This window comes from Paenibacillus kobensis NBRC 15729, assembly GCF_004000825.1.
GTDB classification, from domain to species: Bacteria; Bacillota; Bacilli; order Paenibacillales; family Paenibacillaceae; genus Paenibacillus_T; species Paenibacillus_T kobensis.
In genome coordinates this window covers 115,344-173,014 of the sequence record NZ_BILZ01000007.1, presented here as the reverse complement: position 1 = coordinate 173,014, position 57,671 = coordinate 115,344, and the positions used below count along the sequence as shown (strand labels likewise).

General features: G+C 53.0%; 53 protein-coding genes and 1 pseudogene (2 of these 54 cut by a window edge). 15 read left to right on the top strand and 39 right to left on the bottom strand.

Annotation, left to right across the window (positions count from 1 at the left end):
• The 24 genes and pseudogenes from PKO01S_RS07380 to ilvB form a co-directional block, all read right to left on the bottom strand.
• Positions 1-945: the start of a beta-mannosidase gene (locus PKO01S_RS07380; RefSeq protein ID WP_164779522.1), read on the bottom strand. 1,494 nt of this gene lie to the left of the window's left edge; 945 of the gene's 2,439 nt are visible here — the first part of the coding sequence; its start codon is at positions 943-945; its stop codon lies off the left edge, out of view.
• A 44-nt stretch (positions 946-989) separates the two neighbouring features.
• The gene (locus tag PKO01S_RS07375; RefSeq protein WP_127530670.1) at positions 990-1,544 is read right to left on the bottom strand and encodes an SGNH/GDSL hydrolase family protein; all 555 of its coding nucleotides are present in this window, start codon (positions 1,542-1,544) and stop codon (positions 990-992) included.
• Positions 1,545-1,579: 35 nt separating this feature from the next.
• Positions 1,580-2,704: an SGNH/GDSL hydrolase family protein gene (locus PKO01S_RS07370; protein ID WP_127530669.1), complete on the bottom strand. Its 1,125-nt coding sequence runs from the start codon at positions 2,702-2,704 to the stop codon at positions 1,580-1,582.
• Positions 2,705-3,043: 339 nt separating this feature from the next.
• A complete protein-coding gene (locus tag PKO01S_RS07365) occupies positions 3,044-4,045 on the bottom strand; it encodes a LacI family DNA-binding transcriptional regulator (protein WP_127530668.1) in 1,002 nt (333 codons plus the stop codon).
• Positions 4,046-4,137: 92 nt separating this feature from the next.
• Positions 4,138-5,469, bottom strand: a complete 1,332-nt coding sequence (locus PKO01S_RS07360; RefSeq protein ID WP_127530667.1) for an MFS transporter — start codon at positions 5,467-5,469, stop codon at positions 4,138-4,140.
• A gap of 120 nt (positions 5,470-5,589) precedes the next feature.
• The gene (locus PKO01S_RS07355) at positions 5,590-7,101 is read right to left on the bottom strand and encodes a leucyl aminopeptidase (RefSeq protein ID WP_246070479.1); all 1,512 of its coding nucleotides are present in this window, start codon (positions 7,099-7,101) and stop codon (positions 5,590-5,592) included.
• 76 nt (positions 7,102-7,177) lie between these two features.
• Positions 7,178-8,551 (bottom strand): ATP-binding protein, encoded by a 1,374-nt coding sequence (locus tag PKO01S_RS07350; protein ID WP_127530666.1) that lies wholly within the window; start codon positions 8,549-8,551, stop codon positions 7,178-7,180.
• A 3-nt stretch (positions 8,552-8,554) separates the two neighbouring features.
• A complete protein-coding gene (locus PKO01S_RS07345) occupies positions 8,555-8,944 on the bottom strand; it encodes an ATP-binding protein (RefSeq protein WP_127530665.1) in 390 nt (129 codons plus the stop codon).
• Positions 8,945-9,194: 250 nt separating this feature from the next.
• Complete coding sequence (locus tag PKO01S_RS07340; RefSeq protein ID WP_127530664.1) at positions 9,195-10,790, bottom strand: anti-sigma factor domain-containing protein; 1,596 nt, start codon at positions 10,788-10,790, stop codon at positions 9,195-9,197.
• The gene (sigI, locus tag PKO01S_RS07335; protein WP_307719825.1) at positions 10,787-11,518 is read right to left on the bottom strand and encodes an RNA polymerase sigma factor SigI; all 732 of its coding nucleotides are present in this window, start codon (positions 11,516-11,518) and stop codon (positions 10,787-10,789) included. The genes PKO01S_RS07340 and sigI overlap by 4 nt, the downstream gene beginning before the upstream one ends.
• Positions 11,519-11,713: 195 nt before the next feature.
• Positions 11,714-12,127, bottom strand: coding sequence for a hypothetical protein (locus tag PKO01S_RS07330; protein ID WP_127530662.1), 414 nt, complete (start codon positions 12,125-12,127; stop codon positions 11,714-11,716).
• Between the two features lie 199 nt (positions 12,128-12,326).
• Entirely contained in the window at positions 12,327-12,986 is a 660-nt protein-coding gene (locus PKO01S_RS07325; RefSeq protein WP_127530661.1) for a hypothetical protein, read from the bottom strand.
• Between the two features lie 155 nt (positions 12,987-13,141).
• Positions 13,142-13,693, bottom strand: coding sequence for a peroxiredoxin (locus PKO01S_RS07320; protein WP_127530660.1), 552 nt, complete (start codon positions 13,691-13,693; stop codon positions 13,142-13,144).
• Between the two features lie 25 nt (positions 13,694-13,718).
• Positions 13,719-14,798, bottom strand: coding sequence for a 3-isopropylmalate dehydrogenase (leuB, locus tag PKO01S_RS07315; protein ID WP_127530659.1), 1,080 nt, complete (start codon positions 14,796-14,798; stop codon positions 13,719-13,721).
• A gap of 780 nt (positions 14,799-15,578) precedes the next feature.
• Complete coding sequence (locus PKO01S_RS29300; protein WP_246070482.1) at positions 15,579-16,355, bottom strand: L,D-transpeptidase family protein; 777 nt, start codon at positions 16,353-16,355, stop codon at positions 15,579-15,581.
• A 227-nt stretch (positions 16,356-16,582) separates the two neighbouring features.
• Entirely contained in the window at positions 16,583-17,734 is a 1,152-nt protein-coding gene (locus PKO01S_RS29295; protein WP_246070481.1) for a sensor histidine kinase, read from the bottom strand.
• Between the two features lie 963 nt (positions 17,735-18,697).
• Positions 18,698-18,898 (bottom strand): annotated as a pseudogene (locus tag PKO01S_RS29290) (PDZ domain-containing protein); the annotation flags it as partial.
• A 154-nt stretch (positions 18,899-19,052) separates the two neighbouring features.
• Complete coding sequence (gene comX, locus PKO01S_RS07300; protein ID WP_127530657.1) at positions 19,053-19,235, bottom strand: competence pheromone ComX; 183 nt, start codon at positions 19,233-19,235, stop codon at positions 19,053-19,055.
• 498 nt (positions 19,236-19,733) lie between these two features.
• Complete coding sequence (locus PKO01S_RS07295) at positions 19,734-20,396, bottom strand: hypothetical protein (protein WP_127530656.1); 663 nt, start codon at positions 20,394-20,396, stop codon at positions 19,734-19,736.
• A gap of 668 nt (positions 20,397-21,064) precedes the next feature.
• Positions 21,065-21,730 (bottom strand): response regulator transcription factor, encoded by a 666-nt coding sequence (locus PKO01S_RS07290; RefSeq protein ID WP_127530655.1) that lies wholly within the window; start codon positions 21,728-21,730, stop codon positions 21,065-21,067.
• Positions 21,684-23,117 (bottom strand): sensor histidine kinase, encoded by a 1,434-nt coding sequence (locus PKO01S_RS07285; protein WP_127530654.1) that lies wholly within the window; start codon positions 23,115-23,117, stop codon positions 21,684-21,686. The genes PKO01S_RS07290 and PKO01S_RS07285 overlap by 47 nt, the downstream gene beginning before the upstream one ends.
• A 234-nt stretch (positions 23,118-23,351) precedes the next feature.
• The gene (gene ilvC, locus PKO01S_RS07280; protein ID WP_127530653.1) at positions 23,352-24,344 is read right to left on the bottom strand and encodes a ketol-acid reductoisomerase; all 993 of its coding nucleotides are present in this window, start codon (positions 24,342-24,344) and stop codon (positions 23,352-23,354) included.
• 304 nt (positions 24,345-24,648) lie between these two features.
• The gene (gene ilvN, locus PKO01S_RS07275; protein ID WP_127530652.1) at positions 24,649-25,134 is read right to left on the bottom strand and encodes an acetolactate synthase small subunit; all 486 of its coding nucleotides are present in this window, start codon (positions 25,132-25,134) and stop codon (positions 24,649-24,651) included.
• Positions 25,131-26,879, bottom strand: a complete 1,749-nt coding sequence (gene ilvB / locus PKO01S_RS07270) for a biosynthetic-type acetolactate synthase large subunit (protein WP_127530651.1) — start codon at positions 26,877-26,879, stop codon at positions 25,131-25,133. The genes ilvN and ilvB overlap by 4 nt, the downstream gene beginning before the upstream one ends.
• 493 nt (positions 26,880-27,372) lie before the next feature.
• Here ilvB and PKO01S_RS07265 point away from each other — a divergent pair, with 493 nt between their 5' ends.
• The gene (locus tag PKO01S_RS07265; protein WP_127530650.1) at positions 27,373-27,861 is read left to right on the top strand and encodes a GNAT family N-acetyltransferase; all 489 of its coding nucleotides are present in this window, start codon (positions 27,373-27,375) and stop codon (positions 27,859-27,861) included.
• Here PKO01S_RS07265 and PKO01S_RS07260 read toward each other — a convergent pair.
• The 6 genes from PKO01S_RS07260 to PKO01S_RS07235 all read right to left on the bottom strand — a co-directional run bounded on the left by PKO01S_RS07260 (position 27,858) and on the right by PKO01S_RS07235 (position 33,597).
• Positions 27,858-28,289: a hypothetical protein gene (locus tag PKO01S_RS07260; RefSeq protein WP_127530649.1), complete on the bottom strand. Its 432-nt coding sequence runs from the start codon at positions 28,287-28,289 to the stop codon at positions 27,858-27,860. The two genes, PKO01S_RS07265 and PKO01S_RS07260, sit on opposite strands and share 4 nt — an antisense overlap.
• A 1,139-nt stretch (positions 28,290-29,428) precedes the next feature.
• Positions 29,429-29,788: a 50S ribosomal protein L20 gene (gene rplT, locus PKO01S_RS07255; RefSeq protein WP_127530648.1), complete on the bottom strand. Its 360-nt coding sequence runs from the start codon at positions 29,786-29,788 to the stop codon at positions 29,429-29,431.
• Between the two features lie 66 nt (positions 29,789-29,854).
• Complete coding sequence (gene rpmI, locus PKO01S_RS07250; RefSeq protein WP_015842912.1) at positions 29,855-30,055, bottom strand: 50S ribosomal protein L35; 201 nt, start codon at positions 30,053-30,055, stop codon at positions 29,855-29,857.
• Between the two features lie 24 nt (positions 30,056-30,079).
• Complete coding sequence (infC, locus tag PKO01S_RS07245; RefSeq protein ID WP_127530647.1) at positions 30,080-30,658, bottom strand: translation initiation factor IF-3; 579 nt, start codon at positions 30,656-30,658, stop codon at positions 30,080-30,082.
• A 191-nt stretch (positions 30,659-30,849) separates the two neighbouring features.
• On the bottom strand, positions 30,850-32,088 hold the full coding sequence (locus PKO01S_RS07240; RefSeq protein WP_127530646.1) for a glycosyltransferase family 2 protein: 1,239 nt from the start codon (positions 32,086-32,088) through the stop codon (positions 30,850-30,852).
• A gap of 327 nt (positions 32,089-32,415) precedes the next feature.
• The gene (locus PKO01S_RS07235; protein ID WP_127530645.1) at positions 32,416-33,597 is read right to left on the bottom strand and encodes a glycosyltransferase family 4 protein; all 1,182 of its coding nucleotides are present in this window, start codon (positions 33,595-33,597) and stop codon (positions 32,416-32,418) included.
• Positions 33,598-33,874: 277 nt separating this feature from the next.
• Here PKO01S_RS07235 and PKO01S_RS07230 point away from each other — a divergent pair, with 277 nt between their 5' ends.
• Positions 33,875-34,435 (top strand): phosphatase PAP2 family protein, encoded by a 561-nt coding sequence (locus PKO01S_RS07230; protein WP_127530644.1) that lies wholly within the window; start codon positions 33,875-33,877, stop codon positions 34,433-34,435.
• A gap of 36 nt (positions 34,436-34,471) precedes the next feature.
• On the opposite strand, the gene trmB is transcribed toward PKO01S_RS07230, so the two are convergent.
• The gene (gene trmB, locus PKO01S_RS07225) at positions 34,472-35,251 is read right to left on the bottom strand and encodes a tRNA (guanosine(46)-N7)-methyltransferase TrmB (protein ID WP_127530643.1); all 780 of its coding nucleotides are present in this window, start codon (positions 35,249-35,251) and stop codon (positions 34,472-34,474) included.
• A gap of 137 nt (positions 35,252-35,388) precedes the next feature.
• Entirely contained in the window at positions 35,389-35,595 is a 207-nt protein-coding gene (locus PKO01S_RS07220; RefSeq protein WP_127530642.1) for a hypothetical protein, read from the bottom strand.
• A 287-nt stretch (positions 35,596-35,882) separates the two neighbouring features.
• Here PKO01S_RS07220 and PKO01S_RS07215 point away from each other — a divergent pair, with 287 nt between their 5' ends.
• From PKO01S_RS07215 to PKO01S_RS07190, 6 genes are all read left to right on the top strand, one after another.
• On the top strand, positions 35,883-36,845 hold the full coding sequence (locus PKO01S_RS07215) for a TIGR01212 family radical SAM protein (RefSeq protein ID WP_127530641.1): 963 nt from the start codon (positions 35,883-35,885) through the stop codon (positions 36,843-36,845).
• A gap of 7 nt (positions 36,846-36,852) precedes the next feature.
• Positions 36,853-37,437 (top strand): class I SAM-dependent methyltransferase, encoded by a 585-nt coding sequence (locus PKO01S_RS07210; RefSeq protein WP_127530640.1) that lies wholly within the window; start codon positions 36,853-36,855, stop codon positions 37,435-37,437.
• A 22-nt stretch (positions 37,438-37,459) separates the two neighbouring features.
• Complete coding sequence (gene csaA, locus PKO01S_RS07205) at positions 37,460-37,795, top strand: chaperone CsaA (protein ID WP_407669634.1); 336 nt, start codon at positions 37,460-37,462, stop codon at positions 37,793-37,795.
• 81 nt (positions 37,796-37,876) lie between these two features.
• Positions 37,877-38,269, top strand: a complete 393-nt coding sequence (locus PKO01S_RS07200; RefSeq protein WP_127530639.1) for a VOC family protein — start codon at positions 37,877-37,879, stop codon at positions 38,267-38,269.
• A 106-nt stretch (positions 38,270-38,375) separates the two neighbouring features.
• Positions 38,376-39,347 (top strand): type I phosphomannose isomerase catalytic subunit, encoded by a 972-nt coding sequence (locus PKO01S_RS07195; RefSeq protein WP_127530638.1) that lies wholly within the window; start codon positions 38,376-38,378, stop codon positions 39,345-39,347.
• A 164-nt stretch (positions 39,348-39,511) separates the two neighbouring features.
• A complete protein-coding gene (locus PKO01S_RS07190; protein ID WP_127530637.1) occupies positions 39,512-41,563 on the top strand; it encodes a YhgE/Pip domain-containing protein in 2,052 nt (683 codons plus the stop codon).
• A 112-nt stretch (positions 41,564-41,675) separates the two neighbouring features.
• On the opposite strand, the gene PKO01S_RS07185 is transcribed toward PKO01S_RS07190, so the two are convergent.
• Both PKO01S_RS07185 and PKO01S_RS07180 read right to left on the bottom strand, forming a co-directional pair.
• Positions 41,676-42,545 carry an aminoglycoside 6-adenylyltransferase gene (locus PKO01S_RS07185; protein ID WP_127530636.1) on the bottom strand — a complete coding sequence of 290 codons (870 nt, stop codon included), beginning with the start codon at positions 42,543-42,545 and terminating at the stop codon, positions 41,676-41,678.
• A gap of 107 nt (positions 42,546-42,652) precedes the next feature.
• Positions 42,653-44,464 (bottom strand): B12-binding domain-containing radical SAM protein, encoded by a 1,812-nt coding sequence (locus PKO01S_RS07180; protein WP_127530635.1) that lies wholly within the window; start codon positions 44,462-44,464, stop codon positions 42,653-42,655.
• Positions 44,465-44,696: 232 nt separating this feature from the next.
• Between PKO01S_RS07180 and PKO01S_RS07175 the strand changes: the two genes are divergently transcribed.
• Positions 44,697-45,695 (top strand): hypothetical protein, encoded by a 999-nt coding sequence (locus PKO01S_RS07175; protein WP_127530634.1) that lies wholly within the window; start codon positions 44,697-44,699, stop codon positions 45,693-45,695.
• A 147-nt stretch (positions 45,696-45,842) separates the two neighbouring features.
• A complete protein-coding gene (locus PKO01S_RS07170) occupies positions 45,843-46,604 on the top strand; it encodes a class I SAM-dependent DNA methyltransferase (RefSeq protein ID WP_127530633.1) in 762 nt (253 codons plus the stop codon).
• Between the two features lie 67 nt (positions 46,605-46,671).
• Here the strand turns inward: PKO01S_RS07170 and PKO01S_RS07165 are convergent, their stop codons facing one another.
• Together PKO01S_RS07165 and PKO01S_RS07160 are read right to left on the bottom strand one after the other, a co-directional pair.
• Positions 46,672-48,219 carry a stalk domain-containing protein gene (locus PKO01S_RS07165; RefSeq protein ID WP_127530632.1) on the bottom strand — a complete coding sequence of 516 codons (1,548 nt, stop codon included), beginning with the start codon at positions 48,217-48,219 and terminating at the stop codon, positions 46,672-46,674.
• A 187-nt stretch (positions 48,220-48,406) separates the two neighbouring features.
• On the bottom strand, positions 48,407-49,885 hold the full coding sequence (locus PKO01S_RS07160) for an amidase family protein (RefSeq protein ID WP_127530631.1): 1,479 nt from the start codon (positions 49,883-49,885) through the stop codon (positions 48,407-48,409).
• A 312-nt stretch (positions 49,886-50,197) separates the two neighbouring features.
• On the opposite strand from PKO01S_RS07160, the gene PKO01S_RS07155 reads away from it, so the two are divergent.
• The 3 genes from PKO01S_RS07155 (at position 50,198) to PKO01S_RS07145 (ending at position 52,603) form a co-directional block, all read left to right on the top strand.
• Positions 50,198-51,034: a hypothetical protein gene (locus PKO01S_RS07155; RefSeq protein ID WP_127530630.1), complete on the top strand. Its 837-nt coding sequence runs from the start codon at positions 50,198-50,200 to the stop codon at positions 51,032-51,034.
• 123 nt (positions 51,035-51,157) lie between these two features.
• The gene (locus PKO01S_RS07150; RefSeq protein ID WP_127530629.1) at positions 51,158-51,763 is read left to right on the top strand and encodes a DUF2087 domain-containing protein; all 606 of its coding nucleotides are present in this window, start codon (positions 51,158-51,160) and stop codon (positions 51,761-51,763) included.
• Between the two features lie 270 nt (positions 51,764-52,033).
• The gene (locus PKO01S_RS07145; RefSeq protein ID WP_127530628.1) at positions 52,034-52,603 is read left to right on the top strand and encodes a permease; all 570 of its coding nucleotides are present in this window, start codon (positions 52,034-52,036) and stop codon (positions 52,601-52,603) included.
• Between the two features lie 13 nt (positions 52,604-52,616).
• On the opposite strand, the gene PKO01S_RS07140 is transcribed toward PKO01S_RS07145, so the two are convergent.
• Positions 52,617-53,921: an MFS transporter gene (locus PKO01S_RS07140; protein WP_127530627.1), complete on the bottom strand. Its 1,305-nt coding sequence runs from the start codon at positions 53,919-53,921 to the stop codon at positions 52,617-52,619.
• Between the two features lie 137 nt (positions 53,922-54,058).
• Complete coding sequence (locus PKO01S_RS07135) at positions 54,059-54,889, bottom strand: sugar phosphate isomerase/epimerase family protein (RefSeq protein ID WP_127530626.1); 831 nt, start codon at positions 54,887-54,889, stop codon at positions 54,059-54,061.
• A gap of 297 nt (positions 54,890-55,186) precedes the next feature.
• On the opposite strand from PKO01S_RS07135, the gene PKO01S_RS07130 reads away from it, so the two are divergent.
• Together PKO01S_RS07130 and PKO01S_RS07125 are read left to right on the top strand one after the other, a co-directional pair.
• Positions 55,187-55,474, top strand: a complete 288-nt coding sequence (locus PKO01S_RS07130; RefSeq protein ID WP_127530625.1) for a DUF3817 domain-containing protein — start codon at positions 55,187-55,189, stop codon at positions 55,472-55,474.
• A 194-nt stretch (positions 55,475-55,668) separates the two neighbouring features.
• Complete coding sequence (locus PKO01S_RS07125; protein WP_127530624.1) at positions 55,669-56,598, top strand: helix-turn-helix domain-containing protein; 930 nt, start codon at positions 55,669-55,671, stop codon at positions 56,596-56,598.
• A gap of 57 nt (positions 56,599-56,655) precedes the next feature.
• Here PKO01S_RS07125 and PKO01S_RS07120 read toward each other — a convergent pair whose 3' ends face one another.
• Positions 56,656-57,671, bottom strand: partial view of a response regulator transcription factor gene (locus PKO01S_RS07120; RefSeq protein ID WP_127530623.1) — the 3' portion only. Its footprint extends 607 nt past the window's final position; 1,016 of the gene's 1,623 nt are visible here — the last part of the coding sequence; its start codon lies off the right edge, out of view; it ends in the stop codon at positions 56,656-56,658.

Genomic DNA, 57,671 nt, shown 5'->3' with positions numbered 1-57,671 from the left:
CACTTCAATAATAAACTTACGGCCCTGCTTATCGTAAGGCTGCAGCAGCTTCACTTCGCGAAGCCCGATCGTGCGCGACAGCTCCGTCGTGCGGCCGCCCGCCGTTATAGCTGCCGTCAGCGTGTACAGCGGCTGCTCTCCGTAACCGGTTGGATACCAGCGCTTCGGATTGCTCAGCTCGATTGGCAGGACGGCGGTCGATCCGCCAGCCGACAGCTTCGTCTCCCCGCGCGACTCGGCCAGCAGAACGTCTCCCTCATACAGCCTGCAGACGACTTCTGCCTCCCGTTCATCTGCTCCGGCCGCTGCGGCTGTTACGCTGACGTTCAGAATCGCCTTGTCATCGCTCAGATGCGTTAATTCATAAATTAGCTTATCCGCGCGGCAGCCATTGGACGCTTCCACATATATCGGCTTATGGATACCTACCGTCACAAGCCGAGGACCCCAGTCCCAGCCATATCCGTACTGCGCTTTCCGGCCGAACAGACGGGCCGGAATGCCGTTCCACAGCTGCAGCGGATCGCCGAATTCCTTCTCCTTCTGCTTCAACACGCGGGTCGGCGAAGCTACCCGCACGACCATCTCATTCTCGGCTGTCGCCCACTGCTTAATACTAAAGCGATGTTCAATGAACATATTATCCGTATGTCCAATCGTATGGCCATTCAACACAATCTCCGCGTAGGTGTCGACGCCTTCCATTACGAGCTCAAGCTCATCCGCTTCGAGCTGCTCTGCGCTTAACGCAAAAGAACGGCTGTACGTCCAATCGTCATGCTCCACCCATTCGACTGCCGACTCCAACAACGTTTGCCATTCATTCGGAATAACACCTGCCCGCTGCAAATCGAGTTGGACGAAGCCGGGGACTTGTGCGTCATATCGGACTTCCGTCCGTTCGTTGTATAGCTGCCAATTGCCGTTAAGCGAAACCTTGCTCATCGTTTCCTTCCTCCCGCCGGATAATCCCGTTCTTCTTTTGCTATTTACAGCAGCGCTCGAATAACGGCCGCAACCTGTCCGGCGCATTGCCGGGAGCCTGCTTCCGTTAAGTGAAGCCGGTCGCTGCAAATATATTCATTCAACCGAGGACGAAGCGCCGCATTCAAATCGTTGACCGCGATGCCGCGCTCCTTCATTAACTGGACGGCTGCGCTGTTGTAATGATCAATCTCTTCATTCGTTCGGCCGACCGCATCCGCCGCAACAGGCGTCGTCGTTGCGAATACGACGCGCGCGCCCGTTCGTGCGAGTTCATCTGCGATTCTGCCCAGCGTAAACACGTATTCCTCGACCGATGTAAGAGGCTCGGTCATCGGCGCTTCGCGGTGCACATCCCAAAGCCCGTTGTTCCAATGGATGACATCGATCTTGGCCGAACCAAGCTCCTTCAGCCATAGATTGACGCCCCACAGCGTATATTTAGCGAACCTGCCGTTCTCCCCCGGAGCGATGATGGCTGCTTCATCCGCCAACAGCTCCCGGACGTAAGGCTCGTAGCCCTCGCGGATGGAATCGCCGAGCAGCAACACTTTTCTCATCCCGTCCTTGCTCCCTTCCCGCTTGTCTGCTTGAACTATGGAATAATGCCAACGACCGCCAAGCGGAAATTAGTCCCCCTTTGAAGCTCGCTGCCGCCTAGAAACGTTTCGATTTCCAGCTGGTGCCTGCACCGGGGCAAATCGTCGGCAATCGTCAGCAGCCGGAACCAGCCATCGCTTCCGTTCCAATCCGGGCGGTCGACCTCGTAATGTACCCACTCGCCGCCATCCAGTCTGTACCGGAATTCCGCCGTCGCTTTGCCGAAGTCGATTCCGATCGCAACGCCTCTGCCCTCGAACTTGCAAGAGAGCGCTGATCCCGGCGCCGGCGAATCGAGCACACGGTCGATCCATTCGTAATACGGCCAACGCCGAAGCGACCACGGCCCCGACGTCGAGACTTTCTCAAGCGGCAGCGCGTAAGCGTCTCCCCAATGATTCGGATTCATCGGCGCGATGAGGGGCTGCCCAGACAACCGTTCATTGCTCACGTTATGATCGTCATGATCTTCACGGTCTGTGCCCGTCGGCAGCTCCTGTTTCAAATACTCGATGACACTTTCCCCGTATGCATAGCTTCCCCGGCTCGTCGGATGCAGACCGTCCGGAAGCCACTCTTCCCACCTCAGCATCCCGCTCTGCACTTGGCGCATGGCGTATAGCCCCATCCACACCGATCCAAGCTGATAGTGTGTGGCAAGCAACTCCAGTTCGGCGATCGACGAGGGCGCGAGCCCTTCCGACATCGGTTCGTACATATCTTGAGAGAACGTATACGCAAGGACAACATCTCGTTTGCCGTCCGCCAACAGTTGGCGAAGCAGTCCTTCGCGCGTGCGCATCCTCTTCTCGGTCGGCACCTCGTTGTCATTGACCGCATACTCGACGAATACGATGTCGCAGCCGCGCTCGATCAGGTCTCTCTTAGCGCGGAATACAGCAAGATCGCTTCCCGTCGCCCCGATCCCGGCATTCTCGACGACGATCCGAACATGCGGGAAAGTGCTGACGAACCAGCCGATGACCGACTCCGGCCAATTATGTCTCGGCCGCGGGTCGGTAATCGAACCGCCGATAAAGCCGAGAGTCAAAACTCCCTCTTTCAGCGCCCGCTTCGTATTCACAAGACTTCCCCGGTAATTCCATACTTGCAGAGTCATCGGAACGCCCCCTTCTTCTGCCGTGTGTAATAACCCTAATCCGTGTGGCCAACCCTATAGTTCAAAAAAAGCAGTCACTTATATTTTGCATTTTGTTTGGTTCTTTTGCAACTAATAATTGATTTTGTTAGCTTATTTGTTTTGTTCATGAAATCGTTTCAATTGGCTCTGTTACAATGTTTATTTCATTTCAGGTAAAATAAATTCGAATAATTCACCAATCTCCTCCTTCATGAGCAATCTTCTTTGTTATTTCATATTTATCCCCCCTGCGACTTCACAAAACAAAAAAGAACGTCAGCTCATCAAAAGCTAACGTTCTAGTCTTATTCGATCCTATTAGTTCATTGTCGAGTCGCGCATGAGGACATCGCCTTGAATAAGCAGCCGTTCGACGTTCGAAGAACGGTTGGCGCACCGCCACAACAGCTTATCGACTGCCCGCATTCCGAGCAGCTCCTTGTTCACATTGACCGTGGTCATCCCCGGCGAAGTATTATCGAACCCGGTTACTCCGCAACGTTCTGGAACGGATACACCTTTCGCCAGCAAGCCTGCCTTCACATTGTCGGCAATAAAATCGTTTGCGCAGACAAACACATCCGGAAGTTCGCTATCGTCCAGCGATTGTATGATGCTGCTCAACGAACCCTCGTCTTCTCCCGTTAATGATTGGATCGGCTCGTAATTCAACTGATATTGCTCCAATATAGACTTGAATGCGATCCAACGCTCATAGAAGCTCTGGGCATAGCCGATATCGCCCACGAACTGGAACTTCTTATATCCCCGGCTGACGAGCTTCGTCATCAATTCCTTCGTGGAAATAAAATTGTCCGTAAACACCGTATCGCATTGGATAGCCGGATCATAATGGTCGACCATGACGACCGGAATATCAAGCCGTTTAATTTCCAGTAAAATTTGCGTCGAGATCGTGCCGACCGTTACGATTCCGAGAATCGCGTCCGGATTGAGCAGCGTGAATACTCTATCGCTCGATGGCTCCGTCAACGTTAGAATATCCATGCTCTTCTGGTTCAGCCGCGTGCTGATCCCGTCAAACACCGGTCCCCAGTAGATCGAATCCCGGTTCTGATACCGGATATTCGGGAACAGAACGACGATCGTGCCGGAAATTTTGACCGCTTCCGGATCTTGCAGTTCCTCCGCTGTACCCATAGTACGCGTATGGAAATATCCCAATTGACCGGCCGCTTTCAAAATCCGGTCCTTCGTTGCTTCACTCACACCCGACTTGCCCGCTAGCGCACGGGATACTGCGAATTTAGATACTCCCGCAAAGTCTGCGATCTGCTGAATCGTCACTTTTTCCCGCATCGTCACTCGTCCCGTAAACAGTTTAGAAACACACTAACATCGTAGCATAACGTTTGGGCTTATTCAAAAACAAATTTGATTCATGTCCGCGATTATGCTTCCGCCCGCACTTTGCCCTCAGCCCGTTCGCGGAACAGGAGAGAGCACAGCAGCGCTGCAGCACTCAAGATGATGCCGTAAAGGAACATCTCCCTGAAGCCGGTAAGCAGTTTCGTCGAATGGTTCAAGAACGATCCCATAATCGTAACGCCGATGGCTGTTCCGATATTGCGGGAGAACATTTGCAGCGAAGCGGAGATCCCTTTCTCCGTCGGACCGACCAACTGCTGCGAGCCAATGACCGAGACGGTCGACAGCATGCCGAAAGCCAAGCCGAATATGGTCGAGCCGGCGAATACGAACCAGAAGCCGGACGATTCCGACAGCAGCAGGAACCACGCCGCGGACAGCACCAGCAGGACATTGCCCGTTACGATCAGCTTCCAGTAGCCGAAGCGGCCGATCCAACGGCCTGCCGGCACGCTGCACGTCATCCAGCCGATCGACATTCCTAGCATCGCGACACCGCTTAGAAACATGGAATAGCCCTGCTTCTGCAGGAACATCGGCAAATAGCTTGAGGCGCCGAACAGCGCGCCATAAGCGAGCAGCGAGTTGCCGTTCATCCAGGCCACTTGTTTGTTGCTGAACAGCGACAGCGGAACAAGCGGCGAAGCATGCCTTTTCTCATACAGCAAGAACAACGCGAGCAGCACGATTCCGCCCGCCAAATAAAGCAAGGCCCCATGCTCGACGACGGTCGGAAGCAGCAGCAGACTAATCGCCGCCGTAAATATTACCGCACCAGCGTAATCGACCTTCGCCCGCTTCGGCTCGTATTGCTCGCGATATGGAATCAACAGAACGAGTGATAGTATACAGATAGGCACATTCACGTAGAAGACGTACCGCCAGCTCCAATATTCCGTGAAGACGGAACCGAGCAGCGGCGCGATGATCGCCGAGATTCCCCACATCGCCGTGAACAATGCTTGTATTTTGCCGCGCTTCTCCACAGAGAACAAGTCGCCGGCAATAATGACCGGGAACGGGTTCATCACGCCCGCTCCAATACCTTGCACCGCACGGTACAAGACGAGCAGCAGCATCGTATCGGCGCTGCCGCACAGAATCGAGCCAAGCATGAATAACACGATGCCGGCTGCGAAGACTCTCTTCCTGCCGAATAAATCAGACAACCGGCCGGCTACCGGAGCCAACACTGTCGAAAATATCATATAACTGGCGAATGTCCACGCATATAATTCCGCCTTGCCCAGCTCTTTTGCAATAACCGGCATCGTCGTATTGACGATAGTGCTGTCCATTGATGCAACAAGCATCGCCATGACGATGCTTGCCATTACACTAAATCTCCCTTTCATCTGCCGGTCCCCCATTCTTCCCGCATTCCGCACAAACAGGCCGCTTCTGCGGCCTGTTGTTTTAATGTAATGAATACTTCATCCCTAATCCCTAATGCTTCGAGCTGTCTTCGACGGCCATCACCGGCTGGACAGAAGCTCAGCAAGCGTCCGAACCATGACACCTGTCGCACCTTTGGACTCCCAGCCGCGGGCTGCTCTCAGCCAAGAGGTGCCTGCTATATCGAGATGAACCCAAGGAAGATTCTCGGCGAAAGCTCCAATGAACAAGCCGCCTGTTATCGTACCACCGTGACGGCCGCCGCTATTCTTCAAGTCGGCTGCGTCGCTGTCCAGCTGCTTCCGGTATTCCGGATACGAAGGGAACGGCCAGATCCGTTCACCCGACGTGCGGCCTGCGCGTATGACTTCCTGCAGCAGCAGTTCATCGTTCGTGACGGCTCCCGTCGCCACGTTGCCCAGCGCGACTTCCACCGCACCGGTCAGCGTCGCGATATCGATCAGCCGTGTTGCGCCGCGGCGAATGGCAGTCGTCAGCGCATCGGCAAGTACCAGTCTGCCCTCTGCATCGGTATTGACGACCTCAACCGTACGCCCGCTCATCGTGACGATAACATCGCCTGGCTTCAAGGCACGGTCGGACGGCATGTTCTCCGCTGCGGCAATGACGGCAAGCACATTAATCTTCGGTTTCAATTCGCCGATTATGCGCATCGCTCCGAGCACCGCTGCAGCGCCGCCCATATCTCCGATCATTTCTTCCATGCCATCGGCACGCTTGAGCGAGATGCCGCCCGTATCGAACGTAATCCCTTTGCCGATTACGCCCCACACATCTTCACTGTCCGGCGCTCCTTCATAATGAAGCACGATCATTCGCGGCGGATGCGCGCTGCCTTTGCCGACGCCGATCAGACCGCCCATTCCCATGTCGATAGCCGTGAACTCATCGATGATCTCGACGTCGAATCCATAGCGGTGTCCGATCTCCTCCGCATACTCCGCCAGCCCTTCCGGAATAAGCTCGTTGCCTGGCATGTTCGTCAAATCACGCGCGAACAGAGCACCTTCGGCAAACAGCTCGCCGCGTTTCATCCCGGCTTCCCAACGTGCGCCAGCCGCATCACCGCCGCCTGCTTGCGCCTCCGGAACGAATCGGACATCAAGCTGCTCCGCCTCTTTGTCATGCTCGCGTTTCCGCTTAGGACGCTCATACCAGCCGAGCATCAATCCTTCGGCGAACGATTGCGCCGCCCGTTCCGTTGAACAGTCTGCGTTGCCGCTAAGTACGCCGGATGGCAGCAGCACCTGTGCGGAGCGTGCTTTCAGCCTTCTCAGCGCCTTCGCTGCGGCAGCGCCTGCTTCGCGCAGCTCGTCGGCCGTTACGCCGCCGTATCCGACGAACAGCGCTTGTGCGCCAGGGTGTAGCCCGAGCGTAGCGACCGCTTCCTTCTGGCCCCGCTCCCCTTTGAACAGCCCTTTCGCATAGAGTCTTCTAAGCTCGGCGTCTACCTGCGGGTGAATCCACACAGCGCCTCCTTGCTCCTTCAACTCTTCGCGCGTAATCAGCTTTACAGCAGCATCTGCTTCACCGCTGCCAGCCGTACCATATGTAAACTGAAATTTCATCATGCAATCATCCTTTCTTCCTCCCGAATACAAAAAAAAGAACCGGGGTATGCCTAGTGCCTACCCCGATTCTATAGCTTTATCCGATCAATGGCAAATGGATCTTGAATGCCGTCCCTTCCTCAGGAACGCTGTCCACGGCGATCGAGCCGCCGTGATTGCGTATAATCCGGTAGCTGACAGACAGTCCCAGTCCCGTGCCGGCTTCCTTCGTTGTGAAGAACGGATCGAACAGCCGGCTGAGCGTCGAACGGTCCATTCCTTTGCCGTTATCCCGAATCGTAATCTCCGCATTGTTAGCCGTGCGCCGCACGACAATATCGATTCGTCCGTTGCGCTTGTTGCTTATATCTGCGATAGCATCCAATGAGTTCTTCATAATATTGAGCATCACTTGCTTCACCTGCTTAACGTCAATCGACACAAGCATCGATTCTTCGTACGATTCCAGCTGAATGAGAGAGCCGCGCATGAGCGCTTCGCTCTCGGTCAACAGAATGACCTCCTTAAGCAGTGAGGTGATGGAAATTTGCTGCTTCATCGGCGCCGTCGGCTTGGATGAGTTCAGAAACTCATAAATAATATCGTTTGCCCGGTCGATCTCCGCCACGATAATTCGTGCATATTCATCCTTGCCCAACTGAACCAAGTGAGGGCGAAGCAATTGAATGAACCCGCGTATCGACGTCAACGGATTGCGGATTTCGTGCGCGATTGCCGCTGCGATCTTGCCGAGCATCGCCAGCTTATCGTTCTGGTAAGCGGTCTGCTCGATCGCCTTGAAATCCGAAACATCCTTCACGCTGACGAGGAAATGCCCCTCCAGCTTATCGCCGTACGTCACCGTCGTTAGAAAATGGCGGCCTGTCGTATCCTCGAATTCGAAATAAATGTTTCTTCTAGCGATCGTACCTTTGTATACGCGAAGAATCATCTTGCGCGTACTCCGCTTCATCTTCGGATGGCGCAGCAGTTGAATCAGCGTGCAGCCAACCAGCATGGAGCGCTGGACGTCCAGCATTCTCGCCAGCATAATATTAACGAATGTCAAAGTCCCATTCTCGTCGAACAAAGCAATTCCGGAATCCAAATGCTGAAGTATTTTCTCAAAATGCTCCTTCACACGCTTGGATGAATTACGGGAATGGTACAGCATTTCCCTCATTTCCGTCATTTGTTGTTCAGTTGCCTTCTCGAGTTCGCTTCGGAAACGGTATGCAACCATCAGCTCGGTCAGAAAGTTATAAGCGCGGCTGTGCAATCCTCTCAAATCTTCGTGCTCCACGTTCAAGGCAAGCGTCTGCGTGCATTCGGCGTGAAGGCCGACAATTTCTTCTGGATGTACGTCTCCCAGCATCTTACCAAGCAGTGTTGCCTGGTACAAGGAAGCCTCGCTCTCGCTGCGAATGTATTCGGCAAGCGCAGACAAATAGCGCCGACGAATTTCTTGCATAACTTATTCCTCCCCGGCAGCAAGAACAGACAGAACGGGCAGTCTATCATAGGATCGGGAAGGTGACAGCCACTTGCGATACGAAATGGTCGTACCTCTGATCATGTCTTGATGGATCTCAATGTCATCCACCCAGCTCAGCATCCAATCCGAATCCAGATGACTCCTCCCTGACGAATGATCGTACAGTCGAACTTCTATTCCCATCTCGATTTTGTTACGGTGAATGGTCTTGATGATCATATGACCCTGAGACGGCGCTTCTAATAGCTGGGCAGCCATTTCCGATATGGTGAAAGTGATCCGCGTCTGTTCGACTGCCGAGAATCCGACGCTTCTGGCCAGCTCCCGCCCTCGTTGCCTCGCATGTATTGCGTCCGTCGGCTTGTTCATGAGGAACATGTCCACCTCTGCACCGCCTCCGATCCTTCTGCCCCCTGCATGAAGGCAGACTAAGGGCCAACTCCTGTAACTTGTACTCATATGATGGATGATACTGTAATCGTTGTCAATCAGAGATCCTGTCGAAAAACAGTGGAAAACCGCGTATGAATATCCAATTATCGAAAACGTTTTATATTTCACAAAATAAGGCGGTGTTCACCCTGCTATGGATATTCGCCGCCTTAAGATTACACCGTTGTTAGTCCTTATCTCTTCCTTTGCTGCCATTGTTTCCTTTATTACCGTTGTTTCCTTTATTACCGTTGTTTCCTTTATTACCGTCTTCTTTGCCGTTGCCGCGGCCCTGGTTATCATCGTTGTCATCATCACGGCCTTGGTTCGAGCTTCCGCTGCCTTTGTTGTCTCCGCCATCGCCGAAACCGGAGCTCCCGCTCCGGTTCTCGTCTTGTTTATCCTTCGGCTCGCCGACGCTTCCACGGCCGCCAGTCCAAGTGCTTCCGCCGCTTGATCCGCTGTTGCTGGGATTGCCATTGTTGGATTGATTATTGCTTGATTTGCCGGTATCCGATTTGCCGCCGCTCGATTGGCTAATGTTGTCGCTTTTCTTACCGCTGTTTCCGTTATCCTCATTCTTGCCGTTGTTCTCGTTCTTGCTGCCGTTATTTTTCTTATCGCCGCCGTTCCACCCGCTCCAACTGCTGCCGCCGCTACTCTTCGAACCGTTATTGTCCGAGTCGCCGCGGCCGCCCGTCAGCTTATTGCCAGTGGAACCGTTCGATTTGCCGGCGTTCTGCGAACCGTTCGGTTTAGAGCGGCCATTGTCCTTCGGGCCGTTGTCCTTCGGGCTCTGATCTTTCCCCTTGCCGCTATTCTGCTTGCCGTCATCATTACGGTTGCTCTTCTCTCGCTCAAGCAGCTCCTTCAGCTTTTCCTTCTCCCATTTGCGCTTCTCTTCCACATGTTTCGTTCTGTTTTTCTGTGTCTTATCCTCATTGGAAGCAGGTGCTTCATCCTTCGGCTTAACCGTATCGTCAGCCGCTTCAGTCGATGCGGGCTTTGCGGGCTTAGCCGGCTTTGCCGGAACGACCGACTTCAAGCCGCCAACGGGCTCGGTCCACTCATGAATCGATTGCGTCTTAAGCGTATCCAGCTTCACATCCGGGTTCTTGCTCTTCGCAAGCAAATACACCGCCATTTTGCCTGTCGATACGCCTTGCTTGGAAGCCTCTTCCCGCACCTCCTGCGGGGCAGACAGCATCGTGACATGGTCCAGGTCCGCCAACTGCTTCGACACCGCAACGCGAATTTCGGATTCCAGTTCCGCCTCGAATTGATCCGGGTCCTTCGTCTCGCCATCCAAGACGACGCTGGCGATAACGATGTCTTGATCCTCGCCCGTTGAGAAAGTAGCACTCTTAGAAGCTCTAAGCACGATTTCGGCTGCGACATCGGCCGCCTTCTCCCCTTTGAAGACTAGCCCGTCCACAATCTGCTCGCCTTCCGCATTCAACCCGCGGAGCTCCTTCACTTCCTCTTCGTCGCCGATTCCCATCTCCACACTCGGGTTCACGTCAAGCGTCACATAGGCGACGATGGGGTCTGCTTTCGTATCGGGCACGAGAACAAAAGGGAATAAGAGCAGCATGACAAGCGCTGCAGAAGCGAATGTCCACGCCTTGCGCCGGTTTACGCGCCGCCTCGGCAATAACGCGATTTCGTCGCCAATATCGGCAACTTGCTGGCCTGTTCGCGGCACTTTTCGGAACTCGCCGCTTGATGTAAGAACAATATAATGCTTCGTAGCCACTTCCATGACGATTCCTTTGCCGCTCACAGTTTCACCTCCCTTGATGCACTCGAATAATAGGTCGTTTCTGGCGCCTGCGTAATATAAGCTCGTATGTATGGATAATCGCCCCTGTACAATAACGCAAGGGCAATGATATATTTGCGGTTTCGTTCGATCGTCTTGCGCGATACGCCTGCCTCTTCTGCCAATTCGGTAACGGGCAGCCTTCCCTTCTCTATGATCGCATCGTAGTACTTCGATTGCTCCGCCGCCATTCGGCCGATCTGAAACAGCATCCGGCGTGTATCCGCATGCTTAGGCGCTTGGTCAGCGAGTTCAGTGAATGAGATGCCCAGTTTCTTCAGCCTCGCCGAGAACTCCATAATTTCGTGTTTCCGGTCATCCTTCTCCCGGTTAAGGTCATGCCTCTCCATCGCTTGACTCGTCTCGATCGGATTAGTAATCGACTGATCTTCATCCTCCCGGTCGAACGAGCTGTACGGCACCGATTGGTTATGCCGCTGTTCCTTCCGCACGTAATCGATCAGACGGCGCCGGATAACCGTCTCTGCGAAGCCGAGGAACGAACGCCCCGCAGTCGGAGAGTAGCCGTCAATCGCTTCATTAAATGCAAGAAGGGCGATACTATATTCGTCATCCTGCGCCGGATTGACATACCGTTTGCAAAAACCGCTTGTTACTTTGAGGATGAAAGGCTCATAACTGGCAATAAACTCGCTTCTGGCCTGTTCATCGCCTTCCCTAATTCGCATAACGGTTTGCTCTGGCGTATTATTCGGATGATTTGAGCTGCTTAATTTGTTTATGAACCGTTTAAATAGTACGAGCAGCAACCGTTGTCACCTCACTTACATCGTTCGTATCTGTTGCATATAATTGGGGGGTCTTCATCGCGCCGAGAAATAAAAAAACCTCCGCATCCGGAGGCTCGTTCATAAGCAATCATCCTAGGACGTCAGCCGTTGACGCAGCTTCGTACGCCTCGTGCTCAACACGCTTAGCCGCTTCTTCAGGTTGCCTTCCCACTCTGCATCGCCAATCTGCTTGGCTAGGACAAGCAAATCAAGCGCCATATCGATTTGACTCATGACAACATCCAGCGGATCCTCATACTCATTGTTCACGCAATTCTCGAACAACACTTTCGGATCTTTCTCTACGTAATCTTGAAAGTCAATTTCGGTCGCGCCATCGCCATGTGCGAACTCCGCCAAAATGTCGTACTCATTCTCAATTAAATGATGAACTTCGATTCGCTGGCATACCGGACAGAATAAGATGGGGACGTTATGAATATGCGTTCGAAAATGCTGGAGCGTCCCTTTCGCGCCGATCATGCTTGCTCCACAGCAGTAACTCATCGACATACACCTCTTTACCTGATTAGCGGCTTGTAAACCGCTTACCCGATATGCATACAATTCAAACTTCTTATTACAGTATTCGCTCCCTCTCTACGAAATTCCTGCCAATTGCCCATATCCAATACTAACCATTCAACTAATGGGCAGCAGCACAGAGAAGGAGGCGACACGATGTTCATAAGGAACTCCTATCCGTCTAGGCTGTCTCTTCTTTCTGTTCCAAAATAAACGTTTTGCCGTTTAAGCTAAATTTGTACCTGTAGGTCTTGTCCCCCTCTGTTGACTCAAGCACGAGTTTGCCTTTATCGATGTACGGTTCCACTTGAGGAACTTGACTGAACTGGTCATAGTCATTATCGCCCACACGGAATGAGACTTGATAAGCGCCCTTCTCGCCAAGGAGATAAAAATAGATGGCATCTGCACGACAAGTGTTCTTAACAGGCTGGAAATAGAACAAGTCTGCGCCGTCCCAATCTAACTTTTGAATCTCTCGCGGTTCCGTGTTGCTGGAGACGATGGTTGCATCCTGCCAGTACCCAACTTCCTGCTCTTCTCCTTCGCCGTTCTTGAACACAACATAATAGTCGCTCATAAAGGAATAGTCCTTTTCCCCTCCCATGCACGAAGGAGCTCCAAGAGGTTGAGTCACTTCATCCTCTGATGGAATGATAAGAAGCTCGCCATACTTTCCTTTCCCGGCCGCACGGTCCCAGCTCGCTGTGGTTGCGGCCTTCCCTGTGGCCGAAGGGAGACTGGTATTCGTTTCAGGAACAGAAGGAGCCGGTGAAGAATGGCCTCTCCCGCACGCAGATAATGCACTTGCGAGTATGATAAGCACACACAGACGTCTCACAACCATTCGCCTCCTTCGAAAATAAAGAAATACATTGCTACCGCATAGTTTCCTTCTCAATCGTATATGACGAACTTTCCCCGATTTAGTTGCATGCCTCATAGCGTATAGCATAAAAAAAGCATCGCCCCCAAAGGGGCAATGCTCGTATAGCGTTACGATTTCGTATCAAGCGTCTTATCGCCCGGCTTCCAGTTAATCGGGCAAAGCCCGCCGGATTGAAGGGCTTGCAGAACGCGGAACGTTTCTTCAACGCTGCGTCCTACATGGTTATGGTTCACAACCTGGTACACGATTTCGCTTTCCGGATTGATGATGAACAGGCCGCGCAGCGCGATGCCCTCTTCGTCAATCAGTACTGCGTAATCGCGTGCAACGCTCTTCGTTATGTCCGAAGCGAGCGGGAAGTTCAGCTTGCCAAGACCGTTATCGTTCTTATCGGCGCGAATCCAAGCGCGATGGCTATGGATGCTGTCCGTGCTGACGCCGAGCACATCCGTGTTCAGCTCTTGGAACTTGGCGTAAGCTTCGCTAAGCGCCGTAATTTCCGTCGGACATACGAACGTGAAATCAAGCGGATAGAAGAAGAATACGAGCCATTTGCCTTTGTAGTCGGACAGGGACGCTTTACCGAAATGTTCTCCGTCGCCTAACGCAGTCTCCATGTTGAAGTCTGGAGCAGGACGGCCTACCAAACGTTCGGCCATAGGTCTGAACCTCCCAGCAGCTCGATTACTTGCTCATTGCAGCGACGATCAGGTCGCCCATTGCCGTCGTGCCGATCGCTTTGCTCTTATCGACAGCGATGTCGCCCGTGCGGTGGCCTGCATCGAGAACCGATTTAACCGCATCTTCGATCACTTGCGCCGCTTCGTGGTAGCCGAACGTCAGGCGGAACATGAGCGCTACGGACAGAATCGTCGCGATTGGGTTGGAGATGCCTTGGCCAGCGATGTCAGGAGCCGAGCCGTGTACCGGCTCGTACAGGCCGAAGCTGCCTTCGCCCATCGATGCGGATTGCAGCATGCCGATCGAGCCCGTCAGCATTGCTGCTTCGTCGCTCAGAATGTCGCCGAACATGTTCTCCGTTACGATAACGTCGAAGCTCGACGGACGGCGAAGCAGCTGCATTGCGCAGTTGTCGACCAGTACGTGCTCAAGCTCAACGTCCGGATATTCAGGAGCGATACGGATTACAACTTCACGCCACAGGCGGGACGTCTCGAGTACGTTCGCTTTGTCGACGGAAGCAAGCTTCTTGCGGCGCGTTTGAGCGATTTCGAACGCTTGGCGTACGATGCGCTCAACTTCTTGTACATTATATACGCAAGTATCAACCGCTTCTTGACCGTTCTCGCCTTCGCGGCGGAACTTCTCGCCGAAGTAGATGCCGCCCGTCAGCTCGCGCACAACGATCAGATCCGTGCCTTCGAGTACTTCCGGTTTCAGCGTCGAAGCATCCATCAAGCAATCGAATACGTTAGCTGGGCGGATGTTGGAGAACAGGCCGAGCGCTTTACGAATGCCGAGCAGACCCGTTTCTGGACGAAGCTCTTTCGGGTTGCTGTCCCATTTAGGACCGCCAACTGCGCCGAGCAGTACAGCGTCTGCCTTTTGGCAAATTTCAAGCGTTTCTTGCGGAAGCGGCGTACCTTTCTCATCGATTGCGATACCGCCGAACAGGCCATGTTCGAATTCGAACTGGTAGCCGAACAGCTCTTCCGTTTTCTTAAGCACTTTAAGCGCTTCGCCGACAACCTCTGGACCGATGCCGTCGCCAGCGAGTACCGCGATTTTTTTCACGTCTGCCATAATAATGATTGCACTCCTCTTCTTATGCGCGATAATTTCTCAAACTAATATCAGTTGTATCATAAAATCGGACGCTCCGCAAAGATATAAAAGCTATCGCGTCTATAGTTTGAGCCTATTGTGTCTCCCACCTAAATCCTTAAGGACTTTTTCCACCCACCCAAACCCTCCCTGGAAGGGAGGGCCCCAGAGGACTCGCGCCCTCTGGACTCCCCTAAACTGGGTTTAGCTAGTGTCGATCGTGTCCTCGCTTCCCATCCCTCCCGGGACCCGCTTCCTGTTTCACGTTTCTAGCATCGTTCCTCTCGTCCGCAACCGATTCGATGCCCCTCCCGCCATTCGTGCCAATGCTCGCTTGCCGTCCCTCTCGGGACCCGCTTCTCTTTTGGCGCTCCCCACCCTAATGCTCCGCCCCGGTTCCCGGGCTCCGCATACGCACATACATACACATACCACTGGTGCCCCGGTTTAGGCTCTGCTTGGCACCAGATCGTAGTGATTGGTTACTTTAACGAATCGTACGAACGCTATTTCGCATGCATTAGCTACTTTCAAATTCTAACGAACTCAAGCGGCGCTATTTCGCGCTTTTTACCGCATAATGAGCGACTTTGGACGTAATAACGCTGGCTGAGTTCGTTAGATTCTCGAAACGGACGATTTCGAGTGAATAAGACTTGTACGATTCGTTACAGTTTTCAAAATAAAAACAGCAGCTGACGAAGACTTTACCAGTCTTCGTCAGCTGCTATAAACTGCTATAATGCGAGGGCAACCGCACTATTTCTTCGTACCCGTCAGACGGATTTCCTTCGCCTTGGCGTTCCATTCGACCTTGTAGCCCGTCAGCTCGGATATATTTCGGATAGGCAGCATGACTGTATTGTCTATGACTTTCGAAACCGTAATTTCAACGTCTTTCCCGTCTACGTTCACGATATTGGACGGCGGTTTATGTTTAATCGTTCTTCCGTTAACGACAGCGGTAACGGTTTGCGTTTTGTTGTTCCATTTTACTGTTGCGCCAATGATCTCGAATATTTCTCTCATGGGGATATACACGCGGGAGTCGATGACAATCAGCTTCGTTTCAAGATCGATCTTTTTGCCGTTCAATCGCAGCGCCCCATCGTAAAACTTCAGTATCGGATAATCATGTTCTTCTGCAATCTTATCAAAAGAAAGATCCGACGTCGTGAGAATGGCTTTCGTTCCGATCTCAATTTGCGGGAACAGCCAGTGGATGTCGTCATTATACATGCGAATGCAACCGGAACTGACATACTTGCCGATCGATTTGCTGTTGTTATTACCGTGAATCGCATAAGTCGTTCCGTAGGTTCCATTCACCTCTAGCCCCATCCATCGATCGCCGAGAGGATTGCGAGGATCGCCGCCAGCAATTTTCTCCTTGTAGTAGGGCCGGTCTTTAATTTTGTTCACGATTTTGAAGCTGCCTTCAGGAGTTAGCTTGCTCGTTCTGCCCGTTGCAACGGGAAATGTCTTAATCAACTCACCGTTGTCATAAAAAGCCAACTTGTTCGTCTTCTTGTTCACAATGATCAACTGATGATGCTCTTCCTCCGCGAACGCGCTGGTTATAAATATAAGATTACATATTAGCGCCAATACGACAAAAACAATACCCGCTCTTACACCGTACCGTTTCAGGACGAGCCAACCTCCTGTTCATATATTGAAATCTGAATCAATATATGAAGCAGATAAGTGGTTCCTGAACTACAACTTCGTACATATCGCAACTAAATTGATGTAGTCCCGATCTATATCTCCGCGGATTGCGGGAATCTTAGTATCGGGCGCGTCGTGTGATTATCAATTGTCCTCCTCACATGCTCCTCATCTTGCTCCAAGTCTTCAGCCGGCAGCGGCAATAGGATATCGACCTCTAATCCTTCACCTGGCGCCGTACGCAAAACCGTCTCACCTTCTAGTCCAGACACCCTCTCCCGAATGCCAGTCAGCCCCATATGGTCAAAAGTCTGCTGCAATCGTTCCATCTCGATACCGATTCCGTTATCCTTGTAACAATAACGAACGCTCCGCCCTTCATCATGGAGCTGCAAATGGATATGCGTCGCCTTCGAATGCTTCATTCCGTTGCGCAGCAGCTCTTGCGTAATTCGATAAACTGCCAGCACGTATTCATCATCAAGCTCCGCGCCAAAATCTTGATGGTCGAACGTAACCGTGAAGTTCGCATTTAACTGCGCATACGCAATTAAATTTTCAATAGCTTGGATGATACCCATCTCCTGCAAGAACGGCGGCCTAAGCTCATTACACGTTTCGCGGATCTGATGGACGACATCGAGTAAGCCTTCACTAATTTCATTCAAGTTCGTACGGGTATTCGCCGACAGCTCATCATCGTCGTTCACGAGCATTTCCAGCTTGCGGTACCACACCAGCTGATCCTGAAGGGCTGAATCATGAAGATCGTTGGCTAGCTTGCGTCTCTCTTGCTCCGATAACCGGAACAACAGGCGTAGAACCCACGGCGGAGCTTCTTCTCTCTTCAAATCAAGATCCTGTACAAGTCCCTCAATAAGCTGAAGGTTCTGGTACACAAACCCGACGTGAGTGATCATCGTGCGCAGCCACATTTTCTCGTCATGATTAAACTCCGTATGATTGACCTTGTCGCCGATCCATACCAAATGCTGCGTTCCGCGGCCTTGACCGATCTTATAACAGATCCCTTTCGTCAGCTTCCGCCCTACCCCAACTCTTACACTCGACCAATTATGTTGTAGTTGCGCATGCAGTTCTTCGAATGGGACGTTGCCGTGTGTTCGTTTTAACTTCATCGCTTGCTCTTCTTCCATGCCGCAGTCAATGAATCCGACCGAATCAATCGGCAGCAAATCGAGCAATTCCTTCTGTAAACATTGCTCCAGCTCGCTTACCTTCATTACATCGGACACCCTATTAGAGAAGCACTCCAAGCTTTGCTCGAACTCGTGCGCACCTTTAATGACCTTATTGCGAAGTTTGCGATCCAATATTTCTCTAACATATAGGAAGAGAATACTTACAGCGTACGTCACTACAAACATCCGGCCCCACACGATAGGTCGAATCGAAGTATCAATGAAGACAAGTTCAAATCCACCTAGGAATAACAAGGTCGGCAAGAAGGCAATGATCACATAATATCGCAGTCTGTTTATAATAAACTCGATATCGAACAATTGGTTAGAAACAAGGAGATACAAATAAGTTACTGGCAAAAATAATAAACACAATGCAGCTACGCCACCGCTCACTATGAACTTTCCTACTAAGAACACAGGCAATAGGCTTAGACTAATAAATGGCAAGAATGCAGCGATATTGCCGATCATCATATATTTCATTAAAGCTTGTTGCGAGGAATTACGATACTTCATGTACATTCGGACTTGAACTAGCATTGCGAATAGAGTCCCAGCAATAAATATACCAATTCCTTGGTATTTAATAAATAATGGCGTACTTCGAACACTAGTGATACCGAGAACGTAGAGCAAATAAAAAATATTCCACGCTACAACCGTACCATATCCAATATAAACAACTCGTTTGTGAACCGAAACAATCCCTATTTTGCTAAAGTAACTTCTTACGAAATGAAGAAACAATACAGGTGATAATGTCAGTGCGAGCTCGAAAACTATAGCTGAGACATTGTCCCCGACCGTATTTCCGTATGCCGATAAATAGCCAACGGATACTGACATTAAAAACAATATTAACAATGAAACCGAGATATCATCTGGCTTCTTGTACGCAATAAACAAAGAGATGTTTAGCATCAATACGAATAAAGCCATAGGAATAATGTAATGGTTCCACTGGATGGGTCTTTCGGACATATCCGAGAAATCGAATTCCATAGTGCTCCCATCTCTCATTACCGTAATACTTGTCGCATTATCAATTTTGAGACTCGCAACTTGTCTCTTCCATTCAACCGGCTGATGATCTACTTGAGTTATAATATCCCCTAGCGAAATTCCTTCCTGTGCACCCCAAGCTTCTTTTTCCACTGAGGCTACAATCCACTCACCATTCACTTCGTTTAATCTAATACCCATGTATGGAATACTAAAATACAGCAGTGTGCTCCATCCTGCAATAACTAGTGTTAGCACTAAGAACATCCAATTTCTATATTTCATGTTAATCACAGATTATAGACTCCTTAAAAAACCGGCACCGATTTATCGTTGCCGGTTTAATCTTTCTTTCCTATTCACCAATCCAGAAATTACCTGCACGAACCTGCTCTTTAGCCGTTTCCTGGCCTTTCAAAATATCAATCATAGCTTGCTGCTGATTCATATTAACACCTGCGAATGCTACATTACCTTGTGCAAACTGAGTCCTCATTCCGTGGTTTTGTTTCAATTGTGCTATCAGTTCTTTAAGCACCGTCATTACCACCTTTTATATAATATGTAATTTTCAACTCTTGTCCCCAGTATAGCATTGGTACTACCTCGCTGCATCGCAATACACTTTGCGTTATACCGCAGAAACCATTGCGGTCTGGATACAGACACCTATCTTATCCTAGGTATTGGAAATATAACGTATTTGAGGCTGTGCCTAACATAAAGCGCTTACACACGAAACCGCAATCACTCCGCATATATCCGCCACTAGGACTGCGTATAATGCCTGCCTCGCTTCATCCTGCTTCCATCTGCCCAGCCCAAGTCCGTACTTAGCACTCCCTTACTATGAATAAAGACTGTTATGTCATGCTTGTATTGCCCTACCGCAATCACTCTTTCGTAACAGTACGATGCGACATATAAGCAAATAGCCCTCTCCACACGTTATCGTGAGAAAGCTGAATGAGGCCACACCAACGCATGAAAAGTAACCAATTAAAGGAATAATTCAAAAACTGAAACTTGAAATGACCTATACACTTGAAGGGTTACAATTTGAAATTTGCAGCATTTCAACGTTCATATCTAAACTTACACCTATACAAACATTATCAAAGTGGCGAGCAAAGAAACGCAGGGCAATACTGTTCTTTAAATCATCATTTAACTTCCATCCAGTGGGTAAGATAGCAAGTGTTCCATTAGCCAAAAAAGTGTTTTCAATAAACCATATCAAATCACTAGCAACGATGTTCCCATACCCATCCATCTCGGCATTTATTAATTGAAACCACTGCAGCTTCATAGGAAAATGATCACTTTTAGAAATGCCGCTCCTATACAGATCCCTTACCAGCGGGCTAACAGTTTGTTTTCGAACCAAATCCTCCAACCGTTTTTGTGAGCCGGCTTTTAACTGAGATAAAATAACTTGTTCAATGCTTTCTTGTACATAGACTGCTTGAACTTTATCGAAGTGCGGTGCAAGGTCCTGAAGGATCACGTCATAGGCATTCTTATTTTTCACAGGAATTTGTATCTGAGTGTTGTCATCTACTGGAGCAATCATAAATTGACCAATCTCAGTAAGATAATCTGCGTTGCAAGAGTGGACTGTCTCTATACTGAACTCTGGTTGTTCAAGCGCTGTATTTGAGCAGAACATATAATTATCCATTTGCTTTAACCAGTTCATTCATTATTTCTCCTTTCTCTTTCCCATACAACTCCACACGAACATCATAACAAATGAATATCCTCAGTTCCTTTCAGGGAGGGACGGTTTGGGCAGGCAGGATGCTGTAACGAATCGTATTCGCCTTATTCACTCTGATTTCACTGTTTTGAGAATCTAACGAACCCATCAAGCGTTATTTCATCCGAAACCAATCATTTTGAAGTAACACGTACGCAATAACGTCTCTGGAGTTCGTTAGAACTGGAATATTGCCAAAATGCGCGATATAGCGTTCATACGATTCGTTAGCGGAGCCGGGAGCCGGAGTGAACTTCTAAGCGCGGAGCCCGCGAATCGGGGCGAAGCATCCAAGCTGGGGAGCACTTAAAGTTAAGCGGGTCCCGCAGGGACGGAAAGCGAGGGTAAGCACGTATGATGGGAGGGGCAACGAGTAGGGGGCAGACGGCGAACTGAACCTAGATACGTACGCAAAAGAGCGTGCCCCGCAAGGGGTGGAAAGCGAGGTCACGCTCGACACTAGCAAAAAACTGCTTAGGGGAGTCCAGAGGGCGCGAGTTCTCTGGGGCCCTCCCTTCCAGGGAGGGTTTGGGTGGGTGGAAAAAGCCCTTGAGGGTTGGGGTGAATTAAAAAGGGGGTGTCCAGAGGGCGCAGCCCTCGGTAGGTTCCTAGAACAATCCCATATGCTTTGCCTTCTCCGCCGCCTCCTTACTGCTGACGACGCCGAGCTTCCGTAGGATGTTGCCGACATGATTTTTCACCGTGCGGATAGACAGGAACGACTTCTCCGCGATTTGCGACTGGCTGTTGCCGTCATAAATCATCGACAGCACTTGCACCTCCGCTGGCGTCACTTGACGCTTGAACCGGTCAACCTCAAACTCTCTTTCGACCGTACGCAACCGCCGGAGTTCCTCCAGCACAAGCTTGGCTGCCGAGGCGTCGATATCGGAACGGTCAGCAGCCGCTTGGCGCACCGCCGCTGGTATCGCCGTAAAATCCGACTTGACGATGTAGTTGACCGCGCCTGCACGCAGTGCCTCGGATACGAATCCGCCATCCTCCATCGAGGTGAGCATGATGATCCTCGCCTGTGACTGCCTCGATAGCTGTTCTGCCAGCCTCAGCCCCGCCGGACTGTCCGCCATCATAATATCGAGCAAAATAACCGATGGCTGCGAGCTGTCGCACAGCGCGGCCGTCTGATCCGGATCGCCCGTATCAGCAACAACCGCCATATCCGGCTCCGCGTTCAAATAAGACGCCAACCCGCGCCTCCAATCGTCATCATCCTCGACGAGCATAACGCGTATCGCCGGTTGCTTTTGATCCATCGATCCCCACTCCTTGTCCCTTCGTTCTAACTGCATTTCTGCGCGGTGCCGGAAAAACCAGCGTCACGACTGTTCCCTGCCCCAGTTCGCTTCGAATCCGAAGCTCTCCGCCTTGCCGGCTCATAAGCTGGCTGCAATAAGCCAAGCCAAGACCGAAATTCATTGATTTGCCGCTCTTCGTCGTAAAGAACGGTTCCGTTACTTTGTGCAAATGATGCTTCTCAATGCCGCACCCGGTATCTCTAATCTCGATAATAGAGCCTCGTTTGCCCCCAGTTAAAGATATCGTCAATTCCCCGCCCCGCGGCATCGCTTCAAGCGCGTTATTGATTACATTATGCAGCGCTTCCTGCGTCTGAGCCGCGTCAGCGAGCACCTCTATAGCCGCCGTATCACCGGCATTCAGCACGACTGCTACACCTGTTGCTTCCGCAGCAGGCTGAATGACAGCCGCCTGTGCGCGTACAAGCTGAGCCAGATCAATACGTTCGGCCCGAAGCACAAGCTCCTGCGTCCGTTCATGAACGCTGCGAATCATTGCCTCGATATGCTCCACAGATCGTGTAATAACTGCGGTGTCCGCTTGCATTCCGCCCGATTCGTCGCCAGAAGAACGGCTTATTTTATCTGCGAACAGCTTGATCTTGGCAATATCATTCTTAATCGCATGGTTCAACATCGCTGTTCCGCTCGTGATTGCACGCATCGAGTAGTCAAGTTTGCGCCGCTCGATCATGAGCTGGACGCCTAGAAATCCGTATTTGAACAGTGCAATTATGAATATTAAAAAGGCGATAGGTATCGACCATACATTGTATTGCCACAACCGGTATACGCCGAACAACGGCATCGTATAGTTCATGGCCAGCGCGAACAGCACTGCAGGCACCACCGCAGCCGTAACGGTCAAATGCGCCTTCCATTCCGCCGGATGCCCCGCTCGCTTGGTTACAATTAATCCCGTTCCAATCAGCATATAAGGAATGGCCCAACAGCCGAGCGGCAGGTAGGCAACCGGATAACCGCCGTCGATCGGCAGCGCCAGCATGATGAGTACCGGTATCAATGCCGCCCAAGGCATCCACTTCCCCAGCTTCACTGGAAGCGCATTGCCATGATAACTTACCGCGAAAAGCAAATAGCCGTATGGAAGCCCATAGTAGCTCGTCCAAGAACAGAGCCGTTGGATATGGCGCAGCATCTCAGCCGTATCGTACGAGGACGGATCTGCATCATAAGCTGTAATCCAGCCGTCCATGACGGAAGCTAGTGCACCGCTGCCGCCGCTGAACGCGACCAGTCCAAGCCAGCGAAATACCGGACTTCTCCGGTTAACCAGCAGCAATAACAACGCGGCAAGCCACAATACTGCCCAGACGACGACCATGCTGATCTTCCTCTCTAATCGTTCATGCCATTAACAGTCTATCCCATTATAGCATGATAAAGGACGACCTCTCTTTAAAACTCCATAAAATTGCGCCGCCTTAATCGGTGAACAGCCAACAAAAAAATCCCGAACCATGGGAGCCCAGCAGACATCTGTATAAGATGCCTGCTGTACGGCCTTCCATGACCGGGATTTTGAAGTTAAAGCTTATGATGATACCTTAATCAAAAATTACTTCTTGATCCAGTGCATCAATTCACGCAGTTGTCCGCCGACTTGCTCGATCGGATGCTCTGCTTCGCGGCGGCGAGTAGCCGTCATCATCGCTTTGTTCGATTGGTTCTCGAGGATGAAGTCGCGTGCGAAACGGCCGGATTGGATGTCGTCCAGAACCGCTTTCATCGCTTTCTTCGTGTCTTCCGTTACGACGCGCGGGCCTGTAACGTAGTCGCCGTATTCAGCCGTGTTCGAGATGGAGTCGCGCATCGAAGCCATGCCGCCTTCATACATCATGTCGACGATCAGCTTCAGCTCGTGCAAGCACTCGAAGTAAGCCATTTCTGGAGCGTAGCCTGCTTCAACGAGCGTTTCGAAGCCTGCTTTAACGAGTGCCGTAGCACCGCCGCACAGTACAGCTTGCTCACCGAACAGATCCGTTTCCGTCTCTTCGCGGAACGACGTTTCGATAACGCCGGCACGCGTACAACCGATGCCTTTAGCATAAGCGAGGCCGATTGCTTTTGCATTGCCCGTAGCGTCTTGCTCGATAGCGATCAAGCCAGGAACGCCGAAGCCTTCAACGTACGTACGACGAACCATGTGGCCCGGCGATTTAGGAGCAACCAGCAATACGTCCGTATCTTTGTTAGGTACGATTTGGCCGTAGTGAACGTTGAAGCCGTGGGAGAACATGAGCGCTGCGCCTTTTTTGAGGTTAGGCTCGATTTCTTCTTTATATACTTTCGCTTGCGTTTCGTCAGGCATAAGGATTTGAACAACGTCAGCTACTTTAACTGCTTCCGCAACGTTCAATACTTCGAAGCCGTCGTTCTTAGCTTTGTCAGCCGATTTACCAGGGCGCAGGCCGATGATAACTTTCAGGCCGCTGTCGCGAAGGTTTTGTGCTTGCGCGTGGCCTTGGGAGCCGTAGCCGATAACTGCAATCGTTTTGCCTGCGAGAACGCTTTGGTCTGCATCTTTTTCATAGTACAACGTAACTGCCATTAGAAAATGCCTCCTTTAAATTGAACCCTCATTGAGCGGGTGTTTAAACAGAGAAGCGAACGTGTGAGCCGCACGGACTCCAGTCGAATTCCCGGCTTAAACACCCGCCCAATGCGGGCTGTTGTTCCTGTGTATTTGCTGCGGCTGCTTGTCCGCAATAAGCGCCTGACTGTACGATAATTGCCTCTTGCTCGCTTACGTTAATAATACCTTGCAACCATGCGCTAGGATAGCCGCAGGAATTGCCAGTTCGCTTAGCCCGCCTCGCCGATCGGTTGCCCGATTGCCGGCGAGCCGCGACAACTTACTTGGCTGTGCCGCGAATCATCGCCGTTACACCTGTACGCGACAGCTCACGAATGCCGTAAGGCTTCAGAAGCTCGACCATCGCGTCGATTTTCTCCGTATCGCCTACAACTTGTACGATGAGCGACGAAGGACCGATGTCGACGACCGCTGCGCGGAACGTTTCGACGACGCCGAGCACTTCCGGACGAGCCGCAGGCTCCGCACCCACCTTGATGAGTGCGAGCTCGCGGGCAACCATAGGGCTGCTGCTGATGTCGATGACTTTGATTACGTCGATCAGCTTATACAGCTGCTTCGTAATTTGCTCCAGTGTATCGTCGTCGCCGGACGTTACGATAACCATCCGGGACAAGCCCGGCTCTTCACTGGAACCGACCGTAATGCTCTCAATATTGAAGCCGCGGCGTCCAAACAGGCCTGATACACGCTGCAGAACGCCTGGCTGATCGTTGACGAGAATTGCTACAGTATGTTTTTTCATTCCGCATCCCCCAAGATCATTTCGTCAATCGTGTTTCCTTGCGTAACCATCGGATACACGTTCTCGCCTTTGCGGACGACGAATTCTACGACTGCCGGACCTGGATGGCGAAGAGCCGCTTCCCAGGCTTCACGGGCTTCCTCTTTGTTCGACGCGCGGAACCCTTTGACGCCGTAAGCTTCTGCAAGCTTAACGAAGTCCGGGCTGCCTGCGAGGTCGATGTGACTGTAACGGTTGTCGTAGATGATTTCTTGCCACTGGCGAACCATGCCGAGCACTTGGTTATTGATAATCGCTACCTTGACCGGAATGTTGTTAATCGAGCAGATCGCAAGCTCTTGCGCGCACATTTGCATGCCGCCGTCGCCGTTGATCGATACGACCACGCGGTCCGGGTTCGCCATCTGAGCGCCGATTGCCGACGGGAATCCGAAGCCCATCGTGCCAAGGCCGCCCGAAGTGACGAAGGAGCGAGGCTGATTGAATTTGTAATATTGAGCTGCCCACATCTGGTGCTGGCCAACGTCCGTCGTGACGATTGCTTCGCCGTTCGTCGTCTCATGCAGCATCTCGATAACCCATTGCGGCTTCAATTCAACGTCGGAATCTACATACGACAATGGGAACTGCGTCTTCCATGCCGTAATTTGCTCCCGCCATGCTCCGGCTTTCGATGCTGGGCGCACTTCTTGATTCGCCGTTTGAAGCACCGTCTTCACATCGCCGACGATTGGAATGTCCGTCGGAACGTTTTTGCCGATTTCGGCTGGATCGATATCGATATGAACGATTTTCGCTTTCGGCGCGAAGCCGTCCAGCTTCATCGTGACGCGGTCATCGAAACGCGCGCCGATATTAATGAGCAGATCCGAGTCTTGAATCGCTTTGTTCGATGCGTACGCGCCGTGCATGCCCGGCATGCCGACCCACAGATCGTTGCCGCTTGGGAAGCCGCCGAGGCCAAGCAGCGTCGTGACGACCGGAATGCCGGACTTCGTCGCGAACTCAAGCAGTTCCTCGTGAGCGCCGGAGTATACAACGCCGCCGCCTGCGAGAATGAGCGGACGCTCCGCTTCCTCGATCGCCTTGAGCATTTTGTCCACTTGCTGCTTCTTCGGCGATACGGTTGGGTTATAACCGCGCATCGTCACTTCTTCCGTAGCCGGCTTGAACAGCGTCTTAGCAGCCGATACGTCTTTCGGAATGTCGATCAGAACCGGACCTTTGCGGCCCGTGTTGGCGATATGGAATGCCTCGTGAATGACGCGCGGCAGATCCTCAGCGTTGCGTACCAGATAGCTGTGCTTCGTGATCGGCATCGTAATACCGACGATGTCAGCCTCTTGGAATGCGTCCGTGCCCATTGCGGATTGAACCACGTTGCCCGTAATGACGACAAGCGGTACGGAATCCATATATGCTGTTGCGATACCCGTTACAAGGTTCGTCGCCCCTGGACCCGATGTCGCGATACAAACGCCGACCTTGCCGCTTGCGCGTGCATAGCCGTCTGCCGCATGAATCGCGCCTTGCTCGTGGCGGGTCAGGATGTGATGGAAATCATTGAACCCGTGCATCGCGTCATAAATGTACAAGACGGCGCCGCCCGGATAGCCGAATACGCATTCGACTCCCTCAAGCACCAGACTGCGAAGCAATATTTCGGAACCGGTAATGACCTCCGGTTTGCTCATTTTCTCGATCAGTTCTTGTTTCGAACGCAGTGTTGCGCCTTGCGTCGCCATCTTCATCTCTCCTTTCATCAAAACCAAACAAAAAAGCCTTCCGTCACCGTCTACTCATAAGAGAGCAACGGGACGAAAGGCATGATCTTCCGTGGTACCACCCAAATTTATTACGCATCTCGCAATGCGCAACCTCGGCAGGTAAAAACGGCGTGCACAAACGTTTCTACCCATCAGCACAGTAACGTGTGCCAGTCGATTCCCCCTAATGCGCGATTGAATCGCTTTTCAAGGGAATAGCTCCGAGGTGAGCTCGTCGAAAAGGGGTTTTGGCGATGGTTGCAGCAAGTTCCATCCGCTCTCTGAGCAAAAGAGCCCTTAACACTTCGTCCTCATCATTGCCGATAACGTATTAGCTTAGAACCTATTATATGCCCGCGTTTTCGGTTCGTCAAGCCTAGGATGCTCTCTTGCCGGAAAACTTATGTAATGGTTTCGCCGTCTGCGGCGGCTCCGCATACACTACGGTAGCACCGCAAGGGAGGCGATCGCAGTGACGATCCGCGCTAGATCACCACATTCGGACGATGCGCCGATTCTCCAACTCATTCGGGACGAAATCATTCCGTTCTCCTATCTGTACTCGCTTCAAGACGCCCCATCCCAAAAAGAGCTAAGGGCAAGGCTTGATATGGGCGCAACCTATGTCGCTTCCTATTCCACTACAAATTATCCTTATGGGTTTGTCCATGCCATTGCGCAGGGCGAAGTCTTATATGTCGATCTGTTAGCTGTTCATCCAACTTGCCGCAAGCGAGGCGTCGGCGCTAACCTTATGGAACGCGCAGAACAATACGGCATGGCTTCGGGCTGCCGCGAAGCGCTTCTCTTTGTGGACGAAAGCAACGACGCGGCAGTCCGCTTCTACGAGAAGCTTGGCTACCGCGTCACCGGATTCGCAGACAAATTCCGCTGCCACGAAATGCGCAAACCGTTCGTCAGGCTTGCATCTAGAAGCCGGCGGTTAGCCCGCCGATCTTAGTAATCGTATCCTCCGCTTTTGGGCCCGTAGTACGGACCGCCCTTCGGCCCGTATGGACCGGCGTTGTTGTATCCGGCGCCATACGGCCCGTAACCGCCGCCACCACCGTACGGTCCATATCCTGGCCCGCCTCCGTAGCCGTAGCCGCCGCCACCATATCCGTAGCCGCCTCCACCGTACGGCGGGCAGCATTTTCCGCCACCGCCGAAGCCGCCTCCGGCGAATAAGCCGATCGCGAGCAAATCAAACAAGATGAGCGGCAATATCGCCCGTGTCTGTATACCTCCGCTATTGCCGACCGTCTCTACATAAAGCTTATTATCTTCAACACGCATCAGCCTTCCGACCACGACCGACCCGTCACGTCTTGTCGCATAGATCGTTCTGCCGATCAGTTTCCTCACTTCATGCTCGGAAACATTACGCATGCATAATCCCCCCCCTCTCCCGTCGTCTTGTAGACTATGCATGCGCTTTAGCCTCTGCATGTACGTTTGTACCGGAGGGGCACCCGCCGCCTTGCCTCCCTTATTATGGAGGCCTTTTTTTTGAGGGCTGTGCCCTCAGACTCCCCCTTCTCACATTGAGGGCTGTGCCATCAAACTCCCAATAGGGGCTGCGCCCCAAGCCATTTTCACACCCAAACCCTCAAAGGCTCTTTCCACCCACCCAAACCCTCCCTGCAAGGGAGGGCCCCATAGGGCTCGCGCCCTCTGGACTCCCCTAAGCCCGTTCTAACCACTGCTGTCCGTCTCCACGCTTTCCGTCCTCCGGACCCGCTCCACACCCAATGCACCTATCCACACTCTCCCTTCCGCCTCCTATTCGACGCCCCTCCCATCAATCGTGCTGCAGCTCGCTTTCGTCCCGTCGGGACACGCTCTACCTTTACCGCTCCCCATGTTGGTCGCTTCGCCGCCGATTTTCGGCTCACACAACTCTAAAGAACCGCAGAAGCGCTAATTGAGCTATTTTCGCCTCTTCACAAACCTTACGAACTCCACGAACGATATCTGGTCGTTTTCGAACACAAAACCAGCTTTTGCCTTCGAATAACGTTTCCTCAGTTCGTTAAATCGAATAGTTGCCCGTTCGCACCGATTAACGCTTCCTCGATTCGTTGCTAGCGGCGTGCCAAAGGCGATCTATAATGTTAACTGGGTTGCTGGGGTTGTTCTGTTCGAGTCGACTTACTGGAGGCTTGAACTAATGGCGGGAGAACTCCAAAAGTAGAGCGGGTCCCGTTAGGGATGGAAAGCGAGGAGCAGCACGCAGGGGGCGCGGATTGGCGGATAAGATGCAAATGTGGACCCTAGTCTAGATACCGTTAACGTTAGCGGGTCCCGTTAGGGACGAAGAGCGGCTCCGTGCTCCAACCTCACAAGGTTAGTCCTCCGGGAGTCCAGAGGGCGGAGCCCTTGGGGCCCTCCCTTGCAGGGAGGGTTTGGGTGGGTAGATATCCCGAGGGTTTGGGTGGGCAGGGTTCATACGGCACGGAAAGAATGATGAGTTAAAATAGAAAGAAAGCCTTGTCCCGATTCAGGACAAGGCTCTCGAAACGCGTAAACTACGCGTTGATTTTTTGTTTTGCAACGCCTGCGAGCGAGTTGAACGCGTTGATGTCGTTGACTGCGAGGTCAGCGAGGATCTTACGGTTCACTTCGATGCCAGCGAGTTTCAGGCCGTACATGAATTTGTTGTACGAAAGGCCGTTTTGACGAGCTGCCGCGTTAATACGAACGATCCACAGTCTGCGGAAGTCGCGTTTAACTTGACGACGGTCGCGGTATGCATACAACAGGGATTTCATTACTTGCTCTTTTGCTGTTTTAAACAGGCGATGTTTCGAACCGAAGTAACCTTTCGCCAGCTTCAAAATCCGTTTACGACGACGAGCGCGGACGAATCCGCCTTTAACTCTTGCCATGAGTGAAGACCTCCTGTAGGTTGGTTTAGTTTATAAGGTGCATCGCGAGACCCTCGCGATAATGGACTATTTCAGGTTAGCCAGACCTTGTTGAATGCGGCGAACGTCGCCTGCAGCCATAAGCGGTTGACCAGCCAGAACGCGTTTTTGACGGCCGGATTTGTGGGACAGCAAGTGGTTTCTGTACGCTTTATAGCGTTTTACTTTGCCCGTTCCGGTAATTTTGAAGCGGTCTTTCAGACTGCTGTGCGTTTTCATCTTAGGCATTCGAATCTTCCTCCTTGAATTATGTTAACTAGTAATTTTGGGCGCCAAAATCATGATCATACTGCGGCCTTCCAGTTTCGGGACGCGTTCAACGCTGCATAACTCGGCGACTTCTTTGGATAGACGATCAAGAATCCGTTGTCCGATCGCGGAATGCGCGATCTCACGTCCACGGAAGCGGACGGAGCATTTGACCTTGTCGCCTTCCTTAAGAAACTTCACGACGTTGCGAAGCTTCGTCTGGTAGTCGTTCTCCTCGATGTTGGAGCGGAACCACACTTCCTTCAGATCGACGATCTTCTGGTTCTTGCGTGCTTCCTTTTCTTTCTTCTGCTGCTCGTAGCGGAACTTACCGTAGTCCATAATCCGGCATACCGGCGGTTTCGCTTGCGGTGCGACATTAACGAGATCCATGCTTGCGTCGATTGCCATCTGAAGCGCCTCGCGGATCGGCTTAATACCGATTTGCTCGCCTTCTGGTCCGACTACGCGAACCTCACGTGCGCGGATCTCGTCGTTGATCTGATGTTCTCTGCTAATAACGTGCCACCTCCAAATTTTAGTTTCCACGCAATAAAAATGCGGGCCCGTCAGGACCCGCATGCTATAACCATTCGTTAGTGCAACGCCATCATCGATGTGCGTGCTTCATATTCGATAGGTCGCATAACCAGCCGGCGCGATGCCGTTCAGGTGAGAAGCGGGTGCCTCTACTTAAAGCGATAAGTTTTACTGTTACCGGATTACTATAGCATACCGGGAAGTCCGCCGTCAACTGCTTTCTCCAGCCGATATTATCCTTGCTTGCTTTGCACTTCTTCCAGCCGGATAACGCGCGTATGCTGCGTATGGCTCCACTGCTTGTTGTTCTGCGTGAAGAACGCGTAGAACGTAATCGGCCACCACGACAACAGGAAGAATGGCAGCGTCAGCAGATGAGCATACATCCGCCAGTTGCGGACATTCTCAAGAATAAGCGCCAGCGGGAACATGATAACCGAAGCGGTAATCGCAACACCCGCTACCCACCAAGGCATATATTCATAAATCGAGCCGAACACATTATCTGCCGGAATGAGATTGTCGCCCCACAGCATGAATGTCATCAAGAACCCGATAAACGTGTTGTACACGGAGATGGAATACAGCGCCGCGTCGAATTTGACGAAGCTGCGCTCCTTTATGCTTGCCCAAAGCAGCGGCAAGAAATAGTGGCGCGCTACGTTGAAGTGGCCCTGCATCCAGCGCAGCCGCTGGCGTGCGGACGCGCGGAACGAAACTGGCTTCTCGTCATAAACTTTCGCATCGTAATTCAATACCGGATGAACGCCGCGCTGAATGCAGCGCATCGTGAACTCCAAGTCTTCTACAAGGCTTGTCGCGCCCCAGCCCATTTCCTTCAGCAGCTTGGACTCGAAGCACATGCCCGTTCCGCCGAGGAAGTTCGCCATTTTCAAATTGCGGCGGGACAGCTGCCACAGACGGTTGCAGTACCAATACGTAATGCCATATGCGGCCGTAACCCAAGAGTCATTCGGATTCTTCGTATCCAGATAGCCTTGAATAACTTGATGGCCTTCGCACAGATCGTCGTTCATCAAGTGCAGGAAGTCGCTGTTGCACAAATTATCTGCATCGAACATCACGACTGCGTCATATTGGCGAGGCATGCTCCACAGCTCTTTCAACATCCACTCAATGGCATAGCCCTTGCCGCGCAGCGTTGAATTATTCCGTACGCAAGCGTGAACTCCATAGCTGCGTGCGATGTCCGCCGTACCATCCGTACAGTTGTCGCAAATGACAAAGATGTCATACAACTCCTTCGGATAATCCAGCTTTTGCAAATTCTCGATCAGAGCGCCTACGACCTGCTCCTCGTTATGCGCAGCGACGAGTACAGCGAACGACTTCTTCGGTTCATGACGGCGCTTCGCCTTCTTCCGGTAAATCCCGAACAGCGCCAGCACGAACTGATACACGCCGACGAACGCCAGGAATACCTGAAACGCCATCACAAATACATTAATCATGAATTAATTTGCCCCCTTGAGACCCCAGTTTTAATACAATCCCTTTTTTTGTTTTCTCTCTGTAATCTTTTTGGTAAAGCGATAACTTGGACAACGCTCTTATTCGGCCTTAGTGAATTTTGCACTGTATGGACCGCTTTGTCAAAAAGCGAATGAACGTCAAAACGAGCGTCATCGGTTGGAAAAACGCTTTCACTCCAGAGGAATAACGGCATTACCTCGAATTACGCTCGCTTCCCCCTTATTTTCATCCAAATGCGTCATTTTTAATGCTTACGTACTTGATAACGGATGAACGGACCGTTAAGTTCCGTTCCTTTCTCCCTCTCATGTGACAAAACGGTGAACCCTTGTGCCTGTGTTACCGGATTCGACGTCCAGAAATTGCGACAGCAGCCGCCCGAATATCGTCTCCCACGACTGATTCCGGCTGTATGCGAGCCCTCTTGCCGCCAGACCGCGCCGCTCATCCGGCTCCCGGTACAGCCGTGTCAGCGCATCGGAGAAAGCCTCTGCATTGCCTGGCTCGCACAATAACCCGTTGCTGCCATGCGCGACCGTATCGGCAACCCCTCCTGCCGAAGCACATACAACAGGCGCCCCGCATGCCATCGCTTCCAGCACGACGTTGCCGAACGTTTCAGTTGCCGACGGAAACAAGAAAACGTCTGCGGATGCATACCATTCTCTTAACCGGGGCAGTGCCGTAAACCCGAGAAATTTAACCGGCAGCCGGTCTCTGGCACACCGTTCCTCCAACTCATGGGACGAAGGACCGTCCCCGCAGACGATCATGACCGCTTCCGGACAGACAGTCCGCTGGAACTTCTCGAATGCGTCGATCGCCGTTCCGACATCTTTCTCCGGGGCGACCCGTCCAACGTACAGAACGACGAACCGGTCCGGTTCAATTCCAATAGAAGCAAGCAACTCCGTGCGATTGGCACCTGGATAAAATTGATCCGTCTGGATGCCCCTCGGCCATAGATGCAGCCGGTCTTCGCGCCAGCCTCTTGCCGACAATTCCGATTGGGTCGATGGAGACGGAACGAAAATCGCACGGCATTCCTGATGAAACCATTCCATGTACCTCCATAACATCTTTACCATCCACTGCAGATTGTAAAACGGAAGGTACCGGTCGAAGTGCGTATGGTAAGACGCAACGAGGGGAATATGGTATTTCTTCGCGTAATGAATGCCGAATAGTCCCATATTAAAAGGCGTTGCAACGTGGATAAGCGTCGGCTTGAAGTCTTGCAGCGCACGGCGGACGTGGATCGGATTAGGCAGCGCCAATCTGCATTCCGGATATAAGAAGAAAGGGAGGGAAGCAAACCTCTGTACTTGAATAGAGGTTTGCCGGGGAGGTCCCCCCGCTGCCGGATCCGGCGCAAAAACTGCTGCCTCGATCCCTTGACGGCGCAAATACTCAGCCCAACGCCCTAGCGTTCGAGCAACGCCGTTCACTTCGGGCTCGTACGTGTCCGTAAAAATCGCTAATCGCATTACGATCGCCTCCGCTTAACCCGATTTGGCCGCATGACTGTTCCCTCAGCACTCATTCTACGCAGCAGAAACGACGGCATGACTACAATGTAGCGATATTCTGTTTTCCAGAAATCAACGCCGCTTTAAAGGTTGATTAATATCCGCTTAGCATTGCGATGATACAGCCCAAATAATCCGGTGCTACATTAGGTTCGAGTTACGGCAGCAGCACAACACAAAAAAACCGCTTCGCATTTAGCGAAGCGGTTACATCATCAATAACGGAGGGATCGGCATGGAGCGTATGTTAGGGTGGCTTCGTTCCCGCGATCATCAACTGCTTATGATCGCCAACCGCAGGCCGTCGCACCGCGCGCTGCAGACAGGACTGGGCACATGGCTAAGCACCGTCACCCATATGGGCGGCGCCTCCTTCACTCTGGGCACCGCATTGCTTGCGGCGCTGACAGGAACGGCTGCATGGAGCATCGCCGGCTGGCAGTGCATTGCAGCCGTAGCGGTTAGCCACCTTCCCGTAGCCGTCATGAAACGGCGTTTCCGCAGACTCCGTCCGTATCAGAAGCTGCCGAATATTAACGCATGCCGCAAACCGCTGCAGGATTCTTCCTTTCCGTCTGGCCACACGACAGCTGTATTCGCATGGCTGGTTCCGGTTATGCAATTAGCGGGACTGTCGTCAGCCGCTAGTTTGTTAATGCCCGCCGCCTTGCTTCTCGGAATGTCGGTCGCTTGGTCCCGCATGTATCTCGGACTCCATTATCCGTCCGATGTCGCAGCAGGCGCCTTGCTAGGCTCAGCAGCAGGCGCAGGCGCCATTACGCTGCTTCCATTGTAGGGTCATCCATCATGCGGCCAATCCGCAATGCTTGGCCTATTCTTCGCCGTCTTCCGAATCGCCGTCGGCCTCATCGTCCGAACGCTCCGCTTCCCGTGCTGCTTCCGCAGCCGCAGCATCGCGTTTGGCGTTTCGCCACGAAGCGATGGCTTGCTCGCCGATGAGCACTTCGATGCGGTGAATGTTTTGCCCGCGCTCATAAAACTTCATCTCGTATTCCGTCGGCACCAGATCGTCCCGCAGTCCATCCTTGTGGAGGTTAAGCGCAATATTGCGCGTCAAGAGCTCCATATCGGCGAAGCTGTTCAGCGAGAACTCGAACAACGACTGCGAATCGGTCTTGAAATGAATCTCGCCGCGGTCATTCAACACTTCCATATATTTAGCGACGAAACGAGGATGCGACAGCCGCCGGCGCGCATGCTTAACCTTCGGCCATGGATCGCTGAAATTCAAATAGATTCGTTCCAGCTCATTCTTATCGAAGATATCCTCGATGCCTTCGATATTCGCGCGCAGCAGCGCCAAGTTCGGCGGGCTGTCTACGCCCTTCTCTGCCCAAATCTTGCGGGCCTTCTCGCTTCCGCGCCGAATGAGCTCGTCATACATGTCGACGCCGATATAGTTAATGTCCGGATTGCGGAAGCTCATCGTGCTGATGAACTGTCCTTTGCCCATGCCGAGCTCGACATAGATCGGGCGGTCGTTGCCGAAAAATTCGTTCCAACGTCCCTTATACTGCGTTCCGTCCAGCACGACCAATTCCGGCTGGCTCTCCAAACTTTCTCTAATCCCTTTTCTTCCGCGTAAGCGCATCTTCTTTCGTCCTCCACATCAAAACTAGTCCCTATTGTGACGAAGAACAACCCGAAAGTAAAGAGTCTGGAACAAAATGAAGGGCAGTCCGGCTCATTCGCGCGGACTGCCCTTCATTTATCATGCACCGGATCGGTTCACATATATCCGTTTGTCGAAGCATCGCGGCCGCCGGATTCAATCTCATAAGCCTGCTCCAGCACTTCGTTCAGCTTCTTGCGTGCGTTCACTTCTATCATATGATTATTAGGGAAACGGGCTCCAGCCAGTGCCATCAGTTCTTTAATCGTCAGTTCAACTTGCACTTTGTCCTCGCCATGCGGGATCTTCAATCCATTATTCATTACGCATCACCTCATCGATTTTTTCAATATTATTACCAGAAAATCGACAATCTATCTCATGCGCTGTGTCAGATTAATGTCCGTTGTTTTCATTGATTTGTCGCACTTTTAAGATAACACATCATGTAAGGTATTGCAAGCGGAAATCCAAAATTAGGCCTTTATATTTTCCAGCTAATTTCGACTCCGGAACAGGTATCAACATGGCATTCCGCACCGAATTTCGCTACAATAAACAATAGCGGGCTTTCCCGGGAACTTATTGAGATGGAAGAGAAGGAGTTCATATGACAATTGCAAGCAGCGCCGTTATGCCCAGTGAGCCTATGCTATGGGGCGACAAACGGTTTCATACATGGAATTACGAGATGCGGGAGCAGTTCGGCGAGAAAATATTTAAAGTGATGCTCGACGCAGGCTTCACCTGCCCGAACCGCGACGGCTCGATCGCCAAAGGCGGCTGCACGTTCTGCAGCGCGCGGGGCTCCGGCGATTTCGCCGGCAGAAGACGGGACGATCTCGTCACGCAATTCAATACGATACGCGACCGCCAGCACCAGAAATGGCCGAACGCCAAATATATCGGTTATTTCCAAGCCTATACGAACACGTACGCGCCAGTCGAGGAGCTGCGGGAATATTATGAAGTCATTCTGGAACAGCCGGGCGTAGTCGGTTTATCGATCGCCACGCGGCCGGATTGCCTGCCGGATGACGTTATCGATTATTTGGCTGAGCTGAATGAACGGACCTACCTGTGGCTGGAGATGGGACTGCAGACCATTCACGAGTCGACCTCCACCCTGATTAACCGGGCACACGACACGGCTTGCTATGAGGATGCCGTCCGCCGCCTTCGCGCGCGGGGCATTCGTGTGTGCACGCATATTATCCACGGCTTGCCTCAAGAAACGCACGAAATGATGATGGAGACGGTGCGCGCGGTATCCCGAATGGACGTACAAGGCATCAAGATCCATCTGCTTCACCTCATGCGCAAAACGCCAATGGTCAAGCAATACGAGGCTGGACTGCTGCAATTCCTCGAGCAAGACGAATACATCAAGCTGATCGCCGACTCGCTCGAGCTGCTTCCGCCGGAGATGATCGTTCACCGTCTGACCGGCGATGCACCGCGCGATCTGCTGATCGGACCGATGTGGAGCCTTAAGAAATGGGAAGTGCTCAACGCGATCGACGCCGAGCTGGCACGCCGCAATACGTGGCAGGGCCGCCTCTGGAAAGGGTGAGAGCGATATGGGCTTTCTATCCGTATTAAGCACAGCCCATCAATGGATCCGCGAGCGGGTATCGCCTGGCGATGCTGTCATCGATGCGACCGCAGGCAACGGCGTTGATACCCGCTTTCTTGCGGAGCTGGTCGGCCTTCGCGGAACGGTCTATGCGTTCGATATCCAAGAGGCTGCACTCGAAGCAACGCGCCGCCGGCTGGCTCCACTAGAGGCGGAAGAACGAATGCCGGACATCCGCCTTGTATTGGACAGCCATGAACGCATGCGCGATCATGTGCAGTCTGTACATGCGGGCACCATCTCGGCCGCTATGTTCAATCTCGGCTACTTGCCTGGCGCCGATCCGTCGGTCATCACTCAGCCGGACAGTTCAATCGCCGCGCTGGAAGCAGCGCTGGCACTGCTGAAGCCGGGCGGCGTGCTCACCTGCGTCCTCTACCCCGGCCACCCCGGGGGCGAAGACGAAGCTGATACCGTCGCAAGATGGGCTGCAGCGCTCCCATCCTCGACCGGACAAGCGGTTGTATACCGCATGCTGCAAAAGCCTGCGGCCCCTTATTTGATTGCCGTCGAGCGAAGCCGCAAATAAAAGAACGGAGGAATACAGCACGATGACGATCGCATCCCTAGACGATCTGCATAAGCTGGACATTCGGATCGGCACAATCGTAGAAGCATCGCCATTCCCCGAAGCACGCAAGCCTGCAATTAAGCTAGCGGTCGACTTCGGCGAGCTTGGCATAAAGCGTTCCAGCGCCCAAATTACACGCCGGTACTCACCAGAATCGCTCGTCGGCCGGCAAGTGGCTGCGGTCGTCAATTTCCCGCCCCGCCGAATCGCGGGCTACGTCTCCGAAGTGCTTGTCCTTGGCGGCGTACCGGGCGAAGGCGACGTCGCGCTGCTCCGTCCGGACGCACCGGTTCCTAACGGTACCCCGGTAGCTTAAACAACAACATCATCATCATCAGCTCCTATTACCGATCATTGAAGCTGATTACTTATATTTTTTTTGAGGAGGAACTTCGTTATGGCGATTCGCAAACTTGAGCATGTCGGTGTTATGGTACGCAATATTGAACAATCCGTTGATTTTTACACAAGAGTGCTTGGAATGGAACACCGCAAGACGATGACGCATACGAACGGCGTTATCCGTCTCGCCTTCCTCGCTTTCGCTGGCCACGAAGATACCGAGGTCGAGTTGATCGAAGGATACAACGGCGAGCTGCCGGCAGAAGGCAGAGTGCATCATCTCGCGTTCACGGTCGACGACGTCGAGACTGAATTCGCCCGCATCAAGGAGCTGCAAGTGCCGCTGCGCGATACGGAAATTACGACGCTGCCAGACGGCGGACGCTACTTCTTCTTCTACGGCCCGGACGGCGAACTGATGGAAATGTTCCAGCCTGGCGCTCGTTAATTCATCTAAGTCTGACCAGACGAGAAAGAGAAAGCGATTCCTAACTTCCCAGATCATACTCGCATAAATATAAAAATATTTAAGAGGATTAGGGAGAGGAAAGAAAATGAAACCATACCCGCTTCTATTTCAACCCGAGATGAAAGAACGCGTCTGGGGCGGACGCGCATTAGAACAATTCGGACTTGATCTGCCGGAGGGAGCCATCGGCGAGGGCTGGATGATCGGCGATCATCCGAACGGAACGACGAAGGTGATGAACGGGCCGCTGGCAGGAGCAGGACTAGATGATGTACGCGGGCAATTCGGGCGGGAATGGTTCGGTTCCAAAGGATTTTCAGAGAAAAACGGGCGTTTCCCGCTTCTTATCAAGCTGCTCGACTGCAATGACGACTTGTCGGTGCAGGTGCATCCAACGGATGACTACAACGGCTTGCCGGACGGAGAGCTTGGCAAGACTGAGATGTGGTACATTCTCGATGCGAAGCCTGGCGCGACCATCATATACGGACTGCAGGACGGCATCGACCGGGCCGCGATGGAAGCTGCAATCGCTGAAGGACGCATCATGGAGACGATGCAGGTCGTTCCAGTCGAAGCTGGCGACGCCTTCTATATTCCTGCCGGCACAGTTCATGCCCTGTGCTCCGGCGTCATCGTAGCCGAAATTCAGCAAAATTCCGATACGACCTACCGGCTCTACGACTACGAACGGCCGGGGCTTGACGGCAAGCTTCGCGAGCTGCATATCGAGGATTCGTTGAATGTCATTGCTTACGAAGGAGCCGGCGCGCAGCGGATGCGTACGGACGGCGTTCAGGCTGGAGAATGGCTTACGATCGCGCAGTCGCCTTATTTTATTGTTGAGAAAGGAATCGTCAGCGGTCCGCTTGCTCTATCCACGGCACCAGACAGCTTCGTCATACTCGTCGTCGCATCCGGGAACGGTACGATCCGGTGGGATAACCGCTCTGGGGAGCTCTCGCTCCGGTCTGGACAATGCCTCCTGCTTCCCGCCAGTCTAGGCGGATATGAGCTGGACGGAGACATGACGATACTGCGCAGCATGCTGCCTTAATGCAATCATCTTATAAAACACTTTTGAAGCTTTTGAAGCAGCGGTTCCGCCTACGTGCGGCGCCTGCTGCTTTTTTTTGTCATACTGGGGCGGTTAGACAAGGATCGTTCGGAAAACAATAGGGGCGCGGACAAATTCAGCCATTCGACAGAGGAGGACCGACGATGCGGAACATTGTACGGATTTATTGGACCGATGTGCGCAGCATGTTCAAAGCCCGCTCCCTCGCCGTGCTCGTAGCAGGGCTGGTGCTGCTGCCTTCCGCATATGCGTGGATCAACATTAAGGCGGTCTGGGACCCGTATAACAATACGTCCGGCATACGAGTCGCTGTCGTGAATGAAGATGTCGGCGCTGCCATTCAAGGCAAGCCAATCCATATCGGCGAACAAACGGTTCAAAGCTTGAGCGCCAACCGGAAGCTCGGCTGGACGTTCACCGACCGCCAAGAGGCAGTGAGAGGCGTGAAGCAAGGAGACTATTACGCCTACATGATTCTCCCTGCCAATTTCTCCGAGAAGCTGGCCAGCATATTGGAGGCGAAGCCGCAGCAGCCGGTTATCGAATTCGCCGTGAACGAGAAGCTGAATGCGGTAACGCCCAAAATTGCAGCGTCTGGCGTCAACGCCGTGACAGCGCAAATCAGTCAATCGTTCACTGAGACCGTCGCAGATGCGCTGCTCACCGCCTTCCACTCCGCCGGCGTCGAGCTTCAACAGCAGCTGCCTTCGATTCAGAAGGTGGCGTCCGGCATATTAGCGCTGGAGCAGGCGCTGCCGCAAATCGAGCAGATGGGCCAAGCCGCTATAGCACTGGAGAAGAAGCTGCCGGAGCTGCATCAAAAAGCGAAGCAAGTGATTGCGCTGCAATCGCGCATAACAGAGCTTCACCAAGCTGCGGACAGTGTATTGAAGGCGGAAGCGAGCCTCCCTCTCATCCAGCAAGCTGGCGAAAGCGTCACGGCGCTGCATGATCATATAACGGAAATCCGGCAATCCATTGACCTTATCACTGCAATCGAGACGCAGCTGACGATAGCCGATGCTGAGCTGAAACGGTCGATCGACAAAGTCCAAGAGGCGGCCGTGCCGTTGCTGCCCGAAACGACCGATAATGCGAAGCAGCTGTCGGCGCTGGAAGAGGAGCTGGCAGCTCTCCGCGACCGCGTCCAATCGATTCATACGGATTTGAAAAGCAAAGTGACCGGCGCCGTTCACGGAATCGATACGGCGGCTTCCTTCGTCCGTAACGAATTGCCCGCAGTGCAGAACAGAATCGGGCAGGCTGCCGATTTCGTTCGCAATGATTTGCCTGCGCTTGAAGCCAACATCAAACAGGCGTCAGCACTCGTTCAAGAGAAACTTCCCGTCGTAGAAGAAGTCATCCGCAAGACAGCAGACCTGGCCCGCAACGATCTTCCGGAATTCGAGCGCAGCGTGCATTCCGCGGCCGACCGGATTCGCCAGTTCGAGGGCGGAGACGTGAGTCTCGACGAGCTGATTGCATTCCTGCTGCATGACCCGCAGAGAGGAAGCCGATTCTTGGCCGATCCGGTTAAATTGGAGACGAAAAGGATCTATCCGATTCCGAACTACGGCACGGCGATGACGCCGCTCTATACGATGCTGGCACTCTGGGTGGGAGGAACGATTCTGACGACCGCCCTGCCCGTGGAGGTCTCGAATGCCCGGCGCGAATACCGGAAGCACCAGCTTTATTTCGGCAGGTTGCTGACGTTCGTGACGATCGGCCAGTTCCAGGCGCTCATCGCAACCGCCGGCATCTTGCTGCTGCTTCATGTCCAAGCCGCCAATCCAGCTGGATTCGTCCTGTCCAGCATGTTCATCAGCTTCGTGTTCGTCGCCGTCATTTTTACGCTTCGCTCCATATTCGGACAAGTCGGCAACGGAATCGCCATGATCGTGCTCGTGTTGCAAATGTCGAGCTCCGGCGCAACGTTCCCCGTCAGCACGACGTCGCCGTTCTTTCAAGCGATCAGTCCGTTTATGCCGTTCACGCATGCGATCAGCATGCTTCGCGAGACGATTGGCGGCATGATCATCGAAACCGTGCTCCGCAATGCGCTGATCCTTGGCTTATATGCGATTATCTGCTTCGGCGCAGCCAAGGTGGCCAAAGGCTCTTGGCACCGGGAAGTGATGCTCGACATCGGCAACGACGATAGCGCCGGACACAACAGCCGCCGCACAGATTAATCCCGCTTCCGCACCTTCACTGCGCAAGCGAATGTTCTTACAATCGCTGTTGTCATCGGATTGTTCTGAAAGGCGAACACTTCGTTTCTCCAGAATCATTCGCTTGGTTGGATCAATACACACCCTCCGCATCCTGCGGAAGGAAGCGCACGTGCTGAAGATGACTCCACACTCGGCGGTCGTCTTCAATCGGATAGGAATAGCCGCAATGTTCCGCAACATCAGTCGCGGCGTCACGGAATAGATCCCCCATCGTAAGCAGCGCGTTCCATATGTTGTCGTAATCGGCATCCGAATACGTCGCGGCGAACGATTCCCAGTGGCGCGGCTCCAGATACCGCTCGAAATATTTGCCGCATTTGCCGGAATCGGCGGTGAACCCGGTCTGGATGCCGATATGCCATTGCAGCATACGAACGAGCATGTCCCGTACCGGATGGTCGAGCATATACATGGCGTATGGCAGCTCATGGCGCCACAAACCTTTGGCCACATAGGTACTCACCCACCAGAACTCGTTGCAGCAATTCGCGAACTGGACAGCCGTCGGCGGCTTCGTGAGATGGTCAGCGATGGACGGCGGCGGAAGCGGCCCGACCGTTCCGTCTTTATCCAACAGCACTTCGCTTAAGCTTTCGTGCACGTAGCCCGCCATCTGGTCTGCAGCGCGAAGGGTCAGGTCGATCCGATTGCCGTCCGCCAGCTGCATCAGAAACGTGAACTTGTCCCAAGTTGTACGATCCGGATCGTCCATTAAGTCCGGCATCTGCATAATGATCCTCTCGCCGAACCGGTCGATCCAGCTGCGGTCGCTCACGAGCGGATCGACATTCGTCACAACATAAATCACGTCATAATCTTGAAAAATGTCGCGCCGGGCGCCCGCATCGACGCGCGAGCCGTTCAATATAACGGCGCGAATGTTCTCCTGCTCCTCCGCGCAGCCAAGTATAAGCCCCTTCATCTCACGTTCGCTTCTCATCGCCATTCCTCCCTTTCCATTGTACAAAAAAGGGCCAACCGGCCCTTTTTTGCTCGGGCCGGTTGACCCGGTACTTCATGCAACTCGCTCTTAGGATGACAAGCCTTCTATTCCGTCACTGGCTGCAGCGGAGACTCGTGTCTGCCGATCCGAAGCGCATACGGCTTGCCGGCAGACGTCTCGCCCTGATAGATCATAACAACGAGCGAATCAGCTCCCTTGTCGATCTCTCCGTCCGACCAGTACCGCTCCAGATCGAACGGTACGCGGTCGATGACCGCATGCTTATGCAGATCCTTGTCTGCAAAGCCAAGCGAAGCGAATCCGCCCGATACGTCCTGCGGGCGCTCGGACAGCCGTCTCATCCAGCCGCTCCACTCCGCCTTGTCCATGGCGAAGTCCCACCATATTTTACGCGGCTTGTATTTGTGCTGGAGGAAGTAATCAAGCTTCATCAATCCGAGTGTCGCCTCCAGATCGAGACGGCCCTCCGACGCTTCCTCTCCACGTTCGTTCAAGAACGACCAGAGGCGGGAGAACAGATCCTCCAGCTGGTGGCCGATCCGCTGCCAGCCGCGCTCCTCCCAATAATCGCCGAACGATTGGAAGAAGTCGAACGGCGACGGGAATACGCGCTCGACGAGGTACAGCAGCGTATTGTCCATCCGATGGGCATTCCAATATTTCTCCAGTACATCCTCGACCCGCTTGATCCGGACGATATCCGAGAACGGCAGCAGATCGTTGCCGAGTATTTCGTACGGCGCCCGATCCATGTAGATGTAGCCGTGCTTCTCTGCGTCGATGCGCATGCCCGTACCTCGAAGCATCTTCAGGAAGCCAAGCTGCAGCTCCTCCGGACGAAGCGCGAAGACGTCGTTGAACGTTTTGCGGAACGTGTCATAGTCCTCATGCGGCAAGCCGGCGATCAAGTCAAGATGCTGGTCGATTTTGCCTGAATCCTTCACTTTCGTCACCGTACGCGTCAGCTTCGTAAAGTTCTGGCGGCGCTTAACCGCTTCGTTCGTAATATCGTTCGTCGACTGTACGCCGATCTCGAACCGGAAGATGCCGGGAGGCGCGTGCTCCGCCAAATAATCGAGCACTTCAGGGCGCATAATGTCAGCCGTAATCTCGAACTGGAATACGCAGCCGCGGTGATTCTCGATCAGGAACCGGAACATCTCGAGCGCGTAATCGCGTTTGATATTGAACGTCCGGTCGACGAATTTAATCAGCTTCGCGCCCTGATCGATCAAATATATAATGTCCGCTTTCGTCCGCTCGATGTCGAAGTAACGAACGCCAACTTCGATGCTAGACAAGCAGAACTGGCAGCTGAACGGACAGCCGCGGCTCGTCTCGAAATAGACGACCCGGTTGCCAAGAGACGGAATGTCTTCCGCGAACCGGTACGGCGACGGCAGCGTCGACAGATCCAGCTTCGGCCGGCCCGGGTTGACGATAACCTCGCTCTTCCCGTCACGCTCCTTGCGGTAGGCTAGGCCGAAGACGAGATGATATTTGCGCGTGCCCGCAAGCTCTTGCAGCATGTGGTGGAACGTCTCCTCGCCTTCGCCGACGACGATAAAGTCGACTTGCGGAATGCGCTCCATCCAGAACTCCGTATCGTAGCTTACTTCCGGACCGCCGAGGACGATCTTGACCTCCGGCATGATTTTACGAAGCATGTCAATGACGACAATCGTCTCTTCAATGTTCCAAATATAGCAGGAGAAGCCGACGACAGCCGGACGCCTTGCGAACAGGTCCGACACGATGTTCATCGCGGGATCCTTGATCGTATATTCGGCAATTTCGATATTCGGGAAATCTTTCTCTGCGAACGCCTTCAAGCAGCGAAGCGCTAGCGATGTGTGTATATACTTGGCATTAAGCGTCGCCAATACGATATTCATAACGTACAAACCCTCTCTACTCGTTCAAAAATACGTGTCAAGCGCTATTGTACCATTTTTCGTGCGTGAAATAGAAGAGAAGCTGTCTTCCTGCCACATTGTGCCGCAAATGTTCCAATGAGCCGACAGCAAGCTTCGACAGCCTTTCCTTGTCGATTACGATACGATAGGGACAAGCTCTAGAGGCGTTTCTGACAGAGCGCCCTCGAATATCGCTGAAGGAGGCCTTGCCGTGATGGAACGTGAAGGGACGGAGAAGGAGCCGGTAGTGTCGGAGTGGCCGTATGAGAAGGATATGAAGAAAGATCAGATGATCGCCGAACAGCCCCCTAAGCTTTCATTGAAACTATTACATGGGATGATACAAGAACTGCAGCAATATAACGAACGAATAGCAGCAAGACTGGACGAGTTCGAAATTTATTTGATTCAAGTGCAAGCCGCGCGCGCGCAGCTGGAAGCTAGCGCTGCTTCGACAATCGCCAAAGCGAAAGCGGTTGCCGTCATGCATGAGCAATCGGTTGCTAGGGATGCCAACGCAGAAGCAACGGAAGAGGCTGCAGAGCGTATGGCCCGTCCGAACACGGTTGATGCCGATGCCCGCGAAGCCGGTCATACAATGGCCGATGCAATGGTCAGCGCTGACCATTCGGCAACTTCAGCCGATACGGTCATGGCGCCGGATCTGGAAGATGCAATGGATGAAGCTATGGACGAACGCCCGGTTCCGGCTCCAGCGTTCTCTGCCGATTCAGTGGATACAGCGGACGTTGCGCCTGAAATGTCCAACGCAGCAGATCGTTCGGCAGCTGTTGATATTATTGAAGCCGTTCCTGGAGATTGGGCGATTATCGCGGCTGAGCAATTGAATACCGTGCAGATGGGCGTAGCTATGAAGCCTGCAAACCGCGAGTCCGGCTCCAACGATTTGATGACCCTGGCGATGGAAGTGCTCGGCTTCACGAGCGATGCATATGACGAGGACTCCTCCGAAGATGGCATTGATCCCGGCGAAGGAGTCAATCCATTCGATCCGGACAGCTTCGCAGGCGGTTCTAGCGCTTATGCTTATGCAGCTGCCGATGCAAGCCCCGAGCTGCGCGCACAAGCGCAGACAAGCTCCCCGAGCTCCAACTTATCCTCCCCGTTCTTTATGCCACGCTCCCAGCGGCACCAAGCTGGGAAGAAGAAGTTTCTTAGTCTGTTCGGCTTCCGGACTCGGATCTCGTAGCCTCTGGCGCGTGCCCCCCCGACCAAGACCTCGATGAACAACGCCTAACCCCACAGAACTGCCCTATCGCAGAATGGATGCTACACGCCATTTGCGAGCAGGAGCAGTTCTTTAAAATCATTTTCAAATGAAATGGAACGGTGAACAATGGAAGCAATGGAAGAACGATATTCCCTATACGATAGATACGCCTGGTTCTGGAACAAATATTGGGGCAGAACTTTCGCCCTTAAGACTCTTCCGGTCATGAAGCAAAAGCTATTGAGCGAATTGCCGCCCGGCGCTCTTATTCTCGACGTATGCTGCGGTACGGGCCAGCTGGCACAGCATATGACGAGAGACGGTTTTCAATTTTCGGGGATCGACGGTTCCGAGGAGATGATACGGCTAGCCCGGAACAACTGCCCGGCGGGAGAATTCAAAGTCGGTGACATTCGCAGCCCCTTCGGCTTCCCGGTTCTATTTGATGCCGCTTGTTCATTTTTCGACAGCCTGAACCATATCACTTGCCCGAATGAGCTGCAAGCCGTCTTCATTAATATCAACCATTCTCTTCATGCCGGAGGGTACTTTCTATTCGATCTCAACATGGAAGAGGGCTATCGGCAGCGTTGGAACAATCAGACCTTCCATATCATTCAGAATGACCACGTCTATTTGGATCGAATGAATTATAATGACGCGAAGCAAACGGGAGTAAATCATATTACGATCTTTATGTTGTCCAACCAATGGGAGCGTCTGGATATTCAAATTGTAGAACGTTGTTATTCCCGGGATGAAATTATCCGCTTGCTCATGAATGCCGGTTTTTCCGAAATCGAGATGTGGGAAGCCTCCGACGCTTTCGGATTGCATGACGAATATGGCAGGTATTATATAAGGTGCCGCAAACAAGCGGAAGCTTGAGGCTTGCTCAAGAGCAAAGGGGCGCCCATCTAATGGGCACCCCTTTGTGTATGATGAAATATAAGTGCTAACGAGTATCCAGCAGCGCCGATTCTGCATTGCCTTGGTAGTTCACGATCGGGAACTTGACGCGCCATTTGCCGTCTTCCGTCTTCGTCACTTCTTCCGGTTTATAACCGCGAGGCTCGAAATTAACGACCCGGTCGAAGTTGATGATGATCCGAACCATCTTATTGGGCAATCTCTTGCGGACTTCATAGCCGTTCATGAGCGCCCATTCGCCGATCTGAGGCATCGACCGCTCGCCATAGATCGTGTAGAACGAATAATCGATCGTCGACTCCATTTGAATCCAACCGTCCGAGCCGACCGTTACATTCCAATCGCTAAGCTCCGCTTGGCCATTCGACGTCGCGATCGAGCCAAAGTTGTCGTTCATGAACGAGGCAAGCTGATCCGAGGTCAGGTTGTCCAGCGTGTCCGGCAGCTTCGACTTGATGAATGCAGGCTTTGCATCCGGATTCGCATCCAGCTCATCCAGCAGATCCCATACGTTGTACACCGAAACCGCGAAGCTGATATCGGTATTCGTATCGTCCAATCCGGATGACGTTATGCCGACCAGCTCGCCGTATTGGTTGAACAAGCCTCCGCCGGAGCTGCCATGATCGGTCGGTGCGCTGAATTGAATGTACTCAACATCGCCTTCATACGTAAAATTGCTGACGATGCCTTCCGTTGCCGTGTTTTGTACACCGAGCGGGCTGCCGATTGCAATAACCGGATCGCCTTTGTTCAGATCGAACGACCACGCGAAATCGATAGGATCGATATAAAGCGGTTTTTTCGTCCGAATGATCGCAAGATCCGATTGTTCGCTGCTGGCGACGACGCCTTCCACTTCGAACGTCTCGCCATCGACTGTCACCGCGTTAGCCGACTTGGCTTCATTCATGACATGATAATTGGTCAAAATATCTTGATCCCCGATAATAACGCCGCTTCCTTGGCCGAGATCCGTCTGGATCATGACGACTTTCTCATCGTTGAGCGCTACGTTCTGCCCCGTCGTCAGAATGCTGCTGAGCCGTTCCTTCTCCATCTGCTCCTGTTCAGCTTGCCAGAGCGCTTCCGCCGAACGGATGACGATTTGCTGCTTCGCGGCATTCCACTTCACTTCAGCGCTGAACGATTCGCTGATGAACCGGACCGGCACGAAGGTCGTACCGTTCTTCACTTGAACCGGAACGTCCAGCTTCACGTTCGTTCCGTTCACAACGGCCGTCTTCGCTCCGGCTTGCAGCGTTACCGTTATCGATCCTTTACGTGCAATAACGGTCTTCGTACCTTGTTCCCATGTCACGCTGGCACCAAGAGCGTCGAAGATCGGCTTCATTGGAACTAGCGTCGTACCGCCCACCATGTAAGGCGGTTGGCCGAGCGCCAGCTTCGTGCCGTCCAGAACGACGGAAATTGGCGGCTGTGCCGCTGTGGCTGAGACTGCCTTGGCCTGTGCCGCGGCATGTACGGTAGACGTTGCTCCCACTGCAGGAGCAAGCAGCAGCGCCGCTGCCAGCATCGGGGTCATAATCCATTTGGCTGCATGTCGTTTCACGCCGATGATTCCTCCATATTTCACCTAATTAACCTACCTGTCTATCCTATCATTTACAGGTTCGAATTACTAGGAACGAACAAGTGAACAGCAGGCCGTTTCGACACATTCCTTCAATCTCCGACACAAATACTCTATTAAAATATTTTAAAATCTTTCATAACAAGAGGAAGAATGGCCATGCGGTCTATCCGAGATTAGGCGGAAAACGATGCTTCGTTGCTTGCTCGAATCCGTACGCTAGTGCAATGAGGGCCGGTTCGCTGAATGCCGTTCCGGCGAACGTAATGCCGTACGGGCCGTCGGTTACGTAACCGCCCGAAGACATTCTTCCATCGTCCGCATAGCCCGCAGGCACCGTAACAAGCGGGTAGCCGGCACGCGCTGCGATATCCGAACCGTAATGGCCAAGAAACAGCAGCGCATCAAGCTGATGCTCGCGAAGCGCATAGTCGATTCCCTGCTCGCGGGACATCTTCCGGTTGAAGTTCAGTCCGCTGACGTATTGTTCATCGGATAAATTGCCGGTTGTCTCCTCCGACCGGAGGAGACCGCCTTGCCCGTATTTCAACTCCCGCTCCGCATGCTTCTCGTTAAATTCGATAATGTCCTTCATCGAACGAACGGGAACGCTTTCATCCAGTCGTGCCAAATAATCGCCAAGCGCTCTCTTGAACTCGTAGCGGGTTACGTTCTTATTCCACTCCGTTCCAGCGCATGGCAGCGATACCGGATCGATTATCGTCGCACCGAGTCCGCGCAGCACTTCGATTGCAGATTCAAGAATAGCGAGCGGCGCTTCGTCTGCATCGGCGCAATAATAACGCGGGATGCCGATTCTCGCCCGACGGACCCATTCCGCGTCCAGAAACGGCGTATAGTCGCTGAATGCGCGGCCCTGGGTTGCCGACATCGCCTCGTCGCACGGATCCGTGCCTGTCATCGCCCCTAGCAGAATGACCGCATCTTTCACGGTACGGGCAATCGGCCCTGCCGTATCTTGGCTAAGAGACAGCGGAATGAGTCCGCTTCGGCTGACAAGTCCGACCGTCGGCTTAATGCCGACAACATAATTGTAGCTTGACGGGCAAATGATCGACCCCGACGTTTCCGTCCCGATCGCGCCTGCTGCGAAGCTTGCGGCAGCGGCTGCCGCCGACCCCGAACTGGATCCGCCGACGAATACGCTCCACGGCCCATAAGGGTTCAGCACTAATCCGCCTCTCGCGCTGTATCCGGCCCACATCGACTCGGACATGCCGTTCGCCCATTCCGTCATATTCGTCTTCCCGAGCAGCACCGCGCCTGCAGCCCTCAGCTTGGCGGCAATGAACGCATCCTCCGGTGCGATCGAATCGGCTAGCGCAAGTGAACCGGCGCTTGTATGCATCCGGTCGTGCGTGTCAATATTGTCCTTCAGCACGATCGGGATGCCGTGCAGCTTGCCTCTGCAGCCGGTTTCCTCCCTCTCCCGGTCCAGCTCAGCTGCAATCGCGAGCGCATCCGGGTTCAGCTCCAGCATCGCATTAATCGGGCCGTCGTATTTTGCAATTCGGTCCAAATAAAGCTGCACTAACTGCACCGACGTCATCCTGCCCGATTCCATCGCGGACTGCATGCTGTCGATATCCGCATCGATTATCCATTGCTCCGGCGCCTCATTCACACTGATGAACTCCCGTCGAGGTAGAATGGTGTTACATGCTTCTCTACGTGCTTAAGTCATGCTCTCTTCGTTATAATTCCGCATGAGGATTGGGACTTCCTTCATGCTATTCCCCACTTTCAATCTTACAGCTGTGCAAAATCTTGACAGCATTCAAAGCTGCGCGGTATAGTGAGAACACATATGCGGATTCGCACGTTTTGGCGGAGGGAAGCACCCTTCAAGCAGGTCGATTATGACCGGTTTGAAGGGTGCTTTTTTGCGTTCATTTCGCGTATTCCGCTATGAATACCAACCTGGAGGTAAGGATCAATGGCAAGCTACCGTTCGAACGGCAACCTTCGTTTTCTATGCGCGGCAATACTGGTAATCGGGATTTTATCCTTCACGCTGCCGATGCCGTCCGTCCATGCAGCAGCTCATCAACTGTCAGCAACATCGCAAAAGCAATTCGACCGCATCAAATCATCTTCCACACAAGCCAATTCAGCCAAGCTGCAATCGCTGTACAACGACTTCCAGGTGCTGCAGAGCCAGAACGCCGCCCGCGATACGCGCGTGAAAACAGCCGGCAAGCAGAACGACGCGAATGAATCGGCGCTGCGCAAACGCATCTCGGCGATCGATAAGTCCAAGATCGAGCAACTCACCGTTAAAGCGCAGCAGACCAAGGACCGCTACCAGCCGCTCTTCAACCGTTATGCCGCTGCCTCCGCCGAGCTGAAGGCGGCTAAGAAGCTCCGCGTCAAAGAGCTGACCGCAGCGATGCAGTTGCAGAAGGATTTGATCGAAATCGCGGTGAAGGCGGCCAAAGCCGACATTGCAAGCGCGGAAGCGAATTTGAAGACAGCCAAATCGTCTGCGGGCGCCGCCATGAAGCGGCTGCGCGGCCAGCTTGACGCGATCACAAAGGAAGAGCAGCGATTGGTGCCCGAGCGATCGGCAATCAGTCAGCTCAATAAGCAGAAGTCCGAAGAATGGAGCGATTTGCTGTATGCACTGCGCGGCAGCGACGCCAGCAGCGCTATCCGTTCCTTAACGACGCTCGGCAACTTGCTCCGGGAAATGGCAGACCGGCAGAAGAAGATGGAAGATGGCGAAGCCCGCATTGCAGCCGTCATCCTGAGCGTGTCGAACCAGATAAAATAATCGAGCCTTGTACACGGTCCCCAATCCCCCGGATGTTGACAACGTTCGGGGGTTCGTATATTATTCGTTTTAACAAACATCTAATTAGATAGTTATTAAATCTTTGTAAAGAGGTGAACGAGGATGCAGCTCGATAAAGTCGTCAGCTACCACAAAGCGCTGGCCGATACGACCAGGCTTCGTATGCTCGTGCTGTTGGCAGACGGAGAACGCAACGGACTGGAGCTCGCGGAGAAGCTCGGCGTCACGCCGGCAACTGTCACGCATCATGCCGCCAAGCTAAGAGAAGCGAGCTTAATTAACGAACGCCGGGAGAAGAACACGATCTATTTTTCACTGAACCACTATTTCTTGAAGAACAGTGCGGCTGCTACAGCCGACTTCATCTACAGAGGCGCGAACGCGAGAGGAGAATTGAACGCTATGGATGCGGAACAGACGAAGATCCGGGATTCAGTCATTCGCAATTTTATGACCAAGGAAGGCAAGCTGAAGCATATCCCTTCTCAATTGAAGAAGAAGCTGATCGTGCTGGAGCATATCGTTTCCGGGCTGGAGAAAGGCCGTACGTACACGGAGAAAGAAATCAACGAATTTATTAAGCAATACCACGACGACTTCGCAACCATCCGGCGGGAATTTATTATGCACCAATTCATGTTCCGGGAGCAGGAGCGCTACGAGCTGAATCCGGAGGAGTTGTGGGCACGATGGGAGTCCTTGGCGTAAGACCGGGCAAGTGCAACATAGCAACGACCATATCGATCAACTGAATGGGAGACGCATGGATCATGCGCATTCCATTCGTTTTTTTTATTCGCAGCTCCAAAACGGATTGACAAAACTAATACCATTAGCATATCCTGAAACTAATGATATTAGTTTTTCTGGAGGAGGCGTTATTTATGAGTTTTATCGTGTTCATCCTGCTCTTCGCCGCCGTCTGCGGATGGCTCGACCGCCGTATCGATTCCCCGTCACGGAAGGAGCGTGCCTAATATGTTCGCTGGACACTTCGGGCTCGCTGCCGCCGCAGCGGCAACAAAAAAAGCGCCGTTATGGGCGCTTATGGTCAGTACGCAGCTGCTTGATATCCTCTTTGTTCCGCTGCTTCTAGGCGGCGTCGAACGGATCGATTCGTCTGAAGGCAGCGGATACGGAGAAGGAGTCATCCATGCCGACTACACGCATTCTCTTATCGGCGCTTTGCTGCTTGCATTCGCAGCAGCCGCCTTCGCCAAACGCCGATGGGGCACTAGCGGCGGCTGGCTCATCTTCGGCATGACGTTCAGCCATTGGCTTCTCGACCTTCTCGTACACCGTGCGGATATGCCCCTGCTTCCAGGCCATCTCGACGGACTTCCGCTCATGGGCTTCGGTCTGTGGCAATCGCCTTATGCCAGTCTTGCGGCGGAGATTCTACTCATCCTGGCCGGGCTCATCCTCTATGGCCGCTCCGCATTCCGGCGTTCCTCCGTTAACGGAACCGCCGCACGGGCCGGTTGGAGCACCCTCGCGATGGGTGTCTGCCTGATTGCGGCTCTCGCCTCCGATTGGCTGGGCGTGTAACGTTCACCAGCGTTCAACCGGATTGCGGCATAGACGCAGCAGCGGATTCTGAATAATTTTCCTGCTCCCGGTTCGCCATATGGTTAACATAGAACAGGATCTGCGTTGCGACGGATATGAAAGTGCCGAGCATGAAGACCGCATTGACGCCCTGCCAATCGAAGATGTGGCCGAACATGAGCGGACCAAGCATCCGTCCGACGTTGCCGAAGCCGCCAGAGAGCCCCATATAGAACGGCGCATTGACCCCCGAGCGCTCCGAGAAGAACATCGGAATGACGGGCAGCAGCAGCATTTCTCCGATTGTCGCCACGATCATGCCGATAACGAGATATAGGTAATGGTCATGCAGCACAAGAATGAATACGAAAGCAAACACGGTGAACATGCAGCTAATCAGCATTTGTCTGCTGATCATGCCTGCCGAGCGCCGTCTGATCCATCCCGCGAGCGGCTGGCCGAGCAGAATGGTCAGTCCGTTGACCGTCCATAGCAGACTGTACTTGTCCATGCCGAGGCCATTCTCTTCCATATAAGGCGCAACACCTGTCGACCACTGCTGGAATGCAATCCAGTACAGCAGCGAGCCAATCGAAATATACAAGTACAGATTGACATTGCGGAGCAATTCGCCTCGGCTGGCCATCCTCGCCGCTTCCGGAGCCGCATTCGGACGGCGTTCGTCCGAATCCCTAACGATCGAAGCAGAAGTCGGAGTCGGTACGCCTCCCTTCATGAATACGAAGAGAAAGATGGCGAACACGAGCGTCGTCACGCCTGTCATCGCGTATGTCAACGAGAATGATACCGCTGCGATCAGTCCGCCGACCGCCGCACCGATCGAGATGCCGACGTTGTTGCAGACATACATGATGTTGTACAGCGAACGGCGGTGCTCCTTCCAGCGGAAGCCGACATACGCGCTCATCGCGGGCGATGCGGCGCCGTTCACGAAGCCGAACAGACTAAGCAACAGCACATAGAGCGGCCAGTTATCGGTTGCGGCGATCAACAGCAGAATAACGGCCGCTAGCGTGAACGAGCCGGCGATAATCCGGGCCGGACCAAGCCGGTAATACAGCTGGCCGCCCGTGAGCTGACCAACCGTGCTCAGCAGCGATTGGAAGAACACAACCAGCCCCGCGTCGCCGTAAGATTGGCCGAGTACATTATGAACGTAGAACGTCGTGAGCGGCCACATAATGGCCATTCCTGCGGAATTGACGAAGCTTGCAGCAAGAAAAAACAGCGCATCCCGAGGGAGTGCGCTTAAGGCGGACAGCTTATTTCGCCAAGTCTGCCGTTGTATACGGAACATGATCGTTTCACCTATATTTCGTAGAAAGTCGCCTGCGCGGTCTGTCTATTGTACCAAGCGCCGGCCTTTCCCTGCGACGAACAAAAGGTGGAAACCGTCCGAATGACAGTAGAATTAGCAAGCTCTATGCTGTTGTGCTACGACACAATAATTTTCGCGATCCGTTCGATGCCTTCCCATACGTCGCCTTCATGATCGAAGATGACCGATACCGGCGCCTCGCAGCCATGCTCCAAAGCGATCGACATATTGCGCCGCAGCTCCTGCTCATCGATGGAACCGTCCTCCAGATATACCGGCTTGGCATGAATCGTATGGGCGTTCGGAGCGCCGAAGGCGATAGCCGCTGCCGTCTCCTCCGGAATCATGTTGCCGAAATCAACGACTGTCTGAATCCGGCTCCCCGCCGCTTCCATAACAGATTTCCAGCTTGCCAGCGTCGCGGTCAGCTCGCGGAAGTTCTCCGTCACGACCTTCACTCCGCCATTCTCCTGTCCGTAACGGTGGAGCCGCTGCAGCGATGCCGCGCTGCGCGCGATCGCTTCGGCATCGCCCTCTTGCTGCTCGCCCGCAACGACCCTGACTGCAGATGCGCCTACACGGGCAGCGACATCGATCCAGCCTTGAATGAAAGCTTCGTCAGACGAACGCCGAACCGGATCAGGTGAAGAAATATCTCCGTAGTCAATCAACAGCGTATGAAACGAAATACCTGCCGACTCGAATTCCTCTCGAAGCTGTGCAAGATAAGACTCGTCCACCGTAGGAAAATGGAAATGGCACAGCTCTAAATAACGGAATCCCCGCTCCGCTGCCACTCTCGGAAGCTCCAATAACGTGACGGATGCCTCTCCATCCTCAACATGTACCGCCTGTCTGGATGCCGCCTCGTCCCATACCGTCCACTTGCTCAAGCCCAGCAGCCGGTTTACGCTCCAACTGCTTATCGACAATCGGTCCTTCATCATCTCGGTTTCCTCCCGCTAGCTGTTTTAATCGGCCAGCTATCGACCGTAATTTGCTTATTTATGTTCAAGATACCAGTATCAGAGTGCCGGAGCCATTCACGATTATAGGCGATTCCTATGCGATTTGGCGATTGTTGTAAAATCCGGATCCTCAGCGCCTTAGCGTCACGGTGCTCCGATTAACATTAATGTCATTTCTATGGTGCCCGCACCGATTGATCATGTTGTAAAATAAATATAAACTTCATGCAGCCGTAATAAAGAAATAGGCTTATTGGGAAGGGGGAAATGCAAGAAATGAATCCGACGCTTTATAAGTATTTTCGAATCATCAGCTATCTGGAGGGCCTCTCCTTCTTATTCCTGCTTTGCGTTGCAATGCCGATGAAATATGCAGCGGATAAACCAGAGATGGTAACGGTAACGGGTATTATTCATGGCTTTTTCTTCGCAGCCTATATCATTGCCGTGCTTGTACTTGCCTTCATGTACAGATGGAAATGGCTTCGGGTCGCAGGCGGCATCATCGGCGCGTTCTTGCCGTTCGGGCCTTTCATCTTCGACCGCCGTATTCAGAGAGGCTAAACGGCATATATCGGAGCGCGTAGAGGCGGATCCTTGGCCATAGAGCAAAGGATCCGCCTGTTTGTTGTTACGGTCACCGCCGGACGCGAAGTTGCTCCGCTCCTGAGAACCTGCAGCCTATGCCGGCTCTATTTTCTGGTATAATTTGCATAAAGGCAAACCGCCTTAACCTTCGAGGGAGAGGAGCTTGATGAATGAAAGCCGCAACGCGGGACTTCAGCGGATATTATCCTGACTTTGTTATGCCAATAGAAGTAGAAGAACTGCCTGCAGCCCAAGAAGCCGACGAATCAGCCTGCTACCGAATCAAGCTGATCGGCAGAGGAACGGGGATCATCCGAATCGGAGAGCGCCGCTATCCGCTCATTACTCCGTCATTGTGGTGCCTTAATGAACAAGAAACCTTCCATATCGATTGCGAGGACTCGGTCTCGATTCTATCGGTCCGGTTCCATCCTTCGGCAGTCAACGAGCGTTTCAACTACTGTATACATGAGCCCGTACCGGACAATTACTCCGTTACCGATTCACAAGATATATGGTGCTTGAACCCTTTCTTCGACCGGCTGACAGACGGCTACTATGGCGAGATCCGGCTTGATCCGGCATTCGTGCCGCATGCGGCGTCGCTCATGCGCGAAATCGGCGATCAGCTGGAACGGCAGCCGGATGCCGGCTGGCCGTGCCGCAGCCGCTCCTCGTTGCTGGAGCTCCTATACTTCATTCGCCGTATACACGGCAAGCAGGTGACCGAAGCGATAATCATTCCGTCGCACCGCGAACAGGCAGATTCGCTCGAGCCGGTCATTCGTTATTTGCATGCGAATTACCGGGAGCGGCTGACATTAGACGAGCTTGCAAGACAGTTCAATACGAACCGGACGACGCTCAACCGCAAATTCAATGAGCAATTCGGCTGCTCCGTGATTGCCTACTTGAACAAATTCCGTATCCAAATGGCTTGTTCCATGCTCCATAATACGCTGCTGCCTATCCATGATGTGATGGATCGGATCGGCGCGAACGATACGTCCAATTTTATAAGAAGTTTCCGCAAGCATACCGGCCTAACGCCCGCCGAATACCGGAACATCCATTGCTGGATGCTCCGCTCTAATTCATAAGGCACGAATCAAATCCCCAAGCGCTCAATCGCCAGCAAGCTCGACTGGCCGGAACGATTATTTCGCCAGCTCCGTCGGGTTCATGCCGGTAAACTTCTTGAACAATGTGCTGAAATACGGAACGTTCTTATAGCCCACCTGCTCCGCGACCTCGTAGACGAGCATTTTCCGCTCCATCAGCAGCTCCTTCGCCTTCTCAATGCGGACTCGAGTCAGATAGTTATTGAACGTTTCACCCGTCATGTTCTTGAAAATAATCGATAAATAGTTGCGAGAAATGAACACTTTGTCCGCGAGATCCGCAAGCGTCATATCTTCCACGTAATGCTCATGAATGTACTGGATCATAAAATCAACCGCCTGGCGGTGCTTGCTGTTCCCGCGCCATTCCCGGCTTGAGCAGATGACGGCGATCTTGCTCTTCAGCCATTCGCCCATATGTGCGGGACGCGTCAGAACAGCCAGCTCCTCCGGCAGTTGCACGTCCGGGAACAAATCGTCCAGCACCATGCCGACATCGTACAGACTATACGCGATGATGCCCCATAGCTCGCTTGCCGTCCGCTGCAAATAATCCGGCGTCACATCCTGCTCATGCTCCAGTCTGCATATATACTCATCCACAATGTCGTTCGCAAGCGACTGCTGCGACGTTTTGATCGCTCCTGCCACCTCGGAATAAAACTTCACCGGACGCATCGCCGCAGAGGCGCCTTCCTCAGGTGCCGTTCCCAAGATTCCGGTGTACACTTCGTAACCGCCGGCAGCCGGCTGGCGCTTCAGCTCGATCGCCCGGAACGCTTCCTCCGTCGAATCCGGAATGTCCCGCCAATCGGATTTGACCGTACCGATTCCAACCCGGATCGTCAGCTTCAAATAATTCCGCATGCTGTCGATCAGCTGTTTCCCGAGCTCTTCGAGCTTCTCTGCCGTCTCGCGCTCCGACTGCTCCTTCGGCGGATGCAAGACGAGCGCGGAACGAGTGCCTGCCAGCTCCGTATATTCGTACGCCTCCGCTTGCCCGGCAGCGATCTCGGTGACGATATTGCCGATTGCGAACCGGAATAAATTCC

What these genes read in the sequence shown, in the direction of transcription:
- PKO01S_RS07375 (WP_127530670.1), bottom strand. Translation starts at nt 1,544, where the DNA reads ATGAGAAAAGTGTTGCTGCTCGGCGATTCCATCCGCGAGGGCTACGAG.
- PKO01S_RS07370 (WP_127530669.1), bottom strand. Translation starts at nt 2,704, where the DNA reads ATGACTCTGCAAGTATGGAATTACCGGGGAAGTCTTGTGAATACGAAG.
- PKO01S_RS07365 (WP_127530668.1), bottom strand. Translation starts at nt 4,045, where the DNA reads ATGCGGGAAAAAGTGACGATTCAGCAGATCGCAGACTTTGCGGGAGTA.
- PKO01S_RS07360 (WP_127530667.1), bottom strand. Translation starts at nt 5,469, where the DNA reads ATGAAAGGGAGATTTAGTGTAATGGCAAGCATCGTCATGGCGATGCTT.
- PKO01S_RS07355 (WP_246070479.1), bottom strand. Translation starts at nt 7,101, where the DNA reads ATGATGAAATTTCAGTTTACATATGGTACGGCTGGCAGCGGTGAAGCA.
- PKO01S_RS07350 (WP_127530666.1), bottom strand. Translation starts at nt 8,551, where the DNA reads ATGCAAGAAATTCGTCGGCGCTATTTGTCTGCGCTTGCCGAATACATT.
- PKO01S_RS07345 (WP_127530665.1), bottom strand. Translation starts at nt 8,944, where the DNA reads ATGAACAAGCCGACGGACGCAATACATGCGAGGCAACGAGGGCGGGAG.
- sigI (WP_307719825.1), bottom strand. Translation starts at nt 11,518, where the DNA reads ATGCGAATTAGGGAAGGCGATGAACAGGCCAGAAGCGAGTTTATTGCC.
- PKO01S_RS07330 (WP_127530662.1), bottom strand. Translation starts at nt 12,127, where the DNA reads ATGAGTTACTGCTGTGGAGCAAGCATGATCGGCGCGAAAGGGACGCTC.
- PKO01S_RS07320 (WP_127530660.1), bottom strand. Translation starts at nt 13,693, where the DNA reads ATGGCCGAACGTTTGGTAGGCCGTCCTGCTCCAGACTTCAACATGGAG.
- leuB (WP_127530659.1), bottom strand. Translation starts at nt 14,798, where the DNA reads ATGGCAGACGTGAAAAAAATCGCGGTACTCGCTGGCGACGGCATCGGT.
- PKO01S_RS29295 (WP_246070481.1), bottom strand. Translation starts at nt 17,734, where the DNA reads ATGAAGGTAAGCGAGCTGGAGCAATGTTTACAGAAGGAATTGCTCGAT.
- PKO01S_RS07295 (WP_127530656.1), bottom strand. Translation starts at nt 20,396, where the DNA reads ATGAACTGGTTAAAGCAAATGGATAATTATATGTTCTGCTCAAATACA.
- PKO01S_RS07290 (WP_127530655.1), bottom strand. Translation starts at nt 21,730, where the DNA reads ATGGATCAAAAGCAACCGGCGATACGCGTTATGCTCGTCGAGGATGAT.
- PKO01S_RS07285 (WP_127530654.1), bottom strand. Translation starts at nt 23,117, where the DNA reads ATGGTCGTCGTCTGGGCAGTATTGTGGCTTGCCGCGTTGTTATTGCTG.
- ilvC (WP_127530653.1), bottom strand. Translation starts at nt 24,344, where the DNA reads ATGGCAGTTACGTTGTACTATGAAAAAGATGCAGACCAAAGCGTTCTC.
- ilvN (WP_127530652.1), bottom strand. Translation starts at nt 25,134, where the DNA reads ATGAAAAAACATACTGTAGCAATTCTCGTCAACGATCAGCCAGGCGTT.
- ilvB (WP_127530651.1), bottom strand. Translation starts at nt 26,879, where the DNA reads ATGGCGACGCAAGGCGCAACACTGCGTTCGAAACAAGAACTGATCGAG.
- PKO01S_RS07260 (WP_127530649.1), bottom strand. Translation starts at nt 28,289, where the DNA reads ATGCGTAATGTTTCCGAGCATGAAGTGAGGAAACTGATCGGCAGAACG.
- rplT (WP_127530648.1), bottom strand. Translation starts at nt 29,788, where the DNA reads ATGGCAAGAGTTAAAGGCGGATTCGTCCGCGCTCGTCGTCGTAAACGG.
- rpmI (WP_015842912.1), bottom strand. Translation starts at nt 30,055, where the DNA reads ATGCCTAAGATGAAAACGCACAGCAGTCTGAAAGACCGCTTCAAAATT.
- infC (WP_127530647.1), bottom strand. Translation starts at nt 30,658, where the DNA reads ATGCGGGTCCTGACGGGCCCGCATTTTTATTGCGTGGAAACTAAAATT.
- PKO01S_RS07240 (WP_127530646.1), bottom strand. Translation starts at nt 32,088, where the DNA reads ATGATTAATGTATTTGTGATGGCGTTTCAGGTATTCCTGGCGTTCGTC.
- PKO01S_RS07235 (WP_127530645.1), bottom strand. Translation starts at nt 33,597, where the DNA reads ATGCGATTAGCGATTTTTACGGACACGTACGAGCCCGAAGTGAACGGC.
- PKO01S_RS07230 (WP_127530644.1), top strand. Translation starts at nt 33,875, where the DNA reads ATGGAGCGTATGTTAGGGTGGCTTCGTTCCCGCGATCATCAACTGCTT.
- trmB (WP_127530643.1), bottom strand. Translation starts at nt 35,251, where the DNA reads ATGCGCTTACGCGGAAGAAAAGGGATTAGAGAAAGTTTGGAGAGCCAG.
- PKO01S_RS07220 (WP_127530642.1), bottom strand. Translation starts at nt 35,595, where the DNA reads ATGAATAATGGATTGAAGATCCCGCATGGCGAGGACAAAGTGCAAGTT.
- PKO01S_RS07215 (WP_127530641.1), top strand. Translation starts at nt 35,883, where the DNA reads ATGACAATTGCAAGCAGCGCCGTTATGCCCAGTGAGCCTATGCTATGG.
- PKO01S_RS07210 (WP_127530640.1), top strand. Translation starts at nt 36,853, where the DNA reads ATGGGCTTTCTATCCGTATTAAGCACAGCCCATCAATGGATCCGCGAG.
- csaA (WP_407669634.1), top strand. Translation starts at nt 37,460, where the DNA reads ATGACGATCGCATCCCTAGACGATCTGCATAAGCTGGACATTCGGATC.
- PKO01S_RS07200 (WP_127530639.1), top strand. Translation starts at nt 37,877, where the DNA reads ATGGCGATTCGCAAACTTGAGCATGTCGGTGTTATGGTACGCAATATT.
- PKO01S_RS07195 (WP_127530638.1), top strand. Translation starts at nt 38,376, where the DNA reads ATGAAACCATACCCGCTTCTATTTCAACCCGAGATGAAAGAACGCGTC.
- PKO01S_RS07190 (WP_127530637.1), top strand. Translation starts at nt 39,512, where the DNA reads ATGCGGAACATTGTACGGATTTATTGGACCGATGTGCGCAGCATGTTC.
- PKO01S_RS07185 (WP_127530636.1), bottom strand. Translation starts at nt 42,545, where the DNA reads ATGAGAAGCGAACGTGAGATGAAGGGGCTTATACTTGGCTGCGCGGAG.
- PKO01S_RS07180 (WP_127530635.1), bottom strand. Translation starts at nt 44,464, where the DNA reads ATGAATATCGTATTGGCGACGCTTAATGCCAAGTATATACACACATCG.
- PKO01S_RS07170 (WP_127530633.1), top strand. Translation starts at nt 45,843, where the DNA reads ATGGAAGCAATGGAAGAACGATATTCCCTATACGATAGATACGCCTGG.
- PKO01S_RS07155 (WP_127530630.1), top strand. Translation starts at nt 50,198, where the DNA reads ATGGCAAGCTACCGTTCGAACGGCAACCTTCGTTTTCTATGCGCGGCA.
- PKO01S_RS07150 (WP_127530629.1), top strand. Translation starts at nt 51,158, where the DNA reads ATGCAGCTCGATAAAGTCGTCAGCTACCACAAAGCGCTGGCCGATACG.
- PKO01S_RS07145 (WP_127530628.1), top strand. Translation starts at nt 52,034, where the DNA reads ATGTTCGCTGGACACTTCGGGCTCGCTGCCGCCGCAGCGGCAACAAAA.
- PKO01S_RS07140 (WP_127530627.1), bottom strand. Translation starts at nt 53,921, where the DNA reads ATGTTCCGTATACAACGGCAGACTTGGCGAAATAAGCTGTCCGCCTTA.
- PKO01S_RS07135 (WP_127530626.1), bottom strand. Translation starts at nt 54,889, where the DNA reads ATGATGAAGGACCGATTGTCGATAAGCAGTTGGAGCGTAAACCGGCTG.
- PKO01S_RS07130 (WP_127530625.1), top strand. Translation starts at nt 55,187, where the DNA reads ATGAATCCGACGCTTTATAAGTATTTTCGAATCATCAGCTATCTGGAG.
- PKO01S_RS07125 (WP_127530624.1), top strand. Translation starts at nt 55,669, where the DNA reads ATGAAAGCCGCAACGCGGGACTTCAGCGGATATTATCCTGACTTTGTT.